Source organism: Blastococcus xanthinilyticus (genome assembly GCF_008124835.1).
Taxonomy (GTDB): domain Bacteria; phylum Actinomycetota; class Actinomycetes; order Mycobacteriales; family Geodermatophilaceae; genus Blastococcus; species Blastococcus xanthinilyticus.
In genome coordinates this window covers 1-56,816 of record NZ_VNHW01000005.1, presented here as the reverse complement: position 1 = coordinate 56,816, position 56,816 = coordinate 1, and the positions used below count along the sequence as shown (strand labels likewise).

Genomic DNA, 56,816 nt, shown 5'->3' with positions numbered 1-56,816 from the left:
CCTCAACGAGGACGTCATCGCCGGCATCCAGGACGGCTCCATCGCCTTCGCCGTCGACCAGCAGCAGTACGAGCAGGGCTACCTGCCGATCGTGATGCTCCAGCTGTACGCCGAGAACCTGAACACCGTCGGCGGCGGGCAGCCGGTCCTCACCGGTCCCGGGATCGTGGACGCCGGTAACGTCGACGAGATCGCCGACCTGGCCTCGGCCGGCACGCGCTGAGCACCCGGCAGACCGCCGCCCCGGCGGAGCGGCCGGCCGACGAGCGGATCACCGCCGCCGGCCCGCTGCGCCGTCTCCTGGTGAAGCCGGAGCTCGGCGCGCTGGTGGGGGCGGTGGCGGTGTTCGCGTTCTTCGCCGCGCAGTCGGAGCCGTTCCGGTCCCCGCGGGGGATCGCCAACTGGCTCGACCCGGCCTCGACGCTGGGGATCATGGCGGTCGCGGTCGCGCTGCTGATGATCGGCGGGCACTTCGACCTCTCCGCCGGCGTCATGACCGGCACGACCGCGCTCACCGTCGGCATCGTCGCCGTCGAGTTCCGGCAGAACCTGTGGGTGGCCATCGGCGTCGCCCTGGTGGTGGCCCTGGCGATCGGGTTCGGCAACGGCTGGCTGGTCACCCGCACCGGGCTGCCCAGTTTCATCATCACGCTGGGCACGTTCCTGATGCTCCAGGGGCTGAACCTGGGGCTGACGAAGCTGTTCACCGACACCGTCACCGTCGGCGGCATCGACGAGGCGCCCGGCTACGCGGCCGCCGAGTGGGTCTTCGCCTCCCGCCTGGAGATCCTGGGGGCCGAGGTCCGGGTCGCGGTGCTGTGGTGGCTGCTGTTCACCGCCGTCGGCAGCTGGGTGCTGCTGCGCACCCGCTTCGGCAACTGGGTGTTCGCCACCGGCGGGGACGACGTGGCCGCCCGCAACGTCGGCGTCCCGGCCCGGCGGACGACGATCACGCTGTTCATGACGACGGCGGCCGCGGCCTGGTTCGTCGGGACTACGCTGGCCGTCCGGCTCACCTCGGTGCAGGCCAACACCGGCATCGGTCAGGAGCTCATCTACATCGTCGCGGCGGTGATCGGGGGCTGCCTGCTCACCGGCGGCTTCGGCTCGGCCATCGGGGCCTCGCTCGGCGCGCTGATCTTCGGCATGACGCAGCTGGGCATCCCGTACCTGCGCTGGGACGCCGACTGGTTCTACTTCTTCCTGGGCGCGATGCTGCTGCTCGCCGTCCTGGCCAACCGGTTCGTCCGGCGCTCCGCCGAGGCGGCCCGGCGATGACCGGCGGGGTGGGCGGGGGCGCTGCAGCCCCGCTGCTCGAGCTGCGGGACGTCGGCAAGGACTACGGCTCGGTGATCGCCCTGGACGGCGTCAGCACGGCCGTGCGCGCCGGGGAGGTCACCTGCGTCCTCGGCGACAACGGCGCCGGCAAGTCGACCCTGATCAAGATCCTCTCCGGGGTGCACCCGACCGACCGCGGCTCGGTGCTGCTCGAGGGGAGGCCGGCCGACTTCGGCTCGCCGCGGGAGGCGCTGGACGCCGGCATCGCCACCGTCTACCAGGACCTGGCGATGATCCCGCTGATGTCGATCTGGCGGAACTTCTTCCTGGGGGCCGAGCCCACCCGCGGCCGGGGCCCCTTCCGCCGGTTCGACGCCGCGCGGGCCAAGGAGGTCACCCGCCGGGAGCTGGCGGCCATGGGCATCGACATCCGCGACCCCGACCAGCCGGTGGGCACCCTCTCCGGCGGTGAGCGGCAGTCGGTCGCGATCGCCCGGGCGGTGCACTTCGGTGCCCGGGTGCTGATCCTCGACGAGCCCACCTCGGCGCTCGGGGTCAAGCAGGCCGGGGTGGTGCTCCGCTACGTGGCGCAGGCCCGGGACCGCGGGGTCGGCGTCGTGCTCATCACCCACAACCCGCACCACGCCCACCCCGTGGGCGACCGCTTCCTGGTGCTGAACCGGGGGCGGAGCATGGGGGAGTTCGCCAAGGCCGACATCAGCCGCGCGGAGCTGACCGCCCTGATGGCCGGCGGGGCGGAGCTGGACGCGCTCGCCCACGAGCTGGAGCGCCCGGACAGCTGACCGGCGCGGATGCCTCGCCGCCGATGTCGACATACTGATCGCAACGGGACGGTCACTCATCGTTCTTGTTGCGGCGTGCCACGAGTGCCGCGTGTTGCCTTTGTGACCACCGGTGACGATGGGACCGTTCGCGGGCCACACCCCGCCCACCCTCTTCCCCAGGGAGCGAACCCATGTCCCAGCGTCGCCCGGCCCGGGCCCTGCGCACCGCCGTCATCGGCGTGCTCACCGCAGCCGCGCTGCTGGTCCCCGCCGTTCCCGCGGGAGCTGCGCCGCCGCCGCCCAACCCGAGCGACAGCCAGCTCGGTGAGGCCACGGCGCGGCAGCAGGCCGCCGCCGCCGAGGTCGGCCGGATCGCGGCGCTCGTCGCCGCCGCGGAGTCCGAGCTGGAGCGGGTCGGCGTCCAGGCCGAGGCGGCCGGCACCGCCTACCTGATCGCCGAGGAGGAGCTGCTCCTGGCGCAGCAGGCGGCCGACCAGGCAGCCGTCGAGCTGCGTGCCGCCGCCGACCAGGTCGCCGCGGCCGAGGCGCGGATCGCGCACTTCTCCCGGGACAGCTACATGCAGGGCTCCGCGCTCAGCAGCTCCGCGGCCCTGCTGGACTCCGCGGGGCCCGGGGAGCTGATCCAGCGCGCCGCGCTGCTGGACTACGTCGCCGACAACGAGCTCGACGTCCTCGGCGAGCTGGAGACCGCCCGCGTGCGCCAGGCCAACGCCGACTCGGTCGCCCGCGCCACGCGCGACGAGCGCGCCGCCGCGGAGGACGCGGCGCAGGCGGCGAAGGAGGCCGCCGACGCCCAGCTGGCCGCCCACCAGTCCGCCTACGAGCAGGTGGCCGCCGAGAAGGCGCAGTACGAGCAGCAGCTGCAGGCCGCGCAGATCCAGCTGCTGGAGCTGCAGGGCGCGCGGAACGCCTACGACGAGTGGGTGGCCCAGCGGGCCGCCGAGGAGGCCGCCGCGCGGGCCGCGGCCGAGCAGGCCGCCCGCGAGGCCGCGGCCGCGGCCGCCGCCGCGCGCGACGCCGCGGCCGGGAGCGGCGGTTCCGGCGGCACCGGGAGCCAGGGCGGCAGCGCCGGCGGCGGCGGCGGGGGCCGCGGCTACGTGAAGCCGACGTCGGGCCGGGTCTCGAGCTGCTACGGCATGCGCTGGGGCGCCCTGCACGGCGGCGTGGACATCGCGGCCCCGATCGGCACCCCGGTCTACGCGGCCACCAGCGGGGTCGTGCGCCGGGCCGGCACGGCCACCGGCTTCGGCTACGCCGTCTACATCGAGGGGGACGACGGCGCGGTCACCGTGTACGGCCACGTGCACCGCTACTTCGTCTCCGCCGGCGAGCGCGTCTCGGCGGGGGAGCAGATCGCGGAGGTGGGCAACCGCGGGCAGTCCACCGGCCCGCACCTGCACTTCGAGGTGCACCCGAACGGGCGGATGTACGGCGGTCAGGTCGACCCGGTGCCGTGGCTCAACGCGCGGGGCGTGCGCGTCGGCGGCTGCGGCGGCTGACCGCGGGCCCTCTGCCCCGCCCTCGTGGCGGCCCCCGGTGGGCCGCCACGAGCGGGACGGCGGGGCTCAGGTCGCGGGCGCGCTCTCCTCGGCGGGCATCTCCATGTCGCACTCCTCGACCAGGTAGTTCTGCACGTTCGTCGACGCGCTGGTGAGCTGCTGCTCCAGCGGGGCCAGCTGCTCCTGCAGGGTGGCCAGGGCGTTGGGGTCGGTGAGGTCGACGTCCTCGAGCGTCGTGGCGAACTGCTCGGCGCCGTCGGCGAGCGCGCCCCAGTCCTGCTCCAGCTCCGAGGGCGCCTCGATGGCGCGGATCTCCTCGGCCGCCTCGCGGAAGATCTGCGGGAGCTGGCTGGGGTCACCGGCCGCGGCGGCGCTGCCGTTGATCCGTTCCTGGATGCTCGCCGCCTCGGTGCAGAACTCCGAGCCCGTGGGCTCCTCGCTCTCGGTGGTCTCGCTGGCGGTGGTCTCGCTGGCGGAGGTCTCCTCCGGCGCGGCGGTGGACGCCTCGTCGTCGGAGCCGCCGCAGCCGGCGAGGAGGACGAGGACGGCGGCAGCGGGGAGGACCCCGGAGCGGAGCAGCGATCGGCGCATGTGCCGGAGGGTAGTCGCCGGGTGCGCATCCCGGGGGCGGCGCGGCTAGCGTGCCCGTCGTGGCCGTCCCGACCGATCCCCGGAACTCCTGGGGCCTGCCCGCGCCCGGCGCCCTGCCGCGCACCGCCCCGCTGGAGCCCCTGGTCACCCGGGTGCTCGCGTCCAACCCCTCGCCGATGACCCTCGACGGCACCAACACCTACGTCGTCGGGGAGCCGGGCAGCGGGCGGGCGGTGGTCGTCGACCCGGGCCCGGACGAGCCCGCTCACCTGGCCGCGGTCGAGGAGGCGCTCGCCGCCCGCGGCGCGCGGTGCGTCGCCGTCCTGGTCACCCACCACCACGGCGACCACGCCGACGCCGCGCTGCCCTGGGGAGCCCGGTTCGCCGCCCCGGTCGCGGCGGCCGCGCCGGACGTCGCCGGCCCCGGCGGCCGGGTCCTGGAGCCCGGGGAGCGGCTGCGGCTGGCCGGCACGTCGATCGACGTCGTCCCCACACCCGGGCACACCGCCGACCACCTGGCCTTCCGGCTGGAGTCCGGCGCGGTCCTCGTGGGCGACCACGTGCTGGGCCGCGGCACGTCGGTGGTCACCCATCCCGAGGGCGACGTGGTGGCCTACCTCGAGTCGCTGCGGCGGGTCCACGACCTGGGCCCCAGCGCCCTCTACTGCGGGCACGGCCCGGAGCTGACCGACGACCCCGGCGCGGTGCTCGACTTCTACCTCGCCCACCGCGCCCACCGGGAGCAGCAGCTGCTCGACGCGCTGGCCGGCGGCGCGGGCAGCGTCGACGAGCTGGTCGCGGTCGTCTACGCGGAGGTGTCGCGCGCGGTGTGGCCGGCCGCGGCGCAGTCGACCCGCGCCACTCTCGACAAGCTGGCCGCCGAGGGGCGGGTCGAGCTCGGCGCCGACGGCCGGGTGCGGGCGGCATGACCGGCGTCGCGCTCGTGACCGCCGCGGAGAGCGCCCGCGACCAGCGGCGCGCCGCCGCGGGCCTGGCCGCCGCCGGCCTGGGCCCGGGGGACCGGCTGCTGGTGTCGGCCGCCGCCTCGCCGGCGCTGCTCGCGGTCGTCCTGGGCGCGCTGCGCGCCGGCATCGTGCCGGTGGTCCTGGATCCCGCGCTGCCCGGCGGGGAGCGCGCCGAGCTGGCCGCCGACGCCGACGCCGCCCTCGACGTCGGCGGGGACCCCGCCCGCCTCCTGGGAGAGGCGGAGACCGACCTCGCGCCGGTGCCCTTGGCCCGGCCGATGCACTACACGTCGGGCACCACCGGGCGCCGCAAGGGCGTGTGGTCCGGGGTGTTGGACGAGGACGACGCCCGGGCGCTGGCCCGGGAGGAGATCGAGCTGTGGGGCTTCGGCCCCGCCGACCGGCACCTGGTGCTCTCGCCGCTGCACCACAGCGCCCCGCTCCGGTTCGCGGCGCACACCCTGCTGGCCGGCGGCGAGGTGCTGCTGCCCGGGCCGTTCGACGCCACCCGCGCCGCGGAGACGATCTCCGGCCTCCGCCCGACGACGGCGTTCTGCGTGCCCACGCACCTGCAGCGGCTGCTCGCCCGCGACGACATCGACTGGTCCTCGTTCCGCCGGCTGGTGCACGCCGGGGCGCCGTGCCCCGCGCCGCTGAAGCGGGCGGTCCTGGCGGCGCTGCCCGAAGGCAGCGTGTGGGAGTTCTACGGGTCCACCGAGGCCCAGTTCACCGTCTGCTCGCCCGAGGACTGGCTGGCGCACCCCGGCAGCGTCGGCCGGGCCCGCCCCGGCCGGCGGCTGGAGACCGACGAGCGCGGCCAGCTGTGGTGCGCGGTGCCCCGCTGGGCCCGGTTCGAGTACTGGCGCGCTCCCGAGAAGACGGTGGCGGCGTGGCGCGGGGACCTGGTCACGGTGGGGGACCTCGGGCGGGTCGACGACGACGGCGTGGTCTGGCTCGACGGCCGCCGGGAGGACCTGGTCATCTCCGGCGGGGTGAACGTCTACCCGGCCGAGGTGGAGGCGGTCCTCGACGCCCATCCGGACGTGGTGGAGAGCGCGGTGTTCGGGGTGCCCGACGCCGACTGGGGCCAGCGGGTCGTGGCCGCCTTCGTGGGCGGGGCCGACGCCGCCGAGCTGACCGCCTGGGCGCGGGAGCGCCTGGCACCGGCGAAGCGGCCCAAGTCGCTGCACCGGCTCCCCGACCTGCCCCGCACCTCCACCGGCAAGGTCCTGCGGCTCGACCTGCCGGGGGTGCTCGGGCTTCCCGGTGGCTGAGCACTGGGACGTCGTGGTGGTCGGCGCGGGGACGGCGGGCTGCCCGCTGGCCGCGCGGCTGGCCGACGCCGGCCGGCGGGTGCTGCTCCTCGAGGCCGGCGCGGACCACCGGGAGGTCCCCGGCGACCTGCGGGACGCCACGAGCCTGAAAGCGGCGGTGCCCGGGCACCCCGCGAACTGGGACCTGCCCGGCCTGCTGCCGGGCGGGCGGCGCATCTCCGTGCCGCGGGGTCGGGTGGTGGGCGGCTCCAGCGCGGTGAACGCCGGGTACTTCGTGCGGCCCACGCCGGCCGACGCCGACGGATGGGCCGCGGCGGGCAACGACCTGTGGGGCTGGGGCCGGCTGCTCCCGGCGCTGCGGCGGCTGGAGAGCGACCTGGACTTCGGCCCCTCCGGGCTGCACGGCGCCGACGGCCCGATGCCGGTGCGGCGACCGGCGGCCGGGCCGCCGCTGGCCGCGGCGTTCGGCTCCGCGGCCGGCGAGCTGGGGTTCCCGGTCGAGACGGACAAGAACGGCGGGGGACCGCCGGGTCACGGGCCGCTGCCGCGCAACGTCGTCGACGGGGTCCGGATCAGCACGGCCGACGCGTACCTGGCGCCGCGCCGCGGGCATTCCCGGCTGACCGTGCGCGGCGGCGTGCGGGTGCTGCGCGTCCTGGTGGCGGGCGGCCGGGCCGTGGGCGTGCGCACCACGGCCGGCGACGTCCGGGCCGGGGAGGTGGTGCTGAGCGCCGGCGCGGTCGGCTCACCGCACCTGCTGCTGCTCTCCGGCATCGGCCCGGCCGCGGCGCTGCGGGCAGCCGGTGTCGAGGTGCTGGTCGACGCCCCCGGGGTGGGGACCCGGTGCTCGGACCACCCGCTGGTCTACCTGCCCTTCCAGCCCGGCGACGGGGTGACCGCGGGGGTCGGGCAGGCGCCCCTGCACGGCGTCCTGCACGCCCGGTCCGGGGACGGGGCGGGGCCCGGCGACCTGGAGGTGCTGCCCTGGCTGGCGCCGTTCGCCCAGGTGATGGCCGGCGAGCCCGCTCCGGCCGGGTCGGGAGTGGAGTTCGGGGTGTCGCTGCAGCGCCCCGAGGGGCGCGGCCGGCTGGCGCTCGACGGGGCCGATCCGGCCCGGCCCCCGGTCGTGGACTACCGGCACCTGGCCGAGCCGGTCGACCGGGAGCGGATGCGGGCAGGGGTCCGGCTGGCCGCCCGGCTGATGCGCACCGCGGCGCTCGCCGAGGTCGGGCGTCCCGGAGCCGACCCGGGGGAGGCGGTGCTCGCCGACGACGCCGCGCTGGACCGCTGGATCCACGGCCGGCTGACCACGGCCGTCCACCTCAGCGGGTCGGCGCCGATGGGGCCGGAGGGCGATCCGCTCGCGGTCGTGGACCAGCGGCTGCGGGTGCGGGGTGTCGACGGGCTGCGCGTGGCCGACACGTCCGTGCTGCCCGCCGTCCCGTCGCGTGGGCCGGCGTTGACCGCCGTGCTGGTCGGGGAGCGGGCCGCGGAGCTGATGGCGGCCGGCTGACCGCTGCGGCCGTCGGGTCCCGGCGGCGCGCCGTCGCAGCCGCCGGGACCCCGGGTCCTGGGATCAGCGGATCGCGGGGATCTCGCTGGTCGTCGTGGAGGTGAGGGGCGACCACGCGTCGGGGTGCGGCCGGCCGGCGTCGGCGACCCAGCCGGGGGAGCGGGGGGCGGTGCCGGCGCTCCGGGTGGTGGTGGCGGGGCGGGCACTGAGGCTCACGATCACGGCCAGCAGCACGAGGAGGCCGACCAGCACACCACCGATGACCAGGAGCGTCGAGAGCATGTACTCAACGTAAGTGCCGGACCGCTCCCTGTCACCCGGCAGAACTATCCGAACATCGGCGCCGACATGCGCACAACTCGCCGCCGGGCGCCCACTGCGCGGGAGCCACAGCTTCCGCCGGCCGCCCGGCCGCCCGGCCCCGGCGTGCGGGCCCGGGCGCCGATTGGCGCGGCGCGGGGCGGGTAGCCCGACGGGCCGATGAGGACGGGGGGCGCCGTGACGGGACTGGCGGAGCTGGCGGGTCAGGTGGTGGCCGTGCCGCTCGGACTGGTGGCGCGGTGGCGCGGGGGCAGGCCCATGCACCCCCGCGGCGCGGTGCTGGACGCCGTGGTCGAGCGGCACGGGGGCACGCCGCCCTTCGGCGTCCCGTGGCTGGACGCGGTCGGCACCGAGCAGGTCCTCGTGCGGATGAGCCGAGGCGCCGGCCTGCCGGCGCCGCTGCCGGACGTCCTGGGCCTTGCCGTACGGCTGACCGGCGACGACGGGAGCCCGGTCGACCTGCTGCTGTCGAGCACCGGCCGCGGGCCGCTCACCCGCCTGGTCCCGGTGCCGCGGAGCGACGCGGCCGTTCCCTACAGCTCGATCATGGCCTACCGGTCGGCCGCCGGGCCGGTGCGCGTCGCCGCCCTCCCGGCGACCGCCACGGCGCCCTCCGACCCGGAGCCGGTGGCCCGCGCGGCCGCCGCCGGCGGGATCGCCTTCGACCTCGCCGCAGCCATCGGCACGGGGGAGTGGCGGACCTTCGCCCACCTGCGCGGCACGGGCGCGGGCCGGCCCCTGGACCCGCCGATCCGCTTCGACGCCGTCCGGAACGCACCTCCCGGTCTGGCGGCCACCGGGCCCATGGCGCGGTTCCGGGCGCCGGCCTATGCCACCGCCCGGGAGCAGGGGCACCCCCCGGCGAGGTGACGGGCCGGTCACGCCGGCTCACCCGATGGAGTCGGTCGCGGATTGGTCCGGCGAACGCCGGGGTAGGAAGGACCCCTCTGATCGGCTCGATCCCGCGGGTCCGGTCCTGACGTCGAGCGCGCACCGTCGCCGAAGTTGCAGCGCCCGACCGCACGAGGAGACGCACCGTCGCGTGACCCATGCAGACCCCCCGCGCGCGGGGCTGCCCCCGACACCGGGGGCCGGCATCCGCGTCGTGTCGATCCCGCACGCCGACCCCTACGTCGACGCCGTCCTGCCCGCCGGGGCGGTCCGCGTCGGCACGGGCGCCGAGCCCAGCCCCTGGCTGGACGCCGGCTACCTCGCCGCCCACGTGGACGAGGTCGACGTCGTCCACCTGCACGCCGGCTACGGCCACCTGGAGGCGTCCGCGCTCGAGGCGTGGGCGGAGCAGCTGCAGCGGCTGGGCGTGCCGCTGGTCGTCACCGTCCACGGGCTGCGCGAGGAGCCGCACGCACCGCCCGGCCGGCACCAGGCGCTCCTCGCGGCGGCCCTGGCCACCGCCGAGGTGGTGTTCACCCTCACGCCGGGGGCCGCCGACGAGATCGCCGAGGCGTACGGCCGGACCGCGATCGTGGTCGCGCACCCCTCGGTCGCCGCCGCCGACCCCGAGCTCGGGGCCGAGCGCGGCCTGGTGGGCGTGCGGCTGGGTGCCGCGTCCGAGGCGGTGCCCGACCCCCTGCTCCTGGTCCGGGCCGCGCTCTCCGGCGCCGTCTCCGGCGGCGGGCGGTTGCGGGTGCTCGTCGAGGACGTCGCGGCCCCGGGGCTGGACCCCGGCGTCGTCGCGCTGGCCGAGGAGGGCGCCGTCGAGCTGACCCCCTACCGGGCCGGGGAGTGGTCGGCCCAGCTGCAGCAGCTGCACGCGGCCGTGCTCCCCGAACGGTGCGGCACCCACTCCCGGGACGTGGAGATCTGCCGGGACGTCGGCACCCGCGTGGTGGCGCCCGGCTGCGGCTGGTTCGCCGACCAGTGGTCCGAGGTCGTGCCGTACGCCCACGACGAGCGCGGCGGGCTGGACCCGGTGTCGCTGACCGCCGCGATCGGGGCGGCGCTGACCCGCCCCATGCCGCGGCCGGCGGACCGGGTCTGGCGCGAGGGGCAACGGGCCGCGGTGCGCGACGTGCACGGCGAGGTCTACGCGCAGGTCGCGGCCGACCGCAGCCGGGTCTGAGGAACGCAGAACGGGCCCGGCAACTGCCGGGCCCGTTCGTGGCTGCGAGTGTGGGCAGGGGCGGGGTCGAACCGCCGACCTCTCGCTTTTCAGGCGAGCGCTCGTACCGACTGAGCTACCTGCCCCTCCCGGCGTCTCCACCGGAAAAGCGACCCTGACGGGACTCGAACCCGCGACCTCCGCCGTGACAGGGCGGCGCGCTAACCAACTGCGCTACAGGGCCATGCTCGTGGTGCTGATCGTGCGTGCCCCCAACGGGGTTCGAACCCGTGCTACCGCCTTGAAAGGGCGGCGTCCTGGACCGCTAGACGATGGGGGCTCGTGTTCGCCGGGGGCAGCGAGAACAATACATGCCTGTCGTGGCTCCCCTGCGCGGGGGTGTCCGGATGCGAGGCTGTGCCGTGTGCGCGCCACCTCCCGGGTCGTCCCCGCCCTCCTGATCTCCTCGGTCCTCCTCGTCGGCTGCGCCGGCACCGGGGACGTCGAGCCGGCGGCCGGCACGGCAGCCAGCAGCCCGTCCACCACGCCGCCCCCGGCCGAGCCGGAGGAGACCGCGCCGTCGGAGACCGCGGGCGCGCTCCCGTTCGACGCGAACACCGAGCCCGACACGCAGGAGCCGTCGGCCGACGCCCGGCTGACCGTGAGCGACATCCGGATCACCGGGGAGGACGGCTTCGACCGGGTGGTCCTGGACCTCGGCGGTGAGGGGACCCCCGGCTGGGACGTCCGGTACGTCGACTCGGCGTCCGCGCCGGGGAGCGGCCAGGCGGTCGACGTGGCGGGCAACGCCGTCCTGCAGCTCGAGCTCACCGGGGCGGGCTACCCCTACGACACCGGCGTCGAGGAGTACAGCGGGCCGGTGCCGCTGACCTCCGCGGACACCTCCACGGTGACCGAGGTGGTCTTCCAGGCGACCTACGAGGGCACGACGACGGCCTTCGTCGGCGCCCAGGAGCGCGCGCCGTTCCGCGTCTACGCCGAGGAGAACCCGGCCCGCGTGGTCATCGAGGTCGCCCACGCCGGCTGAGGCCGGAGGGGCCGGCCGGTCAGCCGAGGGTGGCGGTCAGCTCCACCGAGTCGTCGCTGACGCCGGAGCAGGAGAGCTGCAGGGGGCCGGCGGCCACGCTCTCGCCCTCGCCGCAGGAGACGCTGGTCCCGCCGACGCTGAGCGACGCCCGCCCGTCCTGCACCCCGTCGAAGGACAGCGTGGTGCCCAGGATCTCGGCCTCGGCGCCCGCGCCGGACAGGGTGACCGTGCACGTCCCGGACGCGCAGGAGACGTTCTCGGAGGTGAAGGAGCACCCGGAGAGCGCGGCCAGGGCGAGCCCGCCGGCCAGCAGTCCTGCGGCGAGCCGGGGGGCGCGAGTCGTCGACGGCATGCCCGAAGCGTAGGTCGGGACGCTCAGTCCGGTGGGGACGCCGGGGGAACCGGCGCTCCGGCCGGACCCGGCTCGACCTCGGCGCCGTCGGCTCCCGTGTCGGTGCCGGGGTCCTCCGACGTCATCAGGACGCGCTGGACGGTCACCTCGGTCGCGCCGAGCCCGCCGAGGGTGATCTCGTCGTAGGCCTGCAGCGTGCCGGTCTCCGGATCCACGTAGAGGACCGTGCAGGTCAGCGGCTCCGGGTACTCGCCCTCCAGCCCGCGCAGCCCCGCTCCGCCGGTGGAGCCCTGGACCATGAGCAGCGTCCCGTCCTCGAGCGCCTCGACCTCCCGCTCGTGGGTGTGCCCGGCGAGCACGAGCGGCACGATCCCGTCGAGGGGAGCGGCCTGCTTCGGGTCGTGCACGAGGGCGATGGCGGGGGTCTGGGGCAGCGTCCCGACGAACTCGGCGAGCTCCTCGCCGGACGTCTGGAGGACGTCGGCGCCGGCGTCGTCGTCGCCGGTGCTCTTGTCCGGGGTGAACCGCGGGTCGGGGGCGCCGACGACGTCGATGCCGGCCACGGTGACGGCCGAGTCGTCCAGCACCGTGACGTTCGGCTGCTGGGCGAGGATGGCGGCGGTGGTGGCGGAGTCGTGGTTCCCGCGGATGTAGACGTACGGGACGTCGAGGTCGCCGACGGAGGTGATCAGCCGGTTCTCCGGCTCGCTGCCCCAGTCGGTGAGGTCGCCGGTGTCCAGGATCGCGTCGACGTCGAACTTCTCGGCCACCTGGCGGACCAGGTCGAACCCGGCCGGGTTGAGGTGGATGTCGGAGATGTGCAGCAGGGCCACCGAGTCGACCGCGCCGGTCGGGGTGGGCAGGGCGGACAGCGTGGCGTAGAGCGTGCCGACGTTGGCGACCAGGTCCTCCAGGGAGGCCCGGTAGGCGTCGAACCGGGCGACGATGTCCTCGGCGCTGCCGATCAGGCTGTTGGCGTTCACCAGCAGCCCGGTGTACGTGGGCTGGGAGAGCGCCTCGGGCCGCCACGTCGCGGCACCCACCGCTCCCGTGCCGGCCAGGACGGCGGTGGTGATGCCCAGGGCGATCAGCGGCTCCCGGCGCCCGCGCAGGACCGCCCACGAGGTGAGGGCGGCGCCGGCGAGGGCCACCAGGACCGTCACCCAGATCAGCCGGACGACCGCGGACTGCAGGTTCTCGGTCACCCGGTCGACGACCCCGGCCAGCCGGACCGGGTCGGTGGCCAGCGCCCGCGCGCGCTCCTGGTCGACGCTCTCCAGGGAGACGTCGAGCCGGAGCGGCCCGTCGTAGGCGTCCACCGCGAGCGACCCCAGCGGGGGCACGGCCAGCTCGGCGCCACCGGAGGCCGGATGGAAGGACAGCGTGGCGTCGAACGGCCCCAGCGGGGCGGAGACCCGCGCGAACAGGAGGACGGCGACGAGCGCCCCGCCGAGGGCCAGGGCGATGCGGACAGCCCAGCGGCCGGTGGTGCGGGCCCGCCCCGGCCAGGGGGAGGTCGGCGGGGTGGGCGTGCTCATCGGGCCCACGGTAGCCATGACCTGGGCGTCCCCCGGGTAGGCGAGGTCCCCGCGGGGGCGCGCCTCAGGCCGCGGCCGGCGCCGGGCGGAAGATCCAGCGCAGCGCGATGAAGCGGATGAGGCCGATCAGCGCGGTCACGGCGACGACGGTGGCGATCTGCAGACCGGGGTGGGTTCCGCCGGTGACCGCGTCGAGCCAGCCGAGCGCGCTGCTGGTCGCGAGCAGGCCGAGGACGGTGACGCCGCCGGCCTCCCACTGCGCGGTGAACCAGTGCACCCGCTCCTCGGCGCGGAAGGTCAGCCGGCGGTGCAGCTCGTTGGCCAGCACGGTGGAGACCGCCGTGGCCACCAGGTGCGCCGGCAGGTAGCCCCAGGGGCGCAGTGCCACGAACAGGACCGCGTACACCACCGTGGTGACGGCACCGACCAGGACGAACCGGGCGAACTGGGCGGCGGTCCGCTCACCGCGGAGCCGGTCGGTCAACCCGGGGGCGGAGGTGCGCGCCCACTGCGCCGTCGCCCGCGACACGTCGCCCACCAGGTCGGCGGCGTGGCCACGGCGGAGCAGGGACGGGCAGGTCACGGGGGTTCCTTCGGGTGCGCGGGGGGAGCGGGGACAACATTCCTCTTCGGCATAACCCTTGTCACCTCTATAGATGCCTGCCGGAGCTGTGATGCACCCGTGTCCTTGCTCACGGTTGCCTGTGGGTCACCGGCCGGCAGTGGATCGGGGTCCCGGGTGGCTGCGTCGTGCGTCACCGCGGCGGGACGGGGGTAGGGGCTGCTCATGAGTCTCATGGGGTTCCTGGACCGCATCGCGGACGTGTCGGCCTTCGACAAGGCCATCGAGCCCGCCCGGCGGGCCGTCCAGGGCCTGCCGAGCGGGGTGAAGGACGCGCTGCACGGCACCTGGCTGGGGCACGCGCTGCACCCGGTCCTGGTGCAGGTGCCGGTGGGCAGCTGGGTCTCCGCCGGGCTGCTCGACGCGGTGCCGCCGCTCCGCCCGGCCGCCACGGTGCTGATCGGCACGGGCGTGGCCGCCGCCGTCCCGGCCGCGCTGAGCGGCGCGGCCGACTGGTCGGAGCAGGGCGCCGGCGTGCGGCGGCTCGGCGCGGTGCACGCGGTGATGAACAGCGCCGCCCTGGGGCTGTACGTCGGCTCCCTGGTGGCGCGGGCGAAGGGGCGCGGCACGCTGGGCCGGGTGCTGGCCTACAGCGGCCTGGGCATCGCCGGTGGCTCGGCGGCCATCGGCGGGCACATGTCCTACGCGCAGTCCTCCGGCGCCTCGCACGCGGCGACGGCGGTGCGGGCGCTGAGCTCCGACTGGATCGACCTGGGGCCGCTGGACGACCTGCCCGAGGGCCGGCCGACGCTGCGCACCGGGAAGGGCAGCAGCATGGCGGTCCCGCTGGCCGTCGTGCGGCGCGGCGCCCGGGTCGACGTCTTCGTCGGTGCCTGCTCGCACCTGTCGGGTCCGCTGGACGAGGGCGTGGTGGAGACGGTGCGGGGCAGCGAGTGCCTGGTGTGCCCGTGGCACGGCTCGGCGTTCGACCTGGGCAGCGGCCAGCCCCGGCGCGGTCCGGCGGCGAACCCCCAGGAGAAGCTCGAGGTGCGCATGGAGGCCGGACGGGTGAAGGCCCGGGTGCCCAGCCGCCACCGCTGAGCCCCCGGCCGGCGGCGCGGCCCTTACGCTCCGGCGGCATGAGGCGGACGGTCGCGCTGCTGGTGGCGGTGGTCGCGGTCGGCGGGTGCGCCGGTCCGTCCCGGGCGCCCGCTGACCGGGCGCCGGCAGCAGCGCCGCCGTCGACCGCCGCCGTCCCGGAGGTGCCCGGTATCGCGGCCGAGGACGTCCGGCTCCGGACCGACGAGGCCGAGGGTGGCCGGATCCAGGTGCGGGTGACCGCCACCCGGGCCGACCCCTTCACCGTGACCGCCGTCGCGCTGGACGCGCCGGGCTTCGAGCCCCTCCCGCCGGCGCCGGTGACGGCGGCCTTCGACCGTGGCCGGGTCATCGACCTCCCGACGCCCTACGGGGCGGTGATCTGCCCGGCGGGCCCCGGGACGCCGTCGGCCCGCCTGTCGCTGGTCCGTTCCGGCGGCAGGGAGGAGGAGGTCCGCGCCCCGCTCCCCGGGGGGACGCTGGCGCGGGTGCACGGGGAGGAGTGCGCCGCGCTGGCGGTGGCCGAGGCGGTCGACGTCACGGTGACCGTCGGCGGGCCGGAGGAGGCGGCGCTCCCCGGCCGGCTGGGGCTGACCCGGCGTTCGGGGAGCGAGCGGGTGGTCGTGGAGCGCCTGGGCGGCAGCGTGCTGCTGGACGTGACGGCCGAGCTGCCCCTCGAGCTGGCGCCCGCCGATGCCGCAGCGGGCACCGCGGTGGTGTTCGCCCTCGCCACCTGCGCGCCGCACGTGCTGGCCGAGACGAAGCAGCCGTTCGTCTTCCCGCTCGCGGTGCGGCTCGGGGACGCCGCCCCGGTCGTGGTCGACCTGCCGGTCGACGACGCGCTGCGCGCGGAGCTGTCCGGGCTGGTCGACCGGGTGTGCGCGGGAGCCGGGTGAGCTGCCGGGAGAGAAGCCGGCCCGGCTGCCCCGGGGGGAACGGGTCAGCCGGGCCGGGGTCGTACCCGCCGGACGCCGGAGCGCGGGGCGGACGGGTCGGCGATCGGGGGATGGTGTCGCGCCCCCGACCGGAGCGGTGATGACGGTACGTAGTCGTCGAGCCGGCCCGCGATCCCCTGAACGGGTGGTCGCCCGCGTTCCGGGGTGAGCCGGGGCACACGATGTGTAGCCGCAGGCCACCGGCGGGCACCCGATCGGGATGTTCTTCCTCTTCTCCAGCCGGCTGGGCTGCCTCGGCTCGCTGCTGATCTCGGCCCTGCTCACGCTGGTCCTGCTGCTCGCGCTCGACGTGCTCTGACCACCGTGCTCTGACGCCACCGCCCGGGGAGCGGACCCTCGCGGATCGGCCACCCGGGCGGCGGCGTCGGTGCCGGTGCGGTCAGCCGTTGAGCTCCAGGGTCTGCATCGTGTCGGCGCGCACCTGGGCCAGCAGGGCCGGCTCGTCGTTCAGCGAGTGCCCGTAGGAGGGGATCGCGGTCTGCAGCAGCGGGCGCCAGGCGTCGACGTGCTGGGGGAAGCAGCGCTGCAGCAGGGTGAGCATCGCCGACACGGCCGTCGAGGCACCGGGGGAGGCGCCCAGCAGGCCGGCGATGCTGCCGTCGCCGCCGACGATCAGTTCGGTGCCGAACTGCAGGACGCCCTTGTTCGTGTTCGGGTCCTGCTTGATCACCTGCACGCGCTGGCCGGCGGTGACCATGTCCCAGTCGGCCTGCTCGGCGGTGGGCACGAAGCCCTGCAGGGTGCGGTGCCGCGCCGCGCGCGACTGCACGAGCTCACCGATCAGGTACTTGGTCAGCGCCAGCTCGGTGCGGGCCACGCCGAGCATGGAGCCCAGGTTGCCGGGCTTGACGCTCCTGGGCAGGTCGAACAGCGAACCGGCCTTGAGGAACTTGGGGGAGAAGCCGGCGTAGGGGCCGAACAGCACCGAGTACTCGCCGTCGATGAGGCGCAGGTCCAGGTGCGGCACGGACATGGGCGGCGCCCCGACGGCGGCCTGCCCGTAGACCTTGGCCTGGTGCCGGCCGACCAGCTCGGGCGAGCGCGAGCGCAGGAACATGCCGCTGACCGGGAAGCCGCCGAAGCCGCGGATCTCCGGGATGCCGGCCTTCTGGAGCAGCGGCAGGGCGCCGCCGCCGGCGCCCACGAAGACGAACCGGGTGCGCATGGTGACCCGGTCACCGGTCACGGTGTCGCGGACGGTCACCTTCCAGCGGCCGTCGCTCTCCTTCTCCAGGGCATCGACCCGCTGGTTCACGTGCACGTTCACGCCGCGGGTGGCGGCGTCGTCGAGCATCAGCCGGGTGAGCGCGCCGAAGTTCACGTCGGTGCCGGCGGCCGAGCGGGTGGCGGCGACGACCTGCTCGGGGTCGCGGCCCTCCATCATCAGCGGCAGCCAGTCGGCCATCTCGCTGGGGCTGTCGGTGTACTCGAGCCCCTCGAACAGCGGCTGGGCGGCGAGCGCGGCGTGCCGGTTGCGCATGTAGCTGCGCCCGTCCTCGCCGGTGACGAAGCTCAGGTGGGGGACCGGGGAGATGAACTCCTTCGGCGAGCCGGTCATGCCGGCGCGGACCAGGTGCGACCAGAACTGGCGGGAGACCTGGAACTGCTCGTTGATGGTGATGGCCTTGGTGGGGTCCACCCGGCCGTCGGGGCCCGCGGGCGTGTAGTTCAGCTCGCAGAGGGCGGCGTGCCCGGTGCCGGCGTTGTTCCAGGGGCCGGAGCTCTCCCCGGCGACGGCGCTGCCGGACTCGAAGACGGCGACGCTCCACTCGGGGGCGACCACCTGGAGCAGCTGCGCCAGGGTCGCGCTCATGATGCCGCCGCCGACGAGTACGACGTCGGGGTTCGCGCTGTCGGGAACGCTGCGCTCGGAAGTCACGTCTTGCCTCTCTGGCGGTGCTCGGCGAGGCGCCGCGGCGCCCTTGCTCTCGATCGTCGGCCGAAATCGGCCGCCGCATGTGCTCTCCGGGCTATGAGGTACCTCACCGCGACCGGCAGCAATCCGGAGCCAAGGTTATGACCGGCGGCATCCGGGGGCCTGGGGGGCGGGTCCGGCGTGCGCGGCGCGCCCTGTTGACCCGGCTAGCAACCCGGTGTCTAGTGACCGCCATGGCCCTTCCCCAGACGCTGCTCGGGTTGCTCGAACCCGCGCCGCGGCACGGCTACGACCTCAAGCGGGAGTACGACGCCCGCTTCGGGGAGCAGCGCCCGGTCAAGTCCGCCCAGGTCTACGCGACCCTCGGCCGGCTGCTCCGGGACGGCGACATCACCGTCGTCGGCACCGAACGCGTCGACGGGCCGGACCGTACGTCGTACGCGCTGAGCGCCGAGGGTGTGACCCACCTGGAGCGCTGGCTCGCCGAGCCGGAGCCCTCGACCGCGCACCTGCAGTCGGAGGTCTACGTCAAGGTCGTGCTCGCGCTGCGCTCCGGCCGGCCGGCCGAGCAGATCCTCGACGCCCAGCGCGACGCGCACCTCGGCGTCATGCGCGGCCTGACCGCGCGCAAGCGCGGCGCCGACCTGCCGACGACGCTGGCCTGCGACTTCACGCTCTTCCACCTGGAGGCGGACCTCCGCTGGATCGAGCACACCGCCGCGCGCCTGCACCGCCTCGCCGAGGAGCTGTCGTGACCGGACCGCTGCTGGTCGCCGACGACCTGCACCTGGCCTTCGGGCCGACCCGCGCGCTGGCCGGAGCCTCCGTGGAGGTGGCCCCCGGCGAGGTGCTGGCCCTGCTCGGCCCCTCGGGATCGGGCAAGTCCACGCTGCTGCACTGCCTGGCCGGCATCCTGACGCCGGACCGCGGGGAGGTCCGCTACCGCGGCACCCGGCTGGACGACCGCAGCGACGAGGCGCGCAGCCGGCTGCGCCGCAACGACTTCGGGTTCGTCTTCCAGTTCGGATCGCTCGTCCCGGAGCTGACCGCGCTGGCCAACGTGGCCCTGCCGCTGCAGCTCACCGGCGCCCGCCGGCGGGCCGCCGAGGAGCAGGCCCGGAGCTGGCTGGAGCGGTTGGGCGTCGCGGACGTGGCGGGCAAGCGCCCCGGCGAGATGTCCGGCGGGCAGGGCCAGCGCGTCGCGGTCGCCCGGGCGCTGATCGGCGGGCCGAGGGTGGTGTTCGCCGACGAGCCGACCGGCGCTCTGGACAGCCTCAACGGCGAGCTGGTGATGGAGGAGTTCACCGCCGCCGCCCGCGACCAGGGGTCGTCGGTGGTGCTCGTGACCCACGAGACCCGCGTGGCGGCGTACGCCGACCGCTCGGTGGTGCTCCGCGACGGGCGCCTGACCGCCGCTCCGGCGTGGGCGTGAACCGCCCGGGGCGGCGCGGCGCCGCCGTCCTGGTCGTGCGCCTGGCGCTGACGGCGGTCCGGCGTTCGCCGTTGCCGGCCGTCGCCGGCGCGCTGGTGGTGGCCCTCGGCGTGGTCGTGCTGCTGGCCGGGCTGAGCATGCACCCGACCGCACAGGCCCGCGGCGCCGCCGACAAGGCGGCGATGGCCGGCGAGTTCGCCGCCGACGGCGAGCCCGGGCTGCTGATCGCGCACAGCAGCGGCTCCTACCGCGACCGCCCGATCACGGCGTCACTGGTCGCCGACACCGCCGGAGGCGGGCTGGTTCCCCCCGGGCTCGACCGCGTCCCGGCGCCCGGCGAGGTGGTCCTCTCCCCGGCCATGCGCGAGCTCTGGTCCGACCCCGGGACGACCCTGGCCCAGCGCTATCCCGGCCGGGACGTCGGCACGGTGACGCGGGCGGGGCTGGTCGGGCCCGGGGCGCTGGTGGTGTGGATCGGCGTCGACCGGGACCGGATGCCGGAGACGCGGGTCGTCACCGGGTTCGGGGGCGCGGGCGTGGCCGACATCGCCGACATGCCCTCGGAGCTGCGGCTCGCCGTGCCGCTGCTGGTGATCGGGTTCCTGCTGCCGCTCGTCGCCCTCTTCCTCACCGTGGCCACCATGGGGACCGCGGCCCGCGAACGCCGGCTGGCGGCGCTGCGCCTGCTCGGGTTCAGCGCCCGGCACGCGCGGCTGGTCGCGGCCCTGGAGTCGGCGCTCGTCGTGGTCCCCGGCGTCGTCCTGGGGTGCCTGGTGTTCCGGCTGGCGGCGCCGGTGCTGGCTCCGCACCTGCCGGTGCGCGGCGGGGTCTGGCCGGACCATGTGTTCTTCAGCCTGCCGGTGGCGGCGGGGCTGCTCGTCGTCCTGCCGCTGCTCGGGACGGCGGCCACCTGGTGGGCGCTGCGGCGGATCGACGTCAGCCCGCTGGGCGTCGTCCGCGGCGCTGGCGACCGCGAGCTGCGCCGCCGGCGGCTGCTCCCGCTCGGTGCCGGCTGCCTGGCCCTGGCCGGCTCCGCCGCGGCCGGCCACGGCGCCGACGACGTCACCCTCGCCGGCGCGCTGCTCCTGGCGGCGGTCGTGCTGCTGCTGGTGGGCATCGTCCTGGCGGCTCCGCTGCTCTGCCGGGTTGCCGCGCAGGGGCTGGGCCGGGTCCTGCCGGGCATCCCCGCCCAGCTCGCCGCGGCCCGGGTCCGGCGGGACGCGACCGGCGCCGCCCGGCTGGTCACCGGATCGGCGCTCCTGGTGTTCGTCAGCGGGCTGCTGCTGTCGTTCTTCCCGCTGCTGGAGACGGGCAACGCCGCGGGCCTGCGGGCGCTCCGCGACACCGCGGGCGGGAACCTGCTCGTCGCCGACGTCCAGCTGCTCGACACCGCGGCGCTCGCCGAGCTGCGCGCCGATCCGGGGGTGTCCGGCGTCGCCCGGCTGACCCAGGTGCAGATCAGCGACGGCGCCGGGCAGGGCGGGCCGCTGATCACCGCGACCGACTGCGCCGAGCTCTCCGGCGTCCTCCCGGCGCTCGGGGGCTGCAGCGCCGGGAGCCTGCTCCTGGCGCCGGCCGACTCCGACGCCAAGGCGGTGCCGCTGCGCACCGACGGCCCGCTGCAGGCGGTGACGATGGTCGAGTCGGCGGACGGCGGCAGCCTGGACACGGTCGGCCTGGGCCCGCTCACGACCTCGGAGGCACCGCGCACGTCGGAGGTCCTCGGCTCCCTGGACGAGCTGACCGGCGGAACGATCGGGCTGGTCGACGTCTCCGCCCTGCCGGCGGCCGCCCGGCCCACCGCTGCCGGCGGCACGCTGCTGGTTCGACCCGCCGCGGGCAGCGCCGAGCTGGAACGCGTCCGCACGCTGCTCACCCGGGCCACCAGCGCGGCCAGCGTGCTGACCGTGGACGAGCAGGTCGCCGAGGCCGAGCGGACCACCCAGACCTACCGGGACATCACGCTGGCCGCCCTCGGGTGCGCGGCGCTGGTGGGGGTGCTGACGCTGACCTCGACCCTGCTGCAGCAGGTGCGCGAGCACCGCCGAGCGCTCGTCGCGCTCTGGATGGCCGGCATGCCGCGCGCCACCGTGCGGGCGGCGACCCTGCTGCAGAGCAGCCTGGTCATCCTCCCGGTCGTCGCGCTGAGCCTGGTGCTGGGCCTGGCCACCGCCACGACGTACCTCGCGCTCGCCGACGGCGGGGCGACGCGGCTGCCCTGGGCGGCGATCGGCGTCGTCGCGGCGGGCGCGGCTGCCCTGCCGCTGCTGGCCACGGCCCTGACCCTGCCGGCGCTGCGCACCACCACCCACCCGCAGCTCCTGCCCGACTGATCGGAGGACATCCATGGCGCGCAACGCCCGCCTGTTCCTGCTCGCGCCCGCGGTCGCCCTCGTGACCGGCTGCGGGGGCGGGTTCGAGGACGTCGCCGCGATCCCCGGCGAGGAAGGCGCGAGCAGGGTGGCCGAGACCTACCTGGCCGCGCTGGCGGACGGCGACGGCCCGCGGGCCTGCTCGCTGATGGACACGGCCACCCAGCAGACCTTGATCGGCGCGCACGGCGGCACGGGCGACTGCCTGGCCGCGGTGAAGGGCGCCGCCGAGGCGCTCAGCTCCGCCCAGAAGGAGGAGCTCTCCGGCGCGGAGCTCGGCGAGGTGGCCGTGGACGGGAACTCGGCGAGCGTGCGCGTCGAGCTCGCCGCGGAGCTGGCCGCCCTCGCCGGCGCCGACGACGGGGTGCTGGCGCTGGCGCGGCAGGAAGGGCACTGGGGGATCACCGGCTGACCCGGCGGCTTCGTGACGGGGAGCCCGTGGTGCCGGCGGCGGTAGCCTCCTCCCGGGTGAGGGCGTCTCCGCCGCGCCTACGGGCCTCTAGCTCAACTGGCAGAGCAGCGGACTTTTAATCCGCGGGTTGTGGGTTCGATCCCCACGGGGCCCACGCAACATGGCCCCTGAGCAGCACGTTCGCTAGTCAGGGGCCGATCTAGGTGTGGAGTTCGGGGGCTGATCCCTCACAAACCCCTCACTTTGGTCCTCGGGGCGGGCTCGGATCAGAGGACGAGAGCCTGTCTTGCGGGTTAGGTGCGCCGCCACCCATGTCCCTGAAGGCGGCCTTGGTGCCGCGAAACGAGCTGGTCCTGTTCCCGTCCGCCCCCATCGCGCCGGCAGTGCGCTCGGCTCGGCCGTCGCCGTCTAGACCGGCAGCACCTGGAAGCTCCACTCGCCACTCAAGTGGACCGGAAGCGCCTGGGTCGACGCCTCGGTCACCATCTCACCCTGACCGCAGGGCCGACGACCTGGCGCACCCGCGGGTTGGCACGCTGCAGGTGGCGCGGGCCATCGAAAATCTGTATCCGGATCGCCTGGTCACCATGAACTGGGGCCGACTCGATAGATGTCCTGCTCGTCAACCACGTTCGATGTCAGGGGCCACTGCAGTCGTGGCGGTGGGCTCGGCCAGATGCGCAGCCACGATGGGGCGGGGACGCCCAGCTTCTGGAAGAGCACCGGCGCCAGCTCAGCCGGCGTCACGCTTCGCACCAGAAGGGCGACTTCGCCGAGAACCAGTGTGGTGAGCTGGCAGCGCCCGATGACCTGAGCCGACCCCCCTGTCGGCGGCAGGAGCCCGATCGGGCCGCCGCGGTGGAGCGGCCACACCTCAGGCGGCCCGTCGAAGCGGGCTAGGTAGACATCGGTCGAGCGCGGCGGGCGCTCACGGCGAACAAGGTCACGATGCTGTGCCGCGCTGAACCCAGCGGTCGGCGGGTGGTTGTACTCGAACATCATCGCTGTCTTCGCGGTCCAGGCGGCCAGCCTCACGAGGCCGTCGGCCAGCACCGTCAGCGAACTGCCTTCAATCAAGGCGGTGAGGAGCGGCTGAACTCCGACCTCACGTCGCGACATCCAACCCGTGTTGCACCGCTCGCAGACGACGCGCACCAGCAAATCTCGCGGCGCAACAAACTGTCCTCTCTCCTCCACTGTCGAAGAGGGAACCCTGCTCGTCGGCTCCCTCTCGAAGCTGTAGATGTAGTGGGAGCGACGTTCGCCGCGTGCCTCAACCGAGAGGTCATGGGCGATTGAGGGGACGTCCCGAAGCCACTGCGGAATGACATGCTCGCGCGTCAACGGCGTCTCGTCGCAGAAGACACAGGCCCGCTGCGTCCGCCCCACGGATCAGACCGTAGTGGCACCGTCCAACTCAGGGACCGCCGCTAGTCGGCTGCGCAGAGACACACCGAATAGTGACGCGACCGGCCGCTGGACGCGGACGCAATGGGTGCCGTCGGCGGGGTTGGTGGCCCGTCGGCCATGGCCGTGGCCTCGGCGCATGGGTTGCCCCGCCTGGCGCATGCGTCCGTTGTGGAGGGGAGCTGCCCGTTCGAGTCGGGCCCGTGCAGGCAACCGGGGTAGGCGCGTCAGCACCCAACGCCTGCCCCGGCCACCATCACCTGTGTCCCTGAATGGGCCGCTCAGGGACTCCGGCAATAGTCGGGGCGCGCACGATCCGCAGGACAGCCCCTACAGGACCAGGGCCGCCCGCTCGGTCACCGCACGGCGGCTCATGTAGTGGTCCATCGTCATGCTCGGCTTCGCGTGGCCGAGCTGGTTGGCGACCTGCCGACCGGAGACGCCGTCCTCGTCCAGCCAGGTCGCCGCGGTCTTGCGGAAGGTGTGCCCCACCGCCCACTCGAACCCTGCAGCGTCCAGCAGGGTGCGGACGTGCTTGCTCGTGTTCGACGTGTCCCGCAGCTTCCCCAGGGCCGAGCAGAACACCACGTCCCACTCGTTCGGCACCGCGTTGACCTTGCGCTCCATCAGGCGGGACACCAGCCACGGGGGGAGGGCGACTGTCCGCGAGCTGTCCTTGGTCTTGCCGTGGGGCTGCAGAACCAGGCCGACGCCCGGCACCCGGACGGGCAGGGAGCCCAGCTTGGCCGTCCCCAGATCCAGGTCCAGGTCCGACCAGCGGACGCCGCAGGCTTCTCCGATCCGCGCCCCGGTGCCCGCCATGAAGGCAAGCAGATCGGGCAGTTCACGACGTCGTGCCGTGGGGTCTGCATCGGCGAAGGTCAGCAGGGCCTCCCGTTCTTCGCGGGTGAACGCCCTCTGCTTGTCCCGTCCGCTGTCGCGGGCGGGCACCGCGACGTGGCCGACGTCGCGCACCGGGTTGTGGGGGATGGCCTCGTGCTTCACAGCCAGCGCGAGCTGAGCACGGATCGGGCCGTCTTCATGGCGTCCGGGCCGCTCGCCTTGCCGATGCCCCGGAGCCACCGTTCGATGCCGACCACCTTGACCTCGCGGACGGTCAGGTTCGCCAGCGAGGAAGGGTTGTCCTTGGTGCCGACGACGTGCCGGTTCAGCGAGGATGCGTAGACCTTCCGGGTGTTGACGCGGAGGCGCACCTGGGGGAGGTCTTCCCTCGATTCGCCTACCATGACGGCGCGTTTGAATCGCTCGACAATCGCAAGAAGCGGAACCTGTTGAACGTCCTCCGCAGGTACGCGGGCTATGGGCTTCAGCCGATCATCACGCTCATTGACTCCGACATACCCACTGGACCATCGGGCGGCGACTTTCTCCAAAGTGACGAGGTCGTCTTGACACTTCATGACCTTGGGGCTCCTGGTTTGCTGTTCCGCATGGACCCCTGGTGAGGCGATTGCGCCCGGTCTCACGGCCCTTGTAACCGTGGCAGCATCTTGGCTGCTAAGACCTGGCGATCCTGGGTGATCGGTCGAGGGGGTCATACCCCCACCTGCTAGGGACCAGGGGTGCTCCGCCCTGCCGGTCCATAGCTTGGGTCGCAAGTCTGGTCATTGATCGGCCGTGGACCGGGTTCACGGCGCTCTTAGGCGGTTCTCGCCGTCACCTGCTCGCGCAACGGGACCACGTCTTCCGCAGTGCTAGCGGTCTGGCATGCGCGTCCGAGCTGCCCCCCAGAAACCCCTCGGATACAGCGTGAGCGATAGTGCGCCACCGTGATGCTCGCGGCGATGGTCCCCGCCAGGCTGGGGCTACTTGGCGGCGGCGTGACGCCTCGTTAGCCCCTGCCAACTAATCCGCGGGTTGTGGGTTCGATCCCCACGGGGTCCACCGCCGGACTCGCACGCTGTAACGATCCGCCGCGACCGGACATGTCAGTGTGTGATCGCGATGCAGGGCTCCCCGCCGCCCCAGGCCGACCATCCACCCACAGCAGCGGACGAGCTCTTCGCCGCCGCGTACCGGGCGTCGGGCACCGCCGTCCTCGGCTACGCGCTGCGCCGGTCGGACTCCCGAGACGACGCCCTCGACGTGGTGGCGGAGACGTTCGCGATCGCCTGGCGGCGCCGGGCGGACCTGCCGGCCGACCCGGTGGAGGCGCGACCGTGGCTGTTCGGCATCGCCCGGCGGTGCCTGGCGAACGCCGCGCGCAGCGCCCAGCGGGCCGGTCGTCTCGGCCGGCGGCTGGCCGAGGCCTTCCCGGAGGGAGCGGTTCCCGACCCGGCCGCCGTCTCCGAGGTCCGGGCCGAGAGCCGGCGGGTGCGCGCGGCGCTCGCCGGGCTCCCCGACGACGACCGCGAGCTGGTCACGCTGATCGCCTGGGAGGGGCTGACGCCGGCCGAGGCGGCGACCGTCCTCGGCGTGAGCGCGGGAACCGCCCGCGTCCGCCTCCACCGCGCCCGCACCCGCCTGCGGACCGCGCTCGCCACCCCCACCGCCGCCGAGGAGTCCGACCGTGAGAACTGACCGCGACCTGGATGCCCGGCTCGCCGCAGCCGCCGGCATCCGCGACGACGAGCTGCCGCCCCTGCCGGGAGAGTTCCTGGCCCACCTGCGTGCCGACGCGGCGGAGCCCGCCTCGGTGATCGCCGCCCGCCAGCTGGTGTCCGACGCGCACGCGGCGCGCGGGGTGCCGCGACGCCGGCCGCGGCGTCCGGCACGCCGCACGCTGCTGCGGGTCGGCGGCGCCGTCGTCGCCATCGCCGCCGCCTGGGCGACGGCCGTCGCCGTCACCCCGGCCGACCTGCCGAGCACCCGGGACGACGTCGCGACGCCGAGCCAGGTCACCGAGGCGCCGGTGGATCCGGGGGCGCCCGCCGACGGGCTCCGGCTGGTCGCCGCCGAGGCGGTCACCTTCCCGCTGTCGGTCGATCCCGTGCCGGCCGGGCTGACGCCGACGTTCAGCCGGTGGGGCGGCACGGCGTTCTACGGCGACCAGCCCCTGGTCTTCTCCGCCGACTACTCGTCCGGCACCGGCGACCGGTTCCTGCTCCGCCTCTTCCCCGAGGACCCCCGTCAGTGGGGGGACGCCGGGTGGTCGATCGACGGCGAGCCGGCCGGCACGGCGACCGTCGACGGCGCCGAGGTGGACGTGCGGCGCCGGGACGGGATCGTGACCCTGCTCTGGGAGCGGCCGGACGGCCGGTGGGTGCAGGTCCTCGGTGAGGGCGCCTACGCGGAGACCTCGGCCGCGGTCGCGGTGGCCGAGTCGGTCGTCGACCGCCCGCAGCCGGTGGGCCTGCAGTTCGGGCTGGCCCCGGCGGGGTGGTCGGTCGGCGGCTACGAGGAGAGCCGCAGCCTCGACCTGGTCGACGACAGCGACCCGACGCAGGCCCCGCTGCGGGTGAGCCTGTTCGGTGGCCCGGGCTACACCGCGACGATCGACGACCCGTTCGAGGGCCGGGTGCTGGCCGGCCCGGTGGAGCCGGTGACCATCCAGGGTCAGCCCGGGCGCACGGCGAGGGTCGACCCCGGCGACGGGGACGGCTGGCTGGTCACCGGCCAGCTCCCCGCCGGGCCGCTCTTCCTGATGGTGGCGCCCTCCGTGCTCACGAAGGAGCAGGTGCTCGAGATCGCCGAGCAGATCACCTACACGCCGTGACGACCGGCGGCCCGGCTCCCTCCTCGCGGAGGGGGCCGGGCCGCCCAGACGTCGTCAGGGTCGGAGCGCATCGGCCAGCGCAGGCCGGGGTGCCGTCGTGGCGGCTCCGCCGGGATCGTCGAGCAGCGCCCGGAGCGCGGGCTGGCGGGCGAGCCGGCCGCGGGCGCGGTGCAGCCGGACCCGTGCGGTCCCCGCGGTGATGCCGACGACCCGCGCCGCCTCGGCGGGGGTCAGCCCCTCCCAGCTGGTCAGGGTGACCAGCTCGCGGTCCAGGTCGCTGAGCGCGTCGAGCGCCTGGCGCACCGCGACGTCCCGCCGGTCGTCGTCCGCCCCGCGCCGGAGGACGCCGGCGGTGCCGGCCTCCCGGTCCGCGGCGTCCCGGGAGACGGCCAGCCGGTGGTGCTCGGCGAGCAGCCGCCGGGCCACGCCGTACAGCCACAGCCGCCGCTCCTCGCCGGGCGGCAGCTCGGCCCGCTTCCGCCAGGCGACGAGGTAGACCTCCGCCAGCAGGTCGGCGGCGTCCTCACCGGGCGCGCGCCGGGTCAGGTAGCCCAGTAGCGGACCGCGGGTCTCCCGGAACAGCGCCTCGAACTCCCGCTGCTCGTGGCTCACCGGACACCCGCGTACTCGTAGTCGGGCGCGAGATCGATGGTGGGCAGCACCGCGTACGAGCAGCCGGTGCTCTGCGCCACCGTGTCGAGCACCGCGGCCCGGTCCCCGGCCGCGGCCGCCTCGGCGAGCGGGCGCACCCACCAGCGGTAGGAGAGGCGCTGACCGTCCGCCGTGATCATCGCGTCAGGGGTGTCGGCCTCGACGATGTCCGGCCAGGACACCGCCTCGGCCAGCACGGTGGTCGCCGCCGCCGCCCGGGCCGTGGCGTCGCCGGCGGTGTCGGCGGCGATCCAGGCGTCGGCCCAGGTGCAGACCGCGTTCCCCGCCACCCAGGACCGCAGGAACTCCTCGCTGATCAGGGTGTCCGTCGCGTGCGGGAAGAACTCGAGCGCCCACGTGCGCTGGGCCTCGTACCCCGGCGGGAAGGCGATGTCCGCGGTCACCTCGGCGAACACCTCGGAGCGGTCCGAGCCGCCCATGTTCAGGATCTCGCCCGAGCCCCCGGCCTCGACCTCCCAGCCGGTGTTCTCCTGACCGGTCCGGGTCGCCAGGTAGTCCGCCGCAGCGGCGGTCCCGGCGCCGGCCACGGCGACGGCGAGGGTGACCGACGCCAGCCGGGTCGCCCGCCGCCGCCGGCGGGCCGCCACCTCCCGGTCGCCGATGAGGCTCAGCCGCCGCTGCTGCACGCTGCCGACGGCGGGATCGCCGTCGTCGGCCATGGACGCCTGCACCCGTGACCAGACGTCGGAGAAGAGGCGATCCTCCTCGGCGGGGTCGCGCCCGGTGGCTCCCGCGCTGCGGAGCAGTTCGTCCAGGCCGGAGTCGTCCCGGTCTCGCATGGTGTCGCCCTTCGACGGCGGGCCCGCGGCGCGCGCCCTTCACCCCTTCCATGGCGAACCGTTACACGCGCTGTCGGTCGCGCAGGATGCGGCCCCGCGGACGGCGAGGCCCGCTAGCGTCGGCCCATGGCAGAGGTCGTCCTGTTCCACCATGCGCAGGGGCTCACGGCGGGGGTGCGGGCGTTCGCCGACGACCTGCGCGCCGCGGGGCACGTCGTCCACACGCCCGACCTGTACGAGGGGCGCACGTTCGGCACCCTCGACGAGGGCGTCGCCCATGCCGGGGAGATCGGCTTCGGCACCGTGCTGGCCCGCGGCCGCGCGGCGGTGGAGGAGCTGCCGGGGCGGCTGGTCCACGCCGGGTTCTCCCTGGGCGTCATGCCGGCCCAGCTGCTCGCGCAGACCCGCCCCGGCGCGGCCGGCGCCGTCCTGATGCACGCCGCCGTGCCGCTGGGGGAGTTCGCCGAGACGTGGCCGGACGGGGTGCCGGTGCAGTTCCACACGATGGCTGCCGATGAGGAGGGGGACGTCGACGTCGCCCGTGGCCTCGCCGGGGCGATCGAGGGCGCCGAGCTGTTCGTCTACCCCGGCGACCGGCACCTGTTCACCGATCGCAGCCTGCCCGACCACGACCCGGTCGCCGCGGCCCAGGTGACCGAGCGGGTGCTCGCGTTCCTCGCCCGCCTCGGGTAGCCCGACACGCCGCCGCGCCGGGCGGCCCGCGGGATGACCGACCCCGCCGAGCGGCCGGTCCACGCTCAGGAACGGGTGCCTTGTCGACACGTCGGCGGGCCGGGGGACGGGTCACCGCATCCTGGCGGTGCACTGCGCAACGAATGGGACACGGGGCGGTCGGGAGGGTCGTCGGAGCGCCCTTCCGAGGCCCGGCGCGGACCTAGCCTTCGGGCATTCCGCGGCGCTTCCCCAGCCGCGGAGCACCACCGTGAGGAGTTCCCGTGCACCCCACTGCGGCCCTGGTCGGCGCCTCAGCCGTCCCCGCCCGTCAGGTCCCCGACTCGGAGGCCCTGGCGCTGCTGCTGGACCTGATGACCGACGAGCCGGCCCCTGCACCGGCGCCGGGCCGGCTGCCGAGCCATCGGTGGGCCTCCCGGGTGCAGGAGCTCTCCGCCCGCGCCTCCTCGTGGGGCGAGGGACCGCAGGGGGCCTGGCGTGCCTGGTGACGTGGTCGTGATCGCCGCGCCCCTGCTCGGGTGCGTCTTCCTGCTCGCGCTGGTCGTCGTCCTGGGGATCAGCTCCACCGCTCGCTACGAGTTCGAGCGCAACGCGGTGCGGGCGCCGCAGCGGGCGCTCGCCGCGGCCGAGGGGCCGGCGCGCGGCGTCACCGCCCCCGTGGCTGCGGACCCGCGCGGGGCCGGACAGCCCGCCGCGGAGCGCGGGACCGTCGGCCTGGCCACGCACCCGGCGGGGCGCCGCCTCGCTCAGGGGCCGGCCGCCTGGTGGCTGGTCGACGAGGACGGTGGCGCGGCCCTGGCCGGCCCGTTCGAGGACCGGGTCGACGCCGAGTGGGCGACCGTGTCCGGGCACCTGCCGGAGACCGCGAAGGCCGTGCACGGTGTGCGGCGGGCCGACGGGAGCGTGGCCCGGCGGCCGTCCCCGCCGGAGCAGAGCTGGCTCGCCGAGCTCGGGCGGGAGCTGGACCGGCTGCCCGAGGACTGGGACCCGCTGATGGAGGACGACGAGGACGGGCTGACGACGCTGGCGGTGGAGGTGACCGCCGCGCTGCTCGAGGCCGGTCTGCCGCTGCACGACTGCGCCGGAGCTGCTCCGGGAGAGGCGCGCCCGGGCGGGGTCTGCCTGACCCCGCACCCGGCGGGGCTCGGCGTGCTCGTCACCTGGCGCCAGCACGACCGGATGAGCGTGGAGCAGGTGCGCGGCGCTGCGATGGAGACGGCGGTGCAGCGCACCATGACCACCGCCGTGGGCACGCTCCTGCGCCAGCTGGGGTTCCCGATCGAGCAGTTCGGCGTGACCGGCTGCCACCTGGTGACCGCACGGCCGTGCTGAGCGGCAGCCGCTCGCGGCAGGTCAGGGCAGCCGTGCGGGTGCGGGCGGGAGGACGAGGACCCGTCGGCCGCGCAGCCGGGACGGCAACCGGGGGCCGCTGGTCGGCGCGCCGGCCGGGGCCGGTCGGTGGGCACGGGTGGGCAGGGCGGTCACGGTTCTCCTCGGTGTCGCGGTGTGCGCCCGAGCGTGCCCCGTGGGTCTGACGGTTCCGCTCGTGCGGGCCGGGCGCTCCCCGGGTGCGACCGGCGGCTCACCCGGAGGAGGTGGGCTCCGTCCTCAAGGCGCGGCGGACCCGACCCGATACGAAAACGTGCGAATCTTCCGGGGAACCGATCGTGGCCGTCGGCGCGGGGCGCCGCTGTGGCGGTACCTGGCCGCCCTGGTGCTGCTGCCGCTGGTCGGCGTGGTCGTGCTCGCCGCGGCCGCGGCCCAGGCCCGCCACGCCGAGGCGGTCAGCGCCGAGCGCGCCGAGGAGGCCGTCCGCACCCTCGCCCTGCTCGACGCGGCCCGCAGCGGCGCGGAGCAGGAGATGATCCCGATCCTGTCGCTCCGGGTGATCGACGATCCGGCGGCGGCTGCCGCTCTCGGCATCCCGACGATGCTCCTGCAGCTCCAGCGGTCGACGGCGACCGAGGAGGCGGCCCGGGCCCGGGCGCTCACCGACGCCGCGCTCGCCGACATCCCCGCCGGCTCGGTCGGCGCCGAGGCGGCCGCCCGGGCGGCCGCCGACCTCGCCGCGCTGCGCGACCACAGCGACTCCGGCGCCCTCGACGTCGAGGACATGTACATCCGCTTCCTCGCGGTCTCCAACGACCTCATGACCGCGCAGAAGGCGGCCGCCGCGGACGCGACGTCGGAAGGCATCCCGGCCGCCACCCTGCACGCCATCCGGGATGCGCAGACCGTCGCCCAACTCGTCCAGAGCGCCAGCCGGCAGATGCCCATGTACCTCGGCTCGATGCTCTCCGGCGGCGGCGACAGCGTCATCGGGTCCCGCACCGCGTGGCAGACCACGTGGCTGGACTACACCGACGCGCAGCGGCAGATGGACGGGCTCTCCCAGCCGGCGCTCCTCGACGCGTGGCGGGGGATCCAGGCCGAGCCCGCGGTCGTCCAGGTCGACACCCTGCTGGCCGCCGGGCTCGCCGCCGAGGGCGCGCAGACCATGGCGATCAGCGACATGGTGACGCTGCTGTTCGCCAGCCAGGAGCGCCTCGAGCTGCTCACCGAGCTCGTGGCCACCGCCGTCGACGAGGCGCAGGCGCTGGTCTCCGCCGACCGGGAGCGCGCCAACGACCGGCTGCAGATGATCCTGGTGCTCGGCGGGAGCACCCTTGCCGGCTCGCTGCTCGGCGCCCTGCTCCTCGGCCGCAGCGTCGCCCGCGCCCTGCGGCTGCTCGCCGGCCAGGCCACCCAGATCAGCGAGGGCTCGCTGGTGGAGGTGGAGGTGGCCGGGCCTCGCGAGGTGCGCACCGTCTCCGCCGCGCTGGGCTCCGCCGTCGCGGGCCTGCGCCGGATCCAGGACCAGGCCCAGGCCGTGGCCCGCGGCGATCTGGACGACGCGCTGCTCGACCAGCCGCTGCCCGGCCCGCTGGGCGAGGTCGTGCACGCCTCGGTCAAGGAGATCGTGAACTCGGTGCGCCAGCGCGAGGAGCTGCAGTTCGCCCTCGCCCACCAGGCGACCCACGACCCGCTCACCGAGCTCCCCAACCGCGCCCAGGCCGTCACGCTGGTCACCTCCGCGCTGCACCGCGGCCGGCGGTCGGGCGAGATGACCGGGCTGCTCTTCGTGGACCTCGACGGCTTCAAGGCGGTCAACGACGGCCACGGCCACGCGGCCGGCGACGAGGTGCTGCGCGAGGTGGCCCGCCGGCTGCGGTCGGCGGTGCGCCCGGGCGACGTGGTCTGCCGCCTCGGCGGCGACGAGTTCGTCGTCCTGGTCGAGCCGGTGCGCACCGAGCACGACCTGCTCGAGCTCGCCGACCGCCTGATCGCCTCGGTGCGCGACCCGATTCCCGTGGCCGGCACGCCGGTGCGGATCGGCGCCAGCATCGGCGTGGCCGTCAGCCGGGACGGCGGGACCGACGCCGACGTGCTCTTCGCCGAGGCCGACACCGCCGCCTACCGCGCCAAGGCCCACGGCCGCGGCCGGGCGGAGATCTTCGACGAGACGCTGCGCCTCCAGCTCAACCAGCGGGCCGAGCTCGAGGCGGCCATCGCCGCCGCCCTGGGCAACGGCGAGATGCTGGTGGCCTACCAGCCGGTCGTCGACGTCGCCACCGACCGGCTCACCGGCTACGAGGCGCTCATCCGCTGGGAGCGCCCGGGCATCGGGCTGGTCCCGCCCGACCAGTTCATCCCGGTGGCGGAGGGCTCCCGGCTGATCGGCGACGTCGACCGCTGGATGCTCCACGAGGCGACCCGGCAGCTGGCCCAGTGGCGGGCGGAGTCCGCGATCGCGGACGAGGAGCCCGAGCCCACCGTCGCCGTCAACATCTCCGGACGGCACCTGGCCGACCGGCGGGTGGTCACCGACGTCGCCGACGCGCTGGCCGCCTCCGGGTTGCCGCCCGGCCTGCTCATCCTGGAGGTGACCGAGACGGTCCTGGTCGACGACCCGATCGCCTACGACCACCTCACCGAGCTGCGGGCCATGGGTGTCGGCATCGCCATCGACGACTTCGGCACCGGCTACACCTCCATCGGGCAGCTGCGGAACATGCCCGTGGACACGCTGAAGATCGACCGCAGCTTCGTGGCGTCGGCCGACCCGGCGCACCGGGAGCTGGTGGCGCTCATGATCCGGGCGGCGCACACCTTCGGGCTGACCGTGGTCGCCGAGGGCGTGGAGGAGCCGGCCCAGCTGGCGCTGCTGAAGGCGCAGGCGTGCGACCAGGCCCAGGGCTACCTGCTCTACCGGCCCATGCCCGCGGCCGACGCCGGCGCGCTGCTGCGCCGCAGCGAGCCGGCCGGCCAGGCGTGACCCGGCGCTCCGGCAGACTGGCGCGATGACCGACCCCACCCCGGCGACCCCTGCCGGCGCCGACGTCCGGGGCGACGCCGTCCTGGTGCCGGGGGAGACGTGCTGGCGGGTCGAACGGGCCGACCAGTACACCGTCTTCGTCGACGCCGCCGACTACTTCGCCGTCCTCAAGCAGGCGATCCTGCGGGCGGAGCGGCGGGTGCTGTTCATCGGCTGGGACTTCGAGCCCCGCATCCGGCTCGATCCGCGCACCCCCGGCCGGGCGCGCGACGACCGGCTCGGCCGGGTGCTCGAGGCGGCCGTGCAGGCCAACCCCGCGCTGGAGATCGGCGTCCTGCAGTGGGGCATGGGGATGCTGGAGTCGCTGCGGCGCGGGGTGCTCCCCGTGCCGCTGCTCCGCCGCCGGACCCACGAGCGGCTCCGGTTCGCCGTCGACCACCACCACCCGCTGGGCGCCGCGCACCACCAGAAGATCGTGGTGGTCGACGACTGCCTGGCCTTCGCCGGCGGCATCGACGTCACCGCCGACCGGTGGGACACCACCGACCACCGCGACTGGGACCGGCACCGGCACCGGCCGCACTCCCGGCGGCCGACCGACCCCTGGCACGACGTCACCAGCCTGGTCTCGGGTCCCGTGGCCCGCGCGCTCGGCGAGCTGGCCCGCGAGCGGTGGGAGAGCGGCACCGGCCGGCGACTCGGGCCGGTCGAGGGCGTCCGGCCGTGCTGGCCCGAGGGCCTGGACGCGTTGCTGACCGACGTCGACGTCGCCATCTCCCGCACCCGGCCCCGGCACGGCGGCAAGGACCTCGTGCACGAGATCGAGCTGCTCTGGCTGGCCGCCGTCGCGGCCGCCCGGGAGACCGTCTACATCGAGGCCCAGTACTTCGCCAACCGCCGGATCGCCGAGGCGATCGCCGAGCGGCTCGGAGAGCCCGACGGCCCGGAGTTCGTCCTGGTGACCCCCGAGTCGGCGGTCGGCTGGCTGGAGGAGAAGGCGATGGGCACCGCCCGCGCCCGGCTGCTCCGGCTGGTGCGGGAGGCCGACGTCCACGACCGGTTCCGCATGTACGTGCCGGTGACCGAGGGCGGCCGGCCGATCTACGTGCACGCCAAGGTGCTGGTGGTGGACGACCGGCTGCTGCGGATCGGCAGCTCCAACCTGAACAACCGGTCCATGGGGCTGGACACCGAGTGCGACCTCACGATCGAGGCCCGGGCCGACGACCCGCGCCGCGCCGAGCCGGCCGGCGCCGTCCTCGGCATGCGGCACCGGCTGCTGGGCGAGCACCTCGGGGTGGACCCGGCCGCGGTGGCCGCCGCGGTCGAGGCCTCCGGCGGATCGCTGGTGCGGGCGGTGGACGGCCTGCGCACGCCGGAGGGGCGGTCGCTGCGGCCCTTCGAGCCGCCGCCGCAGCACGTGGTCGACCGGGTGCTGGCGGAGACCGAGCTGCTCGACGCCGAGCGCACGCCCGACCGCTGGAGCCGGGTCCGGCGGGCCTTCGCACCAGCGCGGGGCGCCGGCGGCTGAGCGGCCGGGCGCGCGGTCGGGCTGCCGGATCGCTCGTTGTGTGCCAACATCCGGCCGGTGGGTGAGGACATCGAGAGCGCCGAGCAGCAAGTCGGTCTGAAGCACCGGGTCTTCTACGGGGCGGGCGCCGGTGTCCTGGCGATCGCCCTGTGGGCGATGGCCGCCCCGGAGTCCGCCGCCGGCACGATCGGCTCGCTGGTGGGCTGGACGTCGGAGTGGTTCGGCTGGTTCTACATCGCCTTCGCCACCGCCGTGCTCGTCTTCGTCCTGGCCATCGCGTTCTCGCGGTACGGGCGGGTGAAGCTCGGCCCGGAGCACTCCGCGCCGCAGTACAGCACCTTCGCCTGGGCGTCGATGCTCTTCGCCGCCGGCATCGGCACCGACCTGATGTTCTTCGCCGTCGCCGAGCCGGTGACCCAGTACCTCGCACCGCCGGTGGGGGAGGGCGAGACGGTGGACGCCGCCCGCGAGGCGACGGTGTGGACGCTGTTCCACTACGGCATCAACGGCTGGGGCATGTACGCCCTGATGGGGATGGCGCTGGCCTACTTCGCCTACCGGATGAACATGCCGCTGGCCATCCGCTCGGTGCTCTACCCGATCTTCGGCCGGCGGGTGCACGGCGGCCTGGGCGACGCCGTCGACATCGCCGCCGTGCTGGGCACGATCTTCGGCGTCGCCACCTCCCTGGGCATCGGCGTCGTGCAGCTGAACTACGGGTTGTCGGTCCTCTTCGGCATCCCCGAGGGCCGGGCCGCGCAGATCGGCCTGATCGCGCTCGCGGTGACCGTCGCGACGGTCTCCGCGGTGAGCGGGGTGGACCGGGGGATCAAGCGGCTCTCGCAGCTGAACGTCGTTCTCGCGCTCGGCCTGGCCGGGTTCATCCTCGTCACCGGCAACACCGCGTTCCTGCTCAACGGCCTGGTGCAGAACGTCGGCGACTTCGTGAGCAGCTTCCCCGGCCGGACGATGGACACCTTCGCCTACGACCGGCCGGACGAGTGGCTCAACGGCTGGACGCTGTTCTTCTGGGCGTGGTGGATCGCCTGGGCCTCGTTCGTCGGCCTCTTCCTGGCCCGCATCTCGCGCGGCCGCACCATCCGGCAGTTCGTTGCCGGGACGCTGCTGCTCCCGTTCAGCTACATCCTGATGTGGGTCTCGATCTTCGGGAACAGCGCGATCGACCTGATCCGGCAGGGGAACGACGCGTTCGGGCAGACCGCCATGAACACGCCGGAGCGGGGCTTCTACACGCTCCTGGCCGAGTACCCGGCCTTCCCGCTGATCGCCTCCATCGCGACGTTCGTCGGGCTGCTGTTCTACGTGACCTCCGCCGACTCCGGTGCCCTGGTGATGGCGAACCTCTCCTCCCGGCTGCCCCGGCCGCAGGACGACGCGGCCGCGGGCACGCGCATCGTCTGGGCGGTCGCGACCGGCGTCCTGACCGCGGCGATGCTCGTGGTCGGCGGGGTGCCGGCGCTGCAGAACGCCACGATCATCATGGGGCTGCCGTTCGCGTTCGTGATGCTGCTGGTCATGGTCGGGCTCTACCGCGCGCTGCGGAACGAGGCGGACCGGGCGCTCAACCCGCACCGGGTCGGCCTCTCCCGCCGGCCGGCGGCCCGCCGCCGGGAGCGGCTGCGGCGCCGTCGCCGGCCGGTGCCCAGCGGCCGGGAGCGCGCCGACGAGTACCTCTCCCAGACCGCCCGGCCGGCGCTCGCGGAGGTGGCGGCCGAGCTGCGCGCGCGGAACCTCGCCGCCGAGGCGCACTGGACCGTGGACGACGCGGGCCGCCCCTCGGTGGAGCTCGAGGCGGAGGGGGCCGGCGGCGCGCCGTTCCGCTACCGCATCCGGCCGCGGGAGATGCCGCGGCGCGGATCCGGCGCCCGCGCCTCCACCGACCCCGGCTACTCCCGGCTCGACGTCGAGCTGGAGCCGGGGGGCCGGAACGGCGACGCCGAGGGCTACGACGTCATGAACTACACCCACGCCCAGCTGATCGACGACGTCCTGGAGCGGTACGAGCGGCACGTCGCCGCCCGGAGCGGGCTGGGCTGAGCGGGCTCACCCGTCCAGGAACGCGTCGATCACCGGGGCCAGCTGGTCGGCCTCGGTGACCAGCGCGATGTGGCCCCCGGAGTAGACGTGCAGCTGGGCCCGGGGGATGAGCCTCGCCATCACCCGGGCGTTGACCATCGGGATGATGGGGTCGTCGTCGCCGGCGACCACCAGCGTCGGCTGCCGGATCAGCCGCAGGAACGGCAGGCTGCTCCAGCCGGTGCTGGCCGCCAGCTGGTAGTAGTAGCCGCGCCGGGGCCCCACCCGGGTGTGGCTGTGCAGCGCGGCCGCGGCCCGCTCGGGCTCCGTGCGCATCGTCCCGCCGTAGATCAGGCCGGCGATCTCCCGTGCGTACTCCGGGTCGCGGTGGCGGCGGGGGGTGAGCATCCGGCTCAGCACCTCCGGTCTGGCCGGCACCATGAGCGTGCCGGTCGCCGTCGCCGCCAGCACCAGCCGCCGGCACCGGCGCCGGTGCTGCACGGCGAACTGCTGGGCCAGGGCGCCACCCCAGGACAGGCCGAGCACGTCGACCTCCCCGGGGTGGCCGAGCCGGTCGAGCAGCCCGGCCACGACCGGGGTGAGCGTGGAGAGCACGTACGGGACGACGGGCCGCGGCGAGCCACCGACCCCGGGCACGTCGAAGCGGATCACCGTGCGCCGCGGGTCCACCGCGTCGACGAACGGCTGCAGCACCTCGAGGCTGGCCCCGATGCCGTTCATGAGCAGCAGCGGCGGCAGCTCCTCGTCCCGGCCGGGCCGGACGGACACCCGCAGGGTGCGCCGGCCGACGGTCAGGCTGCGGACGACGTCCGGGCTGCCCGTCGTGGACCCGTCCGGGCTACTTGTCGAAGACATACGTGCCCGGCGCCTCCGCCAGCATCTCGAGGCCGTTCCCGCCCAGCTCCGCGGGCGCGGGGATCTCCTCGCCGGAGCGCTCGCCGAGCCAGCTCATGAAGTCCGGCCACCAGGAGCCCTTGGTCGTCTCGGCCTGCTGCAGCCAGCGGTCGGGGTCCGGCGGGGTGGACTCCGCCACCTGGAAGGTCGACTTCGGGTTCCCCGGCGGGTTGACCAGCGAGGCGATGTGCCCGTTGGTGGACAGGATGAACCGGCTCTCGCCGCCGAACAGCTGGGTGCTGCGGTAGCAGGCCTGCCACGGGCAGATGTGGTCGGCGATGCCCGCGGTCACGTAGTTGTCCACCGTGATGGCCGACAGGTCCACCGGCGAGCCCAGCATGGTCGACGCCCCCGGCTTGGTCAGCGCGTTCCCCAGTGCCACGTCGATGAAGCCGCGGTGCAGCCCGGCGGTCATCCGGGTGGTGTCGGCGTTCCAGAAGAGGATGTCGAAGTTCGGCGGGGGCTTGCCCTGCAGGTAGTTGTTGACCCAGTAGTTCCACACCAGGTCGTTGGGCCGCAGCCAGGCGAACACCTCGGCCAGCTGGGCGCCGTCCAGGTAGCCCTTCTTCCGGGACCGCTCGGTGGCGGCCTGCACCGCCTCGGGGTCCATGAGCGCCGACATCGTGCCCGCGCGGTTCCAGTCGAGCACGGTGACCGCGTAGCTGGCCGCGCGCACCCGGTCCTGCCGCCCCGTGGCCGCCAGGTGGGCCAGCACCATCGCGGTGATGATGCCGCCGGAGCAGAAGGCCTGCAGGGCCACCTGCTCCTGCCCGGTGATCCGCTCCACGGCGTCCATCGCGTCCAGGACCGCCTGGCCGTAGGTGTCCAGGTTCCACTCGGCGTGCCGCTCGTCGGGGTTGCGCCACGACATCATGAACACCTGCTGGCCGCTGGCCACGTAGTGCTCGACGATGCTGCGGCCCGGCGCGAGGTCGGCGATGTAGTACTTGTTGATCGTCGGCGGCACCATCACCAGCGGCAGGGCGCGCACCGTCTCCGTGGTGGGCCGGTACTGGATCAGCTCGAAGACGTCGCTGCGGTAGACCACCGCGCCGGGCGTCACCGCGAGGTCCTCGCCGACCGCGAAGGCGTCGGGCTCCACCATCGTGGGCACGCGGGGCGGGTTCGCCAGGTCCTTGACCATCCGGGTCAGGCCCCGGAGCGCGCTCGCGCCGCCGGTGTCGATGACCGCCTTGAGCGAGACCGGGTTGAGCCCCGGGACGTTGCTGGGCGCGAGCGCGTCGACGAGGTTCGTGGCGGTGAACCGGATCCGCTCGTCGTCCTGCCAGTCGAGGTCGGCGTCCTCGATGAGCTCCCAGGCCACCCGTGCCGTCGCCAGGTGCGCCTGCATGGCCCGCCGGAGCATCGGGTTGCCGCTCCAGGCGGGGTCGGCGAAGCGCTTGTCCTTCTTGCCCGGCGCCAGCTCCGAGCGCCCGATGACGACCTTGCCCAGCTCCCGGGCCAGCTCGCCGCCGCGGCGGGCCACCACGTCGGGCCGGCGGGCCAGCGCCGAGCCGAAGCGCAGCGCGGTGCCGGCCGGCGGCACCATCCGCCGCAGCGGGCCGCGGGCGGCGTCGACGAGCACCATGTCCAGGCCCATCGCCGCCTCGGCGGCCTCCTCGGGGCCGCCGGCAGCCGGGGCGGCCTCGGGGCGCCCGGGCGGTGGGGCCGACGCGGATCGGTCCGGTTCGGTCGCGGGCTGGGCCATGGCGGTTCCCCCTTCGCGCTGCCCCCGGGACGCCGGTGCGGCGGGTTCCTCGGGGCGCTGGTGTGACCCGGATTACTCAACCACAGGGGCCGGGGTCCGGCAGTCCGCGTGGGGTGGGCATCAGACGATCGCGCTGGCCCCGGTCACGCCCCGCCCGACGATCAGGGTGTTGACCTCGCGGGTGCCCTCGTAGGAGTAGATCGCCTCGGCGTCGGCGACGTAGCGGCCCACGTGGTTCTCCAGCAGGATGCCGTTGCCACCCATCAGCTCGCGGGCCCAGCCCACCGTCTCGCGCATCCGCATGGTGCAGAACGCCTTGGCCAGCGAGGCCTGCTCGTCGGTCATCGTGCCCGCGCCCTGCAGCTGCGAGAGGCGGGCGCACATGGCCGCCGAGGCGGTGATGTTGCCGAGCATCCGCACCAGCAGGTCCTGCACCAGCTGGAACTCCACGATCGGCTGCCCGAACTGCTTGCGCTCCATGGCGTAGCGGAGGGCGTGCTCGTAGGCGCCGCGGGAGCAGCCCACGGCCGACCACGCGACGCCGGCGCGGGTCATGCGCAGCACGTCCGCGGTCGCCCGGAAGCTGTGCGCCTCCTGCAGCCGGTTCTCCTCGGGCACCCGCACGCCGTCGAGCGTGATGTGCGCGTTCTGCACCACGCGCAGCGCGATCTTGTCCTGGAGGTCCACGGCGGTGAAGCCCGGCGTCCCCTGCTCGACGACGAAGCCGAGCACCCGCTCGGTCTCGACGTCGCGGGCCCAGATGATGATCAGGTCGGCGAAGCTCGCGTTGCCGATCCACTTCTTCTCGCCGTCGAGCACCCAGGAGTCCCCGTCGCGGCGGCAGGTCGTCTGCAGGCCGCGGGCGACGTCGGAGCCGTGCTCGGGCTCGGTGAGACCGAAGGCGCCGATCAGCTCCATCCGGGCCATGGCCGGCAGCCATCGCTCCTTCTGCTCGTCGGAGCCGCACAGGTAGATCGAGCCCATGGCCAGGCCGCCGTGCACGCCCATGAACGTGGAGATAGAGGGGTCGCCCTTGGACAGCTCCATGGCGATCATCCCGTCGAGCAGCGGCGAGCGGCCGCGGCAGCCGTACCCCTGGATGGAGACGCCGGCGATGCCGAGCTCGGCCATGGCCGGGATGAGCTGGCGCGGGAACTCCGCCCGCGTCCAGTACTCGTTGATGATCGGCTCGACCTGCTCGTCCATGAAGGTGCGCACCCGGTGCAGGAGCGCCCGGTCGTCGTCGTCCAGCAGGGCCTCGAGGTCGTAGAAGTCCGAGGTGATCGTCGACCGGTCGCTCATCGCGGTGGTGCCCTTCTGACCTGGGGGAGACGTCATCCCCACCTACCCGGCGGTTCCCCCGGCAACCAGGCATGACCGCGACGCCGGCCGGGCAGGAAGCCGGCCCGACCCCGGAGGTGACCCGTGTCCCGATCCATCGCCGACCAGACCGTCGAGGAGCTGGGCGGCCCAGGCAGCGTCCTCGCCCGCCAGCGCCGTGACCACATCGAGCTCGACCGGCTGTTGCACGAGCTGGACGGGTCGACCGGCGCGGCCCAGGAGGAGGTGCTCACCCGCGTCGACCGGCTGGTGTTCAGCCACGCCTTCGCCGAGGAGACCGTCCTGTGGCCGGTCCTGCGCCGCGTGCTGCCCGACGGGGACGACCTCACCCGCCGCGTCGAGGAGGAGCACCAGGAGGTCAACGAGCTGGTGAGCGCGCTCGAGCGCGACGGGCTGGACTCCCCGGAGCGCCCGGCCCGGCTGGCCCGGCTGGTGGAGGTGCTGCGCGAGGACGTCCGGGACGAGGAGGACGCGCTCCTCCCCCGGCTCCAGGAGCGGCTCGACCCCGAGGAGCTGCGGGCGCTCGGCCGCCGCTGGGCGCTCATGCGGCGCCTGTCGCCCACCCGCCCGCACCCGACGGTGTCCCGCCGGCCACCGGGGAACGCGCTGTCCGGGCTGCCCCTCACCGTCCTCGACCGCACCCGCGACCTGGTGGACGCCGGCGTGCGCCGCGTGCCGGACCGGTTCGCCCCGGTCGGCCGCGCGGTCAGCTCGGGTCTTGCCGCCGTCGCCGGCGTCGTGGAGCGGGTTCCGCTGTCCCGCCGCGGCGACCGGCCCCCGACCAGCCGCTGACACCGCACGCGCGACGGCCCCCTCCCGGATCGGGAGGGGGCCGTCGTCGTCCGGGCGTCCGTCAGGTCAGGTGGTCTGCTTGTCGTCCGGCTCGTCGCGGGCGTCGAGCTGGATCTCCTTCGCTGCCCGCGGCACGCCTTCCTTCAGCTCCTTGGTGCGCTCCACCTCGGCGTCGAGCTCGATGCCGAAGAGCAGCGACACGTTGATCAGCCAGAACCAGATCAGGAAGATCACCACACCGGCCAGCGCCCCGTAGGTGGCGTTGTAGCTGCCGAAGTTCGCCACGTAGAAGGCGAAGGCGGCCGAGGCGACGACGGCCACCAGGATCGCGACGCCGGCACCGGGGCTCACGAACTTGAAGCCGCGCAGTTTGGCGTTCGGCGTCGTGTAGTAGAGCACCGCGATCATCAGCGCCAGCAGCACGAGGATGACCGGCCACTTGGCCCAGGTCCACACGGTCAGGACGGTGTCGCCGAGGCCGATGGCCTGCCCGATCGCGTCGACCACCGGGCCGCTGAGCACCAGCATGGCCAGGATCAGCGCGGCGAACAGGATGCCGACCAGGGTGATCAGCAGCTGCAGCGGCTTCAACTTGTAGAACTTCCGGCCTTCGCGCGTCTCGTAGACGATGTTGGCCGCCCGGGTGAAGGCGCCGACGTAGCCCGACGCCGACCAGACGGCGCCGACGAGACCGAGGATCAGACCGAAACCGGCCGCCGTCGAGCTCCCCGCGACCTGCTGGATCACCGGCTCGAGGGTCGACGCCGCGCTCTCCGGGACGACCTCGGTGAGCGCGGTGGTGAGCTCCTCGGGGTCCGTGAGCAGGCCGACGATGGACGCCAGGGCAGCCAGGGCCGGGAACAGCGCCAGGACGCCGTAGTAGGTGAGAGCGGCGGCCCAGTCGGTGAGGTTGTCCTCGCTGAACTCCTTCACCGTGCGCTTGAGCGTGCCGCCCGTCGTGGGCGTGGGGTCGGCGCCGGTGGGGGCGTAGTCGGCCCGCGTGCCGCTGATGTTGTCGTCGTGCGGTGCGGGATCACCGCCGGCGCGGTTGTCGCTGGAGCCCGCCTCAGCCTTGGTGCGGCTGGACGAGCCGGTGGGTCGAGCCATGGGGGCTGTCCTCCGGGAGGGCGGTGGTGGTCAGCCTCCCCGGTGCCCCGGACGGTGCCGTTCCATGCCGGACGCGCCGGTAACGGTTCGGCCGCGCCGGCTCCCGGTCACCGGACGCCGGAGACCGGGGACCACTCGCCGGCGCCGGCGGTGGCCTGCTCCACCTCGGCGAGCTCGTCCCGCCGCCGTCGCCGGCCGGCCCGGCGGTCGGCGCGGAGCCCCGCGAGGGCCACGACCACGACCACCGCGGACGCGCCCGCGCCGACCAGCGCCACGAGGGTGAAGGCGATGGCGCGCGGCAGGCCGGTGGCCGGGTCGAGGGAGCCGGCGATGAGCGTGACCGCCAGCGTGCTGCCCAGCGCCTGCCCGACCGATCGGGCGATGCTGTTGACCGCGTTCGCCACGCCGGTCTCCGCCTCGTCGACGGCGTCGACGACGAGGGCGGGCAGGGCGGCGTAGGCGATGGTCACCGACAGCTGGGTGAGCACCCCGGCGACGATCACCCACGCCGGCTCCGCCCGGAGCCCGGCCAGCACGCCGAACCCGGCGACCCCGCACAGCGCGCCGACGGCGAGGGTGGGGGCTGCGCCGAAGCGGCCGACGACCCGCCCGGCGACGGGCGCCACGAGGATCCCGGCGACGCCCCCGGGCAGGAGGTAGACGACCGCGGCCTCGAGCACGCCGACGCCGAACCCGTACCCGGTCACCTCGGGCGGCGACTGCACGTACTGCAGCACCGCGAGGAACGCGGCGAACAGCGCGATGCCGGTCATGAACCCGGCCAGGTTCGGCACCACGGTGCGCCGGTCCGCGAGCATCGCCGGGCGCACCAGGGGGTGCCGGGTCCGCCGCTGCAGCAGCACCCACCCGGCCAGCACGACCGCCGCCGCCGCGAGGCAGCCGAGGGTGCCCGGCGACGCCCAGCCCCAGCTGGGGCCCTGGGACAGCGGCAGGAGCAGCAGCACCAGCCCGGCCCCGAGGACGACGGCCCCCCACCAGTCGACCCGCCCGCTGCGGGCGACCCGGCGGGCGGGGAGCAGCCGGGCCGTGAGCACCAGCGCCAGCACGGCGACGGCGAGGCCGATCCAGAACGGGTGCCGGTAGTCGCCGTCGTCCCCGGTGAGCAGGCCGGTGGCCACGAGCCCGGCGACGCCCCCGACGGCCAGGGTGCTGCTGACCACGGACATGGCCACGCTGAGCCGGCCATCGGGCAGCTCCCTGCGGAGCACGCTCATCGCCAGGGGGAACAGCCCGTAGGAGGCGCCCTGCAGGACGCGGGCGAGGAGGAGCAGCGGGAAGGACGTCGTCACGACGGCCAGCAGGGTGCCCAGCGACACCACCGCGAGGATGCCCAGGATGACCGGCCGCTCGCCGCGGAGGTCACCGAGCCGCCCGAGCACCGGGGTGAGGACGGCGGCGGCGAGCAGGTTGGCGGTCAGCACCCACCCGGCCGCCCCGGCGGAGATCCCCAGCTGGTCCTCGATCCGGCCCAGCGACGGGACCACCAGGCTCTGCAGGAGGGAGAGAGTGGTCACACCGAGGGAGAGCGCCAGGACCAGCACCGCGGGGCGTGGACCGGCTGCCGGCCGGGCCGGGACCGCGGCGGGACGACGGGGCACGGGGTGATGAGACCACGGCCCCGCGGGGCCGGTCGGGGCCGGCGGCGGACCGCGGGTTGTGTGCTCACTCACACACCGTCAGGGGAAGTCTGCGGATGGACGATTGAGACGCAGGAGTTCGGGGGACAGAGTGGCTCGACGACGTGCCGCTCGCCCTGACCCTGCGGCGGCACCCGGAGTGACTGAGGAGAGCGACTTGATGATGTTGTGGCCGGCCGTGACCCTGCTGGGGTTCCTGGTCCTGACGGCCCTGGTCATCGCGATGGGCACGCAGTCCACCGCCCGGTACGAGCAGGAGAAGCGTGCGGCGCAGCCCGCGTCGAGCGGGCGGCCCAGTGCCGCCGAGGCCGTGGGGGCCGTCCGCGCCTGAGCAGGACGCCGAGACGAGCGCGCCCCGTCACCCCCAGGGGGTGACGGGGCGCCGTCGCGTCCGGGGCAGGTTCGGTCAGAGCCAGGCGTCGCGGGTGTCGAGCACCGTGCGGTCCAGCGACTCCAGCAGGTCGAACCAGGCCCGGGTGCGGGGCAGCTCCCAGCGCCAGAAGTACCGGGCCGCGGCGCGCTTGCCCTCGTGGAAGTCGGTCGTGCCCGCCTCTGCCGCCAGTGCCTGCTCCAGCCACAGCCAGGCGACCACCAGGTGGCCCGCCGCCTCCAGGTAGACGTGCGAGTTGGCCAGCGTCACGTCGGGGTCGCCGGCGCCCCACAGCGTCGCGGTCACCGACGCCAGGCGCGCGACGGCGGCGTCCAGGTCGGCGGCGAAGCCGGCCCACTGGGTGCCGGCGGCGCGGGCCGTCGTCGCGGTGATCGTCTCGCCGAGCAGGGCCAGCCCCGCGCCGCCCTGCATGACGACCTTGCGGCCCAGCAGGTCCAGCGACTGGACGCCCTGCGTCCCCTCGTGGATGGGGTTGAGCCGGTTGTCCCGGTAGAACTGCTCCACCGGGTAGTCGCGGGTGTAGCCGTACCCCCCGTGCACCTGGATCGCGAGGTCGTCGGCCACCGGCCCCCACTGCGAGGGCCACGCCTTGGCGATCGGCGTGAGCATCTCGAGCAGCAGGTGCGCGCGCGCCCGCTCGTCGGCGGTCTCCGCGGTCTGCTCCTCGTCGACCAGGCGGGCGCAGTACAGGCCCAGCGCCAGGCCGCCCTCGGCGTAGGACTTGGCGGCCAGCAGCATCCGGCGCACGTCGGCGTGCTCGACGATCGGCACCATCGGCGTGGCGGGGTCCTTGCCGGCCGGCGGGCGGCCCTGCGTGCGGGTGCGGGCGTACTCCAGCGCGTGCAGGTAGCCGGTGTAGCCCAGCACCGTGGCGCCCATCCCGACGCCGATCCGCGCCTCGTTCATCATGTGGAACATGTAGGTGAGGCCGCGGTGCTGCTCGCCCACCAGGTAGCCGACGGCGCCGGCCCGCCCGCCGGGGGTGTGCACGCCCTCGCCGAAGTTGAGCAGCGTGTTCGTCGTCCCGCGGTAGCCCATCTTGTGGTTGAGCCCGGCCAGGACGACGTCGTTGCGCTCGCCGAGGCTGCCGTCGGCGTTCACGAGGAACTTGGGCACGATGAACAGCGAGATGCCCTTCACCCCGGGCGGCCCGCCGGGGATCTTGGCCAGCACCAGGTGGACGATGTTCTCGGTCAGCTCGTGGTCGCCACCGGAGATCCACATCTTGTTGCCGGTGAGCCGGTAGGTGCCGTCGTCCTGGGGGACGGCCTTCGTGGTGATGTCGGACAGCGACGAGCCGGCCTGCGGCTCGGACAGCGCCATCGTGCCGAACCAGCGGCCCTCGATCTCCGGGGCGACGTAGGTGTCGATCTGCTCCCGGCTGCCGTGCGCCAGGAGCAGGCGGGCGTTGCCCATGGTGAGGAACGGGTACGCCGAGGTGCCGACGTTGGCCGCCTTGAACCAGGCGAACACCGCCTGGCCGACCACGTGCGGCAGCTGCATGCCGCCGAACTCCTCGTCGAACTCACCGGCCATCAGCCCGGCCTCGGCGAACACCGTCAGCGCCTCGGCGACCTCGGGGATCAGCTGCACCTTGCCGTCGACCATCCGCGGCTCGTTCTCGTCGGCCTTGCGGTTGTGCGGCGCGAAGTGCTCGGTCGCGATCTGCTCGGCCAGGTCGAGGACGGCGTCGAAGGTCTCCCGGGAGTGCTCGGTGAACCGGGCCCGCTTGGTCAGCGACTCGACGTCGAGCCACTCGTTGAGCAGGAAGTCCAGGTCACGACGGGACAGGATCAGCGACGACGACGGCACGAGGTCTCCAGGCGCGGGTGCTTCGGGGTGGCGCGAACCACCTCACACTAGGCCGGTTGCCCGGGGGCGCGGCGCGGGTAGGGCGGGACGGCACCGCCGTCGACCGAGGAGCAGCCATGGACCTACCCGGCATCGTCCACCGCGCAGGAGGCGCGTTGCTCGGCACGCTCCAGCACGTGCGCATCCCCGGGGTCGGCCAGGCGTCGGTGACCGACGACCCGGCGACCTCGGCCCGCCGCTGGCGGGCGGTCACCGTGCTGCGCGACCAGGCCGCCGTCGGCACCCCTGAGGCGCCGCCGCCCCCGCTGGACCGGTTCGGCGACCGCATCGAGGTGCGGCTGACCGCAGCGCCGGCCGACCGCGGCACCGAGCTCGCCGCGCGCTTCCGCGGCACCCCGTCCGAGGCCGAGATCGGCGAGCTCCGCGCCGCGCTGCGCGAGGCCAAGCAGCTGCTGGAGGTGGGGGAGGTGCTCCGGGTGGATCCCCAGCCGCACGGCCAGCGGAAGCCGACACCGCAGGGCGCGGCGCTGGAAGGCATGACGGAGCAGGCACCGAAGGAGGGCGTGCTGTGAAGGCCGCGACCTGGACCGGCGTGAACGAGGTGTCGGTGGAGGACGTCCCCGAGCCGACGATCCTCAACGACCACGACGTGATCCTGAAGATCCGCCAGTCGGTCACCTGCGGCTCCGACCTGCACCTGATCGGCGGGTACATCCCCTTCATGCGGGCCGGCGACGTGATCGGCCACGAGTTCCTCGGCGAGGTCGTCGAGGTGGGCAAGGAGGTCCGCGACCGCAAGGTCGGTGACCGCGTCGTCGTCGCGCCGTTCGCCGCCTGCGGCTCCTGCTGGTACTGCAAGCAGGAGCTGTACTCCCTCTGCGACAACGGGAACGCGAACCCGGGCATCACCGAGGGGCTGTGGGGCCAGGGCGTGGGCGGGTGCTTCGGCTACTCGCACGCGATGGGCGGCTACGCCGGCAGCCACGCGGAGCTCATGCGGGTGCCCTACGCCGACGTGGGCACGTTCGTCGTCCCCGAGGGCGTCTCGGACACCCGGGCGCTGTTCGCCTCCGACGCCGCCTCGACCGGCTGGATGGGCGCCGACCTGGCCGGCACCGAGCCCGGTGACGTCGTCGCCGTGTGGGGCGCCGGCGGGGTCGGGCAGATGGCGGCGCGGGCCGCGATGCTGCTGGGGGCCGAGCAGGTCGTCGTCATCGACCGGGTCCCCGAGCGGCTGACGCAGGTGCGCACCCACGTGGGCGCGGAGGCGGTCGACTACACGACCACCGACGTCGTCGCCGAGCTGCGCGAGCGCACCGGCGGGCGCGGACCCGACGTCTGCATCGAGGCGGTGGGCATGGAGGCGCACGCCCCGGGCACCCCGGGCATCTACGACCAGGTCAAGCAGCAGCTGCGGCTGCAGACCGACCGGCCCACCGCCGTGCGCGAGGCGATCACGGCCTGCCGCAAGGGCGGGACGGTGTTCACCCTCGGGGTCTTCGCCGCGATGGTGGACAAGTTCCCGCTCGGCGCGGCGATGAACAAGGGCCTGACCCTGCGGGGTGCCCAGGTGCACGCCCAGCGCTACATCCCCGAGCTGCTGCGCCGCATGGAGGCCGACGAGCTCGTCACCGAGCACCTGGCCACCCACGTGATGCCGCTGGGGGAGGCGCCGGAGGGCTACCGGATGTTCAAGGAGAAGGACGACGGCTGCGTCCGCGCCGTGTTCCTGCCATGACACCGTCGTCCTCCGGGCGACCACCGCGACCAGGAGCCGTTCACGGCGGGCGCTGAGCCGCGCGTGCGTGGCGGCGGGAGGCCGTCACACCGTCGTCCTCCGGGCGACCACCGCGACCAGGAGCCGTTCCCGGCGGGCGCTGAGCCGCGCCGTGCGTGGCGGCGGGAGGCCGTCACACCGTCGTCCTCCGGGCGACCACCGCGACCAGGAGCCGTTCCCGGCGGGCGCTGAGCCGCGCCGTGCGTGGCGGCGGGAGGCCGTCACACCGTCGTCCTCCGGGCGACCACCGCGACCAGGAGCCGTTCCCGGCGGGCGCTGAGCCGCGCCGTGCGTGGCGGCGGGAGGCCGTCACACCGTCGTCCTCCGGGCGACCACCGCGACCAGGAGCCGTTCCCGGCGGGCGCTGAGCCGCGCCGTGCGTGGCGGCGGGAGGCCTCCGGCCCCCGCACCGCCACGCACCGTGCAGCGGTGCCGTGGCGGTGCGTCCGGAGGGTCAGCGGCGGGGCGTGTCGCCCGGCCGACCGACCGGCGGCGGGACCGACGTGGGCGCCGCGGCGCCGACGGCCTCCGTGGCCTCCTCGGCCGGGTCGCGCGGATCGGTCGTCGCCGTCCCGGCGGCCGGGCCCTGGCGGGCCTGGATGCCGGACTTCGTGCTCAGCGCGAGCTGCGGCAGGAAGAGGAAGACGAAGAACCCGATCGCCACGACGCCGGCGGCGATGAGGAACACCGCGTCGATCGAGTCGGAGAAGCCGACCTTGAACGGCTGCGCGAGCGCCGCGGGGAGCTCCTGAATGAACGACGTGTCGTCCAGGCTGGCGCCGGTACCGGCGCCCAGCTGCTCGAACTGCGGCGCCAGTGACGGGTCGGCCCGCACCGCGTCGTCCACGGCGGCCCCGATGTCCTGCGGCAGCCGGGTGAAGAGGATCGACAGGAACGCGGCCGCCCCGATGGTTCCGCCCATCTGGCGGAAGAAGGTCACCGAGGAGGTGGCCACGCCCATCTCCCGCGGGGAGACGGCGTTCTGCACGGCGAGGATCACCGGCTGGAAGTTGAAGCCCAGCCCCAGGCCGAGCAGCACCATGAACGGCACCAGCGCCCACACCGACGTGTCGGCGCCCACGACGAACGACATCGAGAACAGCGCGATCACCATGAGCGCGACGCCGACCAGCGGGAACACCTTGTACTTGCCGGTCCGGGAGATGGCGATGCCCGAGCTCATCGCGCCGGTCATGATGCCGGCGACGAGCGGGATCATCTGCAGGCCGGCGACGGTCGCGCTGGAGCCCTGGACGATCTGCAGGTACTGCGGCAGCAGGAGCAGGCCGCCGAACATCCCGGCGCCCATCACGACGCTGCCGATCGCGCTGACGGTGAAGGTGCGACCGCGGAACATCCGCAGCGGCAGCAGCGCGTCGTCCCGGTAGGCCCGCTCGGCGAGCACGAACAGCACGAAGCCGACGGCGCCCACGGCGTAGCAGAGCAGCGCCCGGCCCGAGGTCCAGCCCCAGGTGCGGCCCTGCTCGGCGATGACCAGCAGCGGCACGAGGAACGTGATCAGCGCCAGCGCGCCGGGCCAGTCGATGCGGTGCTCGCGGCGCTCGTGCGGCAGGTGCAGCACCCGCCAGACCGCGGCGAAGGCGAGCAGCCCGAGGGGCACGTTGATCCAGAAGATCCACCGCCAGCCGTCCACGCCGAGCAGCGCGTCCTGGCCCGCGAGGAACCCGCCGACGACCGGGCCCAGCACGCTCGAGGTGCCGAACACCGCCATGAAGTAGCCCTGGTACCGGGAGCGCTCCCGGGGCGGCACGATGTCGCCGATGATCGCCAGGGCCAGCGACATCAGGCCGCCGGCGCCGATGCCCTGGATCGCGCGGAAGGCGGCCAGCTGGTACATCGAGTCGGCGATGCCGCACAGCGCCGAGCCGACGATGAAGACCGCGATCGCGAACAGGTAGAACGGCCGCCGGCCGTAGATGTCCGAGAGCTTCCCGTACAGCGGGGTGGCGATCGTCGAGGTGATCAGGAAGGCCGTGGTCGCCCAGGCCTGCAGGTCGTAGCCCTGCAGGTCGTCGGCGATGATCCGGATGGCGGTGGAGACGACGGTCTGATCGAGGGCGGCCAGGAACATCGCGACCATGAGGCCGACCAGGATCGTGACGATCTGCCGGTGGCTGAACGCGCCCTCGGCGTCGGGGGCGGCGGCCGCCGCGCGGGCGCCCCTCCGCTCGGCCGCGGTCGTACGGGTGGAGGTCATGCGGACACCGTCCGGGAGGAGGAGGGGTTCTGGTCGTTCGGGAGCGTGGCCGCGATGCCGTCGAGGAGACGGTCGAACAGGGCCGTGAAGGTGGTCAGCTCGTCGTCGGTCCACTCGGTGACGACCGTGCGCAGGTAGGCGACGCGCTCGGCGCGGAGCCCGTCGAGCTCCGTGCGACCGGCGTCGGTGAGCACCAGCCGGCTGGCCCGGCCGTCGGACTCGTCCGCCACCCGGACGACCAGTCCGTGTTCGACGAGGAGCGTCACGTGGCGGCTGACGGTGGACGGGTCGGCGTGCACGAGCTCGGCCAGGGCGCTCTGCCGCAGCGGGCCCAGCCGCTCCAGCGGGAACAGCAGGACCGACGCGGCGCGGTCCCGGCCGCCCTCGGCCGTGTGCTGGGCCTTGATGCCGTGGATGAGCCGCATGAACCGGGGCATCTGGTCGCTGAGGGTCAGCAGCCCGGAGTCACGGGTCGGCTCGGGTGGTGGCGACGGCATGGGGACCTCGTGTCGTTCGGGGAAACTGGGTGCACGCTACATGTTGTTGCAGCGACCATGCATCGATTTCGGCGCTGTGTTCCCGGCCACGCACCCGGAAGTGGGATCCTGGTCGGGTCGCCCGCCGACCGCTCGGGCCGGGCACGACCACGGAGAGGACGCCGGGACAGACCGTGAGCGCACCGCAGGACCTCCGCGACCCCGATCTCCGGGACCGCGATCTCCGGGACCGCCTCGCCGGGCTGACCCTCGCCGACGAGCACCGGCTGCGCCTGCGCCTCGACGCGCTGCGGCGCACCCGTGACGCCCAGTCCCGGGAGCGGCAGCGTGACCGGATCGCGGCGGACGTCGCCGTCGCCGAGCAGCGGATCGCCCGCCGCTGCGCCGCCGTCCCGGCGGTCAGCTACCCGGACGAGCTCCCGGTCAGCGCCCGCCGCGACGACATCGCCGCCGCACTCCGCGACGCCCAGGTCGTCGTCGTGGCCGGCGAGACCGGCTCGGGCAAGACCACCCAGCTGCCGAAGATCGCCCTGGAGCTCGGCCGGGGAGTGCGCGGGCGGATCGGGCACACGCAGCCGCGCCGGATCGCCGCCCGCAGCGTCGCCGAGCGGATCGCCGAGGAGCTGGGCACGCCGCTGGGCGAGGCGGTCGGCTACAAGATGCGCTTCAACGACCAGGTGTCGGACTCGACGCTGGTCAAGCTCATGACCGACGGCGTCCTGCTCGCCGAGATCGCGCACGACCGGCTGCTGCGCCAGTACGACACGATCATCCTCGACGAGGCCCACGAGCGGAGCCTCAACATCGACTTCCTGCTGGGCTACCTCGCCCAGCTGCTGCCGCGCCGTCCGGACCTCAAGCTGGTCATCACCTCGGCGACGATCGACGTGGAGCGGGTGGCCGCGCACTTCGCGGGGGCGCCGATCGTCGAGGTCAGCGGGCGCACGTATCCCGTCGAGGTGCGCTACCGGCCGGTCGTCGACCTCGACGATCCGGAGGCCGACGAGGACCGCGACCAGGTCAGCGCGATCCTCGACGCCGTCGACGAGCTGACCGCCGAGGGCCCGGGCGACATCCTGGTGTTCCTCGCCGGCGAGCGGGAGATCCGGGACACCCAGGACGCACTGGGCGAGCGGGGGCTGCCGAACACGGAGGTCGTGCCGCTCTACTCGCGGCTCTCGGCCGCCGACCAGCACAAGGTCTTCGCCCCGCACAGCGGACGGCGGATCGTGCTGTCCACCAACGTCGCCGAGACGTCGCTGACCGTGCCCGGCATCCGGTACGTCATCGACCCGGGCACCGCCCGGATCAGCCGGTACAGCCATCGCACCAAGGTGCAGCGGCTGCCGATCGAGCCGGTCAGCCAGGCCTCGGCCCGGCAGCGCTCGGGCCGGTGCGGCCGGCTGGGCCCCGGCGTCGCGATCCGGCTGTACGCGGAGGCGGACTTCGAGGCCCGGCCGGAGTTCACCGATCCGGAGATCCTGCGCACCAACCTGGCGTCGGTCCTGCTGCAGATGGCGGCGCTCGACCTGGGGGCGATGGAGGACTTCCCGTTCGTCGACCCGCCGGACCGCCGGGCGATCGCCGACGGGCTGGCTCTCCTCGAGGAGCTGCACGCGCTCGACGAGCAGGGGAAGCTCACCGAGACCGGGCGGGCGCTGGCCGCCCTGCCGCTGGACCCGCGGATGGCGCGGATGGTGGTCGAGGCCGACAAGCGCGGAGTGCTCGACGAGGTGCTGGTCATCGCCGCCGGGCTCACCATCCAGGACCCCCGCGAGCGGCCCACCGAGCACCAGCAGGCGGCCGACGAGCTGCACCGCCGGTTCGCCGACGAGAACTCCGACTTCCTCGCGCTGCTGAACCTGTGGCGCTACCTGCAGGAGCAGCAGGACGCACTGAGCGGCAACCAGTTCCGCCGCACGGTGAAGCGGGAGTTCCTGCACTACCTGCGGATCCGCGAGTGGCAGGACCTGCACGGGCAGCTGCGCGGCACCGCCCGGCGCCTGGGCATGACCGTGGGGGAGCCGGCGGCCGAGCCGGACGAGAAGGGCATCTCCGCCGCGCTGCTGGCCGGCCTGCTCTCGCACGTCGGCATGCAGGTGGAACCGGCCAAGACCCGCGACGGCAAGCCGGGGCGGCCGGGCCGGGAGTACCTGGGCACCCGCAACACCCGGTTCGTGCTGGCGCCGGGCACGCCGCTGGCGAAGAAGCCGCCGCGCTGGGTGGTCGCCGCCGAGCTGGTGGAGACCAGCCGGCTGTTCGCCCGCACCGTCGCCCGCATCGACCCGGAGGTCGTCGAGGGGCTGGCCGAGCACCTGGTCAAGCGGCAGTACTCCGAGCCCCGCTGGGACGCCAAGCGCGGCTCCGTCGTCGCCACCGAGCGGGTCACCCTCTACGGGCTGCCGCTCGTCGTCGGCCGCCGCGTGCAGTACGGCTCCATCGACCCGGTGGTGTCCCGCGAGCTGTTCATCCGGCACGCGCTCGTGCAGGGCGAGTGGACGACGCACCACCGCTTCTGGGCCGAGAACCAGCGGGCCATCGAGCGGGTGGAGGCGCTGGAGGAGCGGGCCCGCCGGCGGGACATCGCCGTCGACGAGGAGACGCTGTTCGAGCTCTACGACGCGCGCATCCCCGCCGACGTCGTCTCCACCCGGCACTTCGACCGCTGGTGGAAGCGCGCCCGCCACGAGCGGCCGGACCTGCTGACCTTCACCCCGGAGATGCTCACGAACGCCGCGGTGGCCGCCGGGGTGCGCGTCGAGGACTACCCCGACGAGGTGCCGCTGAGTCAGGGCCTCACCCTGCCGCTGTCCTACGCCTTCGCGCCCGGGGCCCCGGAGGACGGGGTGACCGTCGACGTCCCCCTCGGGGTGCTGGACACCGTGGTGGGGGCGACGTCGGGGGAGTCCCTGGCGTTCACCGTGCCCGGCCTGCGCGAAGAGCTCGTGACGGAACTGCTCCGCAGCCTGCCCAAGCAGCTGCGGCGCGCGCTGGTGCCGATCCCCGACCGGGTGCGGGAGGTGCTCCCGCGGATCGATGCGGGCGAGCCGCTGCTGCCCGCCCTGGAGCGGGAGCTGCGCCGGGCCGTCGCCGTCACGATCCCGCCGGACGCCTGGGCGCCCGCGCAGGTGCCCGGCCACCTGCGGGCGACCTTCCGGGTCCTCGACGACCAGCAGCGGACGCTCGCCAGCGGCAAGGACCTCGCTGCCCTGAAGGCGCAGGTCGCCCCCCAGGCGCGGGCGAGCCTGGCCCGGGCCGCCTCGGAGCTCGAGCGGACCGGCCTCACGACCTGGGACGTGGGGACGCTGCCGCGCACGGTCGAGGTGCGCCGGGGCGCGCACGTCGTGACCGCCTACCCGGCCCTGGTCGACGAGGGCGCGACCGCCGGGGTGCGGGTCGTCCCGACCGAGGTCGAGGCCGGCCGGCTCTCCTGGCGCGGCGCCCGCCGGCTGCTGGTGCTGGTCGCGGGCTCGCCGGTCAAGCAGGTGGTCAAGGGGCTCGGTCCGGCGACCCGGCTGGCGCTGCAGTTCAACCCGGACGGCGAGATCCCCGACCTGGTCGCCGACTGCGTCGACGCGGCGGCGGACGAGCTGATCGCCGCGGCCGGTGGCCCGCCACGGGACCAGGCGGCCTTCGACGCCCTGGTCGTGACCGCCAAGGCGCAGCTGCCCGCGCTCACGGCCGACACCGTGCGCCGCGTCGAGGCGGTGCTGACGCAGGCCCGGGAGGTCGCGGTCGCGCTCGGTGCGGCACCGGGCCGTCGCGTGCCCGAGGCCGCGGTCGCCGACCTGCGCCGGCAGATGGGCGGGCTGCTGCACCGCGGGTTCGTCGCCACCGCGGGGCGACGGCGGCTGCCCGACGTGGTGCGGTACCTGACGGCGATGGCGTACCGGCTGGAGAAGCTGCCGGCCAACGCGGTCCGCGACGAGCTGGGCATGCGGCAGGTGGCCGCGGTGACCGAGGAGTACGAGCAGCTGCGCCGGCAGGTGCCGGCGACCGGGGCGCCGGACGACCCGGTCGTGCGGGTGCGCTGGATGATCGAGGAGCTCCGGGTGGGGCTGTTCGCGCAGGGCGTCGGCACCCCGAGGCCGGTCTCGGAGCAGCGCATCCACAAGGCGATCGACGCGCTGACCGCCTGACGGTGGCCCGGCCCGGGGGTCCTACTCCCGGAGCAGGGCGGAGATCCGCTGCCGGGTCACGCCGAACAGCGCGGCGATCCGGTTGATGCTGACGCCTTCCCGGCGCAGCGCGGCGGCCTCCTCGCGGCGCCAGCCGTGCCCCGCCGTGGCGAGCGCGGACAGCACGGAGGAGACGGTCTCGACCACGAGCGGGCGGGGCTCGTCGGTGACCAGCCCGGCCCAGGGCGTCCCGCCGCGCCGCCCTTCCAGCAGCAGGTCGGCGCGGGCACGGGCCAGGGTGAGCTCCGCCACCGACTCGTCGATGCAGTCGACCAGTCGCTCGAGGGCCTGGCGGGCGGCGTCGTCCTCCGGTGCGACGGGAGCGGTCACGCGCGGCTCCTTCCGGGAGGCGACGGCGAAGACCCTAGCGCAAGGCGGGTTGCGGGCAACCCCCATAGCGGGCGATATGTGGTGCACAATTCTTCGCGCCGGTCGGTTCGACCCTCCGGTTCGGAGCCCCTTCTGCCGATGAGGAGGGCAGGGGAGCCCCACGTCGCTGAGCACGCCAGCAGAACGGAACACCTCATGTCCACCCTCACCGCCAGCATGGACCTGCCGCCGATCGCTGCGAGCGTCCCGGTGGCACGCCGGCTCGTGCGGCAGCTGCTGCAGGCGTGGGACGCCCGGCAGGACCACGAGGACGCGGCGCTCCTCGTGACCGAGCTGGTGGCCAACGTGGTCGACCACGTCGGGGGCAGCGCGTGCCTCACCATCGAGGCGACCTGCTCCGAGGACTGGCTGCGCCTGGCCGTGGTCGACTGCTCGCCGGTTCCTCCCGCGCCGCAGGGGCTCGACCCGGAGCGGACCCGCGGCCGCGGGATGCTCATGGTCGAGGTGCTCGCCGACCGCTGGGGCTGCGAGGCCCACCGGGACGGCAAGCGGGTCTGGTTCGAGCTGCGACCGCCCGGCCTGTGACCGACCGGCTGGTTTGCCGGGGTCGCCGATCGGGGACCGGCCAGGAGGAAGCCAGCCGAAGGAAGGGACTGCGCGATGAGCGAGCCGAACACCCACGCAGCCGGTGAGGGAGTCTCCGACGAGGAGATGATCGAGACCGTGTCCGGCCAGACCGACAGCGCCTCGGAGAACGCCGACGTCGCGGGCAAGGACTGGGACGGCGACCCGGGTTCCGCGCCCGCACCGACCGACCAGGCCTGACCGCACCAGAGCACCGAAGAACCACAGCACCGACGCGCCGCCCCCGCCCCGACACCGGGGCGGGGGCGGCGTCGCGTCCGGGGCCGGACCGCCCTCCCCAGGATGATCAGGTGACTGTGAGGCTGGCCGGGTCAGTCCTTCGGTGATGGGCTGATGGCTGGCAGCGGTGGGCGTGACCCGTCATGTGACTGGCTTCGTGCCTTCA

General features: G+C 74.7%; 52 protein-coding genes and 4 tRNA genes (1 of these 56 running past the window's edge). 33 read left to right on the top strand and 23 right to left on the bottom strand.

Going from position 1 to position 56,816, the window contains the following annotated elements:
* The 4 genes from BD833_RS09125 to BD833_RS09110 all read left to right on the top strand — a co-directional run.
* Positions 1-223 carry the 3' portion of a sugar ABC transporter substrate-binding protein gene (locus BD833_RS09125; RefSeq protein ID WP_166532829.1) on the top strand. It extends 761 nt beyond the left edge of the window, so the window shows 223 of its 984 coding nt (coding positions 762-984); the start codon falls outside the window, past its left edge; it ends in the stop codon at positions 221-223.
* Positions 224-303: 80 nt separating this feature from the next.
* Entirely contained in the window at positions 304-1,278 is a 975-nt protein-coding gene (locus BD833_RS09120; protein ID WP_243737549.1) for an ABC transporter permease, read from the top strand.
* Positions 1,275-2,081, top strand: coding sequence for an ATP-binding cassette domain-containing protein (locus BD833_RS09115; RefSeq protein ID WP_166532828.1), 807 nt, complete (start codon positions 1,275-1,277; stop codon positions 2,079-2,081). The genes BD833_RS09120 and BD833_RS09115 overlap by 4 nt, the downstream gene beginning before the upstream one ends.
* A gap of 173 nt (positions 2,082-2,254) precedes the next feature.
* Positions 2,255-3,583 carry a peptidoglycan DD-metalloendopeptidase family protein gene (locus BD833_RS09110; protein WP_166532827.1) on the top strand — a complete coding sequence of 443 codons (1,329 nt, stop codon included), beginning with the start codon at positions 2,255-2,257 and terminating at the stop codon, positions 3,581-3,583.
* A 66-nt stretch (positions 3,584-3,649) separates the two neighbouring features.
* Here BD833_RS09110 and BD833_RS09105 read toward each other — a convergent pair whose 3' ends face one another.
* Positions 3,650-4,174, bottom strand: a complete 525-nt coding sequence (locus BD833_RS09105; protein WP_166532826.1) for a hypothetical protein — start codon at positions 4,172-4,174, stop codon at positions 3,650-3,652.
* Positions 4,175-4,233: 59 nt separating this feature from the next.
* Here BD833_RS09105 and BD833_RS09100 point away from each other — a divergent pair, with 59 nt between their 5' ends.
* From BD833_RS09100 to mftG, 3 genes are read left to right on the top strand one after another with little or no spacing between them, the layout of a single operon-like run.
* Positions 4,234-5,103, top strand: coding sequence for an MBL fold metallo-hydrolase (locus BD833_RS09100; protein WP_166532825.1), 870 nt, complete (start codon positions 4,234-4,236; stop codon positions 5,101-5,103).
* Positions 5,100-6,413 carry a class I adenylate-forming enzyme family protein gene (locus tag BD833_RS09095; protein WP_166532824.1) on the top strand — a complete coding sequence of 438 codons (1,314 nt, stop codon included), beginning with the start codon at positions 5,100-5,102 and terminating at the stop codon, positions 6,411-6,413. Before BD833_RS09100 ends, BD833_RS09095 begins: the two co-directional genes overlap by 4 nt.
* Complete coding sequence (mftG, locus tag BD833_RS09090) at positions 6,406-7,926, top strand: mycofactocin dehydrogenase MftG (protein WP_166532823.1); 1,521 nt, start codon at positions 6,406-6,408, stop codon at positions 7,924-7,926. Before BD833_RS09095 ends, mftG begins: the two co-directional genes overlap by 8 nt.
* A 63-nt stretch (positions 7,927-7,989) precedes the next feature.
* Here mftG and BD833_RS09085 read toward each other — a convergent pair whose 3' ends face one another.
* Entirely contained in the window at positions 7,990-8,208 is a 219-nt protein-coding gene (locus BD833_RS09085; protein WP_166532822.1) for a hypothetical protein, read from the bottom strand.
* Between the two features lie 216 nt (positions 8,209-8,424).
* On the opposite strand from BD833_RS09085, the gene BD833_RS09080 reads away from it, so the two are divergent.
* Both BD833_RS09080 and BD833_RS09075 read left to right on the top strand, forming a co-directional pair.
* Complete coding sequence (locus BD833_RS09080) at positions 8,425-9,117, top strand: phosphodiesterase (protein WP_166532821.1); 693 nt, start codon at positions 8,425-8,427, stop codon at positions 9,115-9,117.
* Positions 9,118-9,289: 172 nt separating this feature from the next.
* The gene (locus BD833_RS09075; RefSeq protein ID WP_243737548.1) at positions 9,290-10,327 is read left to right on the top strand and encodes a glycosyltransferase; all 1,038 of its coding nucleotides are present in this window, start codon (positions 9,290-9,292) and stop codon (positions 10,325-10,327) included.
* Positions 10,328-10,378: 51 nt separating this feature from the next.
* Here the strand turns inward: BD833_RS09075 and BD833_RS09070 are convergent.
* The 3 genes from BD833_RS09070 to BD833_RS09060 form a co-directional block, all read right to left on the bottom strand.
* A tRNA-Phe gene (locus tag BD833_RS09070) sits at positions 10,379-10,452 on the bottom strand.
* Between the two features lie 24 nt (positions 10,453-10,476).
* Positions 10,477-10,550, bottom strand: a tRNA-Asp gene (locus BD833_RS09065).
* Positions 10,551-10,573: 23 nt separating this feature from the next.
* A tRNA-Glu gene (locus BD833_RS09060) sits at positions 10,574-10,646 on the bottom strand.
* 84 nt (positions 10,647-10,730) lie between these two features.
* Here BD833_RS09060 and BD833_RS09055 point away from each other — a divergent pair.
* Complete coding sequence (locus tag BD833_RS09055) at positions 10,731-11,354, top strand: AMIN-like domain-containing (lipo)protein (RefSeq protein ID WP_166532820.1); 624 nt, start codon at positions 10,731-10,733, stop codon at positions 11,352-11,354.
* Between the two features lie 19 nt (positions 11,355-11,373).
* Here BD833_RS09055 and BD833_RS09050 read toward each other — a convergent pair whose 3' ends face one another.
* From BD833_RS09050 to BD833_RS09040, 3 genes are all read right to left on the bottom strand, one after another.
* Entirely contained in the window at positions 11,374-11,706 is a 333-nt protein-coding gene (locus tag BD833_RS09050) for a hypothetical protein (RefSeq protein WP_166532819.1), read from the bottom strand.
* Between the two features lie 23 nt (positions 11,707-11,729).
* The gene (locus BD833_RS09045) at positions 11,730-13,244 is read right to left on the bottom strand and encodes a metallophosphoesterase (RefSeq protein ID WP_166532818.1); all 1,515 of its coding nucleotides are present in this window, start codon (positions 13,242-13,244) and stop codon (positions 11,730-11,732) included.
* Positions 13,245-13,308: 64 nt separating this feature from the next.
* A complete protein-coding gene (locus BD833_RS09040; protein WP_243737547.1) occupies positions 13,309-13,827 on the bottom strand; it encodes a GtrA family protein in 519 nt (172 codons plus the stop codon).
* A gap of 204 nt (positions 13,828-14,031) precedes the next feature.
* Between BD833_RS09040 and BD833_RS09035 the strand changes: the two genes are divergently transcribed.
* Positions 14,032-14,907, top strand: coding sequence for a Rieske (2Fe-2S) protein (locus BD833_RS09035; RefSeq protein WP_166532817.1), 876 nt, complete (start codon positions 14,032-14,034; stop codon positions 14,905-14,907).
* 38 nt (positions 14,908-14,945) lie between these two features.
* Positions 14,946-15,800 (top strand): hypothetical protein, encoded by an 855-nt coding sequence (locus tag BD833_RS09030; RefSeq protein ID WP_166532816.1) that lies wholly within the window; start codon positions 14,946-14,948, stop codon positions 15,798-15,800.
* Between the two features lie 439 nt (positions 15,801-16,239).
* Here the strand turns inward: BD833_RS09030 and mqo are convergent, their stop codons facing one another.
* Positions 16,240-17,739: a malate dehydrogenase (quinone) gene (mqo, locus tag BD833_RS09025; protein WP_166532815.1), complete on the bottom strand. Its 1,500-nt coding sequence runs from the start codon at positions 17,737-17,739 to the stop codon at positions 16,240-16,242.
* Positions 17,740-17,969: 230 nt separating this feature from the next.
* Between mqo and BD833_RS09020 the strand changes: the two genes are divergently transcribed.
* The 5 genes from BD833_RS09020 to BD833_RS09000 all read left to right on the top strand — a co-directional run bounded on the left by BD833_RS09020 (position 17,970) and on the right by BD833_RS09000 (position 22,106).
* Positions 17,970-18,491 (top strand): PadR family transcriptional regulator, encoded by a 522-nt coding sequence (locus tag BD833_RS09020; protein ID WP_166532814.1) that lies wholly within the window; start codon positions 17,970-17,972, stop codon positions 18,489-18,491.
* A complete protein-coding gene (locus BD833_RS09015) occupies positions 18,488-19,168 on the top strand; it encodes an ABC transporter ATP-binding protein (RefSeq protein ID WP_166532813.1) in 681 nt (226 codons plus the stop codon). Before BD833_RS09020 ends, BD833_RS09015 begins: the two co-directional genes overlap by 4 nt.
* Entirely contained in the window at positions 19,165-21,501 is a 2,337-nt protein-coding gene (locus BD833_RS09010) for an FtsX-like permease family protein (protein ID WP_166532812.1), read from the top strand. The genes BD833_RS09015 and BD833_RS09010 overlap by 4 nt, the downstream gene beginning before the upstream one ends.
* 13 nt (positions 21,502-21,514) lie before the next feature.
* Positions 21,515-21,952 carry a hypothetical protein gene (locus BD833_RS09005; RefSeq protein WP_166532811.1) on the top strand — a complete coding sequence of 146 codons (438 nt, stop codon included), beginning with the start codon at positions 21,515-21,517 and terminating at the stop codon, positions 21,950-21,952.
* A gap of 81 nt (positions 21,953-22,033) precedes the next feature.
* A tRNA-Lys gene (locus BD833_RS09000) sits at positions 22,034-22,106 on the top strand.
* 428 nt (positions 22,107-22,534) lie between these two features.
* Here BD833_RS09000 and BD833_RS08995 read toward each other — a convergent pair.
* From BD833_RS08995 to BD833_RS08985, 3 genes are all read right to left on the bottom strand, one after another.
* A complete protein-coding gene (locus BD833_RS08995) occupies positions 22,535-23,341 on the bottom strand; it encodes a hypothetical protein (RefSeq protein ID WP_166532810.1) in 807 nt (268 codons plus the stop codon).
* A gap of 348 nt (positions 23,342-23,689) precedes the next feature.
* Positions 23,690-24,364: a tyrosine-type recombinase/integrase gene (locus BD833_RS08990; RefSeq protein WP_243737546.1), complete on the bottom strand. Its 675-nt coding sequence runs from the start codon at positions 24,362-24,364 to the stop codon at positions 23,690-23,692.
* A complete protein-coding gene (locus tag BD833_RS08985) occupies positions 24,361-24,573 on the bottom strand; it encodes a hypothetical protein (RefSeq protein ID WP_166532785.1) in 213 nt (70 codons plus the stop codon). The genes BD833_RS08990 and BD833_RS08985 overlap by 4 nt, the downstream gene beginning before the upstream one ends.
* On the opposite strand from BD833_RS08985, the gene BD833_RS23465 reads away from it, so the two are divergent.
* The 3 genes from BD833_RS23465 to BD833_RS08970 all read left to right on the top strand — a co-directional run bounded on the left by BD833_RS23465 (position 24,520) and on the right by BD833_RS08970 (position 27,035).
* Positions 24,520-24,825, top strand: a complete 306-nt coding sequence (locus tag BD833_RS23465) for a DUF2326 domain-containing protein (RefSeq protein ID WP_166532808.1) — start codon at positions 24,520-24,522, stop codon at positions 24,823-24,825. The genes BD833_RS08985 and BD833_RS23465 overlap by 54 nt on opposite strands.
* A gap of 499 nt (positions 24,826-25,324) precedes the next feature.
* The gene (locus BD833_RS08975) at positions 25,325-25,900 is read left to right on the top strand and encodes an RNA polymerase sigma factor (RefSeq protein ID WP_166533059.1); all 576 of its coding nucleotides are present in this window, start codon (positions 25,325-25,327) and stop codon (positions 25,898-25,900) included.
* On the top strand, positions 25,890-27,035 hold the full coding sequence (locus BD833_RS08970; RefSeq protein WP_166532807.1) for a hypothetical protein: 1,146 nt from the start codon (positions 25,890-25,892) through the stop codon (positions 27,033-27,035). Before BD833_RS08975 ends, BD833_RS08970 begins: the two co-directional genes overlap by 11 nt.
* Positions 27,036-27,089: 54 nt before the next feature.
* On the opposite strand, the gene BD833_RS08965 is transcribed toward BD833_RS08970, so the two are convergent.
* The gene (locus BD833_RS08965) at positions 27,090-27,647 is read right to left on the bottom strand and encodes an RNA polymerase sigma factor (protein WP_166532806.1); all 558 of its coding nucleotides are present in this window, start codon (positions 27,645-27,647) and stop codon (positions 27,090-27,092) included.
* A complete protein-coding gene (locus BD833_RS08960; RefSeq protein ID WP_166532805.1) occupies positions 27,644-28,486 on the bottom strand; it encodes a hypothetical protein in 843 nt (280 codons plus the stop codon). Before BD833_RS08960 ends, BD833_RS08965 begins: the two co-directional genes overlap by 4 nt.
* A 126-nt stretch (positions 28,487-28,612) precedes the next feature.
* On the opposite strand from BD833_RS08960, the gene BD833_RS08955 reads away from it, so the two are divergent.
* The 6 genes from BD833_RS08955 to betT all read left to right on the top strand — a co-directional run bounded on the left by BD833_RS08955 (position 28,613) and on the right by betT (position 37,083).
* Positions 28,613-29,179 carry a dienelactone hydrolase family protein gene (locus BD833_RS08955; RefSeq protein WP_166532804.1) on the top strand — a complete coding sequence of 189 codons (567 nt, stop codon included), beginning with the start codon at positions 28,613-28,615 and terminating at the stop codon, positions 29,177-29,179.
* 263 nt (positions 29,180-29,442) lie between these two features.
* The gene (locus tag BD833_RS08950) at positions 29,443-29,667 is read left to right on the top strand and encodes a hypothetical protein (protein ID WP_166532803.1); all 225 of its coding nucleotides are present in this window, start codon (positions 29,443-29,445) and stop codon (positions 29,665-29,667) included.
* A complete protein-coding gene (locus tag BD833_RS08945) occupies positions 29,657-30,511 on the top strand; it encodes a hypothetical protein (protein ID WP_243737545.1) in 855 nt (284 codons plus the stop codon). The genes BD833_RS08950 and BD833_RS08945 overlap by 11 nt, the downstream gene beginning before the upstream one ends.
* A gap of 310 nt (positions 30,512-30,821) precedes the next feature.
* Positions 30,822-33,494 (top strand): putative bifunctional diguanylate cyclase/phosphodiesterase, encoded by a 2,673-nt coding sequence (locus tag BD833_RS08940; RefSeq protein WP_166532802.1) that lies wholly within the window; start codon positions 30,822-30,824, stop codon positions 33,492-33,494.
* Positions 33,495-33,519: 25 nt separating this feature from the next.
* On the top strand, positions 33,520-35,025 hold the full coding sequence (locus BD833_RS08935; protein WP_166532801.1) for a phospholipase D-like domain-containing protein: 1,506 nt from the start codon (positions 33,520-33,522) through the stop codon (positions 35,023-35,025).
* Positions 35,026-35,082: 57 nt separating this feature from the next.
* On the top strand, positions 35,083-37,083 hold the full coding sequence (betT, locus tag BD833_RS08930) for a choline BCCT transporter BetT (protein WP_166532800.1): 2,001 nt from the start codon (positions 35,083-35,085) through the stop codon (positions 37,081-37,083).
* A gap of 6 nt (positions 37,084-37,089) precedes the next feature.
* Here betT and phaZ read toward each other — a convergent pair whose 3' ends face one another.
* The 3 genes from phaZ to BD833_RS08915 form a co-directional block, all read right to left on the bottom strand.
* A complete protein-coding gene (gene phaZ / locus BD833_RS08925) occupies positions 37,090-37,938 on the bottom strand; it encodes a poly(3-hydroxyalkanoate) depolymerase (protein ID WP_166532799.1) in 849 nt (282 codons plus the stop codon).
* A complete protein-coding gene (locus tag BD833_RS08920) occupies positions 37,922-39,685 on the bottom strand; it encodes a PHA/PHB synthase family protein (protein WP_208092479.1) in 1,764 nt (587 codons plus the stop codon). The genes phaZ and BD833_RS08920 overlap by 17 nt, the downstream gene beginning before the upstream one ends.
* 120 nt (positions 39,686-39,805) lie before the next feature.
* Positions 39,806-41,023, bottom strand: a complete 1,218-nt coding sequence (locus BD833_RS08915) for an acyl-CoA dehydrogenase family protein (RefSeq protein WP_243737544.1) — start codon at positions 41,021-41,023, stop codon at positions 39,806-39,808.
* A gap of 87 nt (positions 41,024-41,110) precedes the next feature.
* On the opposite strand from BD833_RS08915, the gene BD833_RS08910 reads away from it, so the two are divergent.
* Positions 41,111-41,818, top strand: coding sequence for a hemerythrin domain-containing protein (locus BD833_RS08910; RefSeq protein ID WP_166532798.1), 708 nt, complete (start codon positions 41,111-41,113; stop codon positions 41,816-41,818).
* A 66-nt stretch (positions 41,819-41,884) separates the two neighbouring features.
* Here BD833_RS08910 and BD833_RS08905 read toward each other — a convergent pair whose 3' ends face one another.
* Positions 41,885-42,925 (bottom strand): YihY/virulence factor BrkB family protein, encoded by a 1,041-nt coding sequence (locus BD833_RS08905; RefSeq protein WP_166532797.1) that lies wholly within the window; start codon positions 42,923-42,925, stop codon positions 41,885-41,887.
* Between the two features lie 107 nt (positions 42,926-43,032).
* A complete protein-coding gene (locus BD833_RS08900; RefSeq protein WP_166532796.1) occupies positions 43,033-44,544 on the bottom strand; it encodes an MFS transporter in 1,512 nt (503 codons plus the stop codon).
* 199 nt (positions 44,545-44,743) lie between these two features.
* Between BD833_RS08900 and BD833_RS08895 the strand changes: the two genes are divergently transcribed.
* A complete protein-coding gene (locus BD833_RS08895; protein ID WP_166532795.1) occupies positions 44,744-44,914 on the top strand; it encodes a hypothetical protein in 171 nt (56 codons plus the stop codon).
* Positions 44,915-44,989: 75 nt separating this feature from the next.
* Here BD833_RS08895 and BD833_RS08890 read toward each other — a convergent pair whose 3' ends face one another.
* A complete protein-coding gene (locus tag BD833_RS08890) occupies positions 44,990-46,786 on the bottom strand; it encodes an acyl-CoA dehydrogenase (protein WP_166532794.1) in 1,797 nt (598 codons plus the stop codon).
* Between the two features lie 116 nt (positions 46,787-46,902).
* On the opposite strand from BD833_RS08890, the gene BD833_RS08885 reads away from it, so the two are divergent.
* Positions 46,903-47,358: a hypothetical protein gene (locus tag BD833_RS08885; RefSeq protein ID WP_166532793.1), complete on the top strand. Its 456-nt coding sequence runs from the start codon at positions 46,903-46,905 to the stop codon at positions 47,356-47,358.
* Positions 47,355-48,524 carry a zinc-dependent alcohol dehydrogenase gene (locus tag BD833_RS08880; RefSeq protein ID WP_166532792.1) on the top strand — a complete coding sequence of 390 codons (1,170 nt, stop codon included), beginning with the start codon at positions 47,355-47,357 and terminating at the stop codon, positions 48,522-48,524. Before BD833_RS08885 ends, BD833_RS08880 begins: the two co-directional genes overlap by 4 nt.
* Before the next feature lie 493 nt (positions 48,525-49,017).
* Here BD833_RS08880 and BD833_RS08875 read toward each other — a convergent pair whose 3' ends face one another.
* Positions 49,018-50,781, bottom strand: coding sequence for an MDR family MFS transporter (locus tag BD833_RS08875; RefSeq protein WP_166532791.1), 1,764 nt, complete (start codon positions 50,779-50,781; stop codon positions 49,018-49,020).
* Entirely contained in the window at positions 50,778-51,278 is a 501-nt protein-coding gene (locus tag BD833_RS08870; protein WP_166532790.1) for a MarR family winged helix-turn-helix transcriptional regulator, read from the bottom strand. Before BD833_RS08870 ends, BD833_RS08875 begins: the two co-directional genes overlap by 4 nt.
* 173 nt (positions 51,279-51,451) lie before the next feature.
* On the opposite strand from BD833_RS08870, the gene hrpA reads away from it, so the two are divergent.
* Positions 51,452-55,417 carry an ATP-dependent RNA helicase HrpA gene (hrpA, locus tag BD833_RS08865; RefSeq protein ID WP_166532789.1) on the top strand — a complete coding sequence of 1,322 codons (3,966 nt, stop codon included), beginning with the start codon at positions 51,452-51,454 and terminating at the stop codon, positions 55,415-55,417.
* A 21-nt stretch (positions 55,418-55,438) separates the two neighbouring features.
* Here the strand turns inward: hrpA and BD833_RS08860 are convergent, their stop codons facing one another.
* A complete protein-coding gene (locus BD833_RS08860) occupies positions 55,439-55,786 on the bottom strand; it encodes a hypothetical protein (protein ID WP_166532788.1) in 348 nt (115 codons plus the stop codon).
* Positions 55,787-55,981: 195 nt separating this feature from the next.
* Here BD833_RS08860 and BD833_RS08855 point away from each other — a divergent pair, with 195 nt between their 5' ends.
* Both BD833_RS08855 and BD833_RS08850 read left to right on the top strand, forming a co-directional pair.
* Positions 55,982-56,371: an ATP-binding protein gene (locus BD833_RS08855; RefSeq protein ID WP_166532787.1), complete on the top strand. Its 390-nt coding sequence runs from the start codon at positions 55,982-55,984 to the stop codon at positions 56,369-56,371.
* Between the two features lie 75 nt (positions 56,372-56,446).
* The gene (locus tag BD833_RS08850; protein WP_166532786.1) at positions 56,447-56,611 is read left to right on the top strand and encodes a hypothetical protein; all 165 of its coding nucleotides are present in this window, start codon (positions 56,447-56,449) and stop codon (positions 56,609-56,611) included.
* Positions 56,612-56,816: the final 205 nt, after the last annotated feature.

Coding starts and splice junctions, on each gene's coding strand:
- BD833_RS09115 (WP_166532828.1), top strand. CDS start 1,275: ATGACCGGCGGGGTGGGCGGGGGCGCTGCAGCCCCGCTGCTCGAGCTG.
- BD833_RS09110 (WP_166532827.1), top strand. CDS start 2,255: ATGTCCCAGCGTCGCCCGGCCCGGGCCCTGCGCACCGCCGTCATCGGC.
- BD833_RS09105 (WP_166532826.1), bottom strand. CDS start 4,174: ATGCGCCGATCGCTGCTCCGCTCCGGGGTCCTCCCCGCTGCCGCCGTC.
- BD833_RS09095 (WP_166532824.1), top strand. CDS start 5,100: ATGACCGGCGTCGCGCTCGTGACCGCCGCGGAGAGCGCCCGCGACCAG.
- BD833_RS09085 (WP_166532822.1), bottom strand. CDS start 8,208: ATGCTCTCGACGCTCCTGGTCATCGGTGGTGTGCTGGTCGGCCTCCTC.
- BD833_RS09050 (WP_166532819.1), bottom strand. CDS start 11,706: ATGCCGTCGACGACTCGCGCCCCCCGGCTCGCCGCAGGACTGCTGGCC.
- BD833_RS09045 (WP_166532818.1), bottom strand. CDS start 13,244: ATGAGCACGCCCACCCCGCCGACCTCCCCCTGGCCGGGGCGGGCCCGC.
- BD833_RS09035 (WP_166532817.1), top strand. CDS start 14,032: ATGAGTCTCATGGGGTTCCTGGACCGCATCGCGGACGTGTCGGCCTTC.
- BD833_RS09030 (WP_166532816.1), top strand. CDS start 14,946: ATGAGGCGGACGGTCGCGCTGCTGGTGGCGGTGGTCGCGGTCGGCGGG.
- BD833_RS09020 (WP_166532814.1), top strand. CDS start 17,970: ATGGCCCTTCCCCAGACGCTGCTCGGGTTGCTCGAACCCGCGCCGCGG.
- BD833_RS09005 (WP_166532811.1), top strand. CDS start 21,515: ATGGCGCGCAACGCCCGCCTGTTCCTGCTCGCGCCCGCGGTCGCCCTC.
- BD833_RS08975 (WP_166533059.1), top strand. CDS start 25,325: ATGCAGGGCTCCCCGCCGCCCCAGGCCGACCATCCACCCACAGCAGCG.
- BD833_RS08960 (WP_166532805.1), bottom strand. CDS start 28,486: ATGCGAGACCGGGACGACTCCGGCCTGGACGAACTGCTCCGCAGCGCG.
- BD833_RS08955 (WP_166532804.1), top strand. CDS start 28,613: ATGGCAGAGGTCGTCCTGTTCCACCATGCGCAGGGGCTCACGGCGGGG.
- BD833_RS08935 (WP_166532801.1), top strand. CDS start 33,520: ATGACCGACCCCACCCCGGCGACCCCTGCCGGCGCCGACGTCCGGGGC.
- phaZ (WP_166532799.1), bottom strand. CDS start 37,938: ATGTCTTCGACAAGTAGCCCGGACGGGTCCACGACGGGCAGCCCGGAC.
- BD833_RS08920 (WP_208092479.1), bottom strand. CDS start 39,685: ATGGCCCAGCCCGCGACCGAACCGGACCGATCCGCGTCGGCCCCACCG.
- BD833_RS08915 (WP_243737544.1), bottom strand. CDS start 41,023: ATGACGTCTCCCCCAGGTCAGAAGGGCACCACCGCGATGAGCGACCGG.
- BD833_RS08905 (WP_166532797.1), bottom strand. CDS start 42,925: ATGGCTCGACCCACCGGCTCGTCCAGCCGCACCAAGGCTGAGGCGGGC.
- BD833_RS08895 (WP_166532795.1), top strand. CDS start 44,744: ATGATGTTGTGGCCGGCCGTGACCCTGCTGGGGTTCCTGGTCCTGACG.
- BD833_RS08885 (WP_166532793.1), top strand. CDS start 46,903: ATGGACCTACCCGGCATCGTCCACCGCGCAGGAGGCGCGTTGCTCGGC.
- BD833_RS08875 (WP_166532791.1), bottom strand. CDS start 50,781: ATGACCTCCACCCGTACGACCGCGGCCGAGCGGAGGGGCGCCCGCGCG.
- BD833_RS08870 (WP_166532790.1), bottom strand. CDS start 51,278: ATGCCGTCGCCACCACCCGAGCCGACCCGTGACTCCGGGCTGCTGACC.
- BD833_RS08855 (WP_166532787.1), top strand. CDS start 55,982: ATGTCCACCCTCACCGCCAGCATGGACCTGCCGCCGATCGCTGCGAGC.
- BD833_RS08850 (WP_166532786.1), top strand. CDS start 56,447: ATGAGCGAGCCGAACACCCACGCAGCCGGTGAGGGAGTCTCCGACGAG.